The 56,025-nt window shown below is 67.9% G+C and carries 52 protein-coding genes (1 of these 52 only partly in view); 28 read left to right on the forward strand and 24 right to left on the reverse strand.

The annotated features are described in order from the left end of the window. From BM297_RS07610 to BM297_RS07620, 3 genes are all read right to left on the reverse strand, one after another. On the reverse strand, window positions 1-1,210 hold a 1,210-nt coding region (locus BM297_RS07610; protein WP_139231036.1), incomplete at its 3' end, for a TRAP transporter large permease. Then, window positions 1,207-1,740 carry a TRAP transporter small permease gene (locus tag BM297_RS07615; protein ID WP_092429890.1) on the reverse strand — a complete coding sequence of 178 codons (534 nt, stop codon included), beginning with the start codon at window positions 1,738-1,740 and terminating at the stop codon, window positions 1,207-1,209. The genes BM297_RS07615 and BM297_RS07610, both read right to left, overlap by 4 nt. Before the next feature lie 6 nt (window positions 1,741-1,746). Then, entirely contained in the window at window positions 1,747-2,769 is a 1,023-nt protein-coding gene (locus BM297_RS07620) for a TRAP transporter substrate-binding protein (protein ID WP_092429892.1), read from the reverse strand. A gap of 600 nt (window positions 2,770-3,369) precedes the next feature. Between BM297_RS07620 and BM297_RS07625 the strand changes: the two genes are divergently transcribed. Beyond that, window positions 3,370-4,617: an OprD family porin gene (locus tag BM297_RS07625; RefSeq protein WP_092429894.1), complete on the forward strand. Its 1,248-nt coding sequence runs from the start codon at window positions 3,370-3,372 to the stop codon at window positions 4,615-4,617. A 60-nt stretch (window positions 4,618-4,677) separates the two neighbouring features. Here BM297_RS07625 and hpaA read toward each other — a convergent pair whose 3' ends face one another. Next, window positions 4,678-5,586, reverse strand: coding sequence for a 4-hydroxyphenylacetate catabolism regulatory protein HpaA (hpaA, locus tag BM297_RS07630; protein ID WP_092429896.1), 909 nt, complete (start codon window positions 5,584-5,586; stop codon window positions 4,678-4,680). A 205-nt stretch (window positions 5,587-5,791) separates the two neighbouring features. Here hpaA and BM297_RS07635 point away from each other — a divergent pair, with 205 nt between their 5' ends. From BM297_RS07635 to BM297_RS07680, 10 genes are all read left to right on the forward strand, one after another. Then, complete coding sequence (locus BM297_RS07635; protein WP_092429898.1) at window positions 5,792-6,541, forward strand: fumarylacetoacetate hydrolase family protein; 750 nt, start codon at window positions 5,792-5,794, stop codon at window positions 6,539-6,541. Window positions 6,542-6,552: 11 nt separating this feature from the next. Beyond that, entirely contained in the window at window positions 6,553-7,332 is a 780-nt protein-coding gene (locus tag BM297_RS07640) for a fumarylacetoacetate hydrolase family protein (protein ID WP_092429900.1), read from the forward strand. Between the two features lie 10 nt (window positions 7,333-7,342). Then, window positions 7,343-8,803, forward strand: coding sequence for a 5-carboxymethyl-2-hydroxymuconate semialdehyde dehydrogenase (gene hpaE, locus BM297_RS07645; RefSeq protein ID WP_092429902.1), 1,461 nt, complete (start codon window positions 7,343-7,345; stop codon window positions 8,801-8,803). A 138-nt stretch (window positions 8,804-8,941) separates the two neighbouring features. Then, window positions 8,942-9,862, forward strand: a complete 921-nt coding sequence (hpaD, locus tag BM297_RS07650; RefSeq protein ID WP_092429904.1) for a 3,4-dihydroxyphenylacetate 2,3-dioxygenase — start codon at window positions 8,942-8,944, stop codon at window positions 9,860-9,862. Between the two features lie 12 nt (window positions 9,863-9,874). Next, a complete protein-coding gene (locus BM297_RS07655) occupies window positions 9,875-10,285 on the forward strand; it encodes a 5-carboxymethyl-2-hydroxymuconate Delta-isomerase (protein ID WP_092429906.1) in 411 nt (136 codons plus the stop codon). Window positions 10,286-10,292: 7 nt separating this feature from the next. Then, window positions 10,293-11,096 (forward strand): 2-oxo-hept-4-ene-1,7-dioate hydratase, encoded by an 804-nt coding sequence (gene hpaH / locus BM297_RS07660; RefSeq protein ID WP_092429908.1) that lies wholly within the window; start codon window positions 10,293-10,295, stop codon window positions 11,094-11,096. 10 nt (window positions 11,097-11,106) lie between these two features. Continuing rightward, window positions 11,107-11,910, forward strand: a complete 804-nt coding sequence (gene hpaI / locus BM297_RS07665; protein WP_092429910.1) for a 4-hydroxy-2-oxoheptanedioate aldolase — start codon at window positions 11,107-11,109, stop codon at window positions 11,908-11,910. A gap of 21 nt (window positions 11,911-11,931) precedes the next feature. Beyond that, window positions 11,932-13,386, forward strand: coding sequence for an NAD-dependent succinate-semialdehyde dehydrogenase (locus tag BM297_RS07670; RefSeq protein ID WP_092429912.1), 1,455 nt, complete (start codon window positions 11,932-11,934; stop codon window positions 13,384-13,386). 87 nt (window positions 13,387-13,473) lie between these two features. Then, window positions 13,474-13,929 carry a homoprotocatechuate degradation operon regulator HpaR gene (gene hpaR / locus BM297_RS07675; protein ID WP_092430349.1) on the forward strand — a complete coding sequence of 152 codons (456 nt, stop codon included), beginning with the start codon at window positions 13,474-13,476 and terminating at the stop codon, window positions 13,927-13,929. A 174-nt stretch (window positions 13,930-14,103) separates the two neighbouring features. Further along, entirely contained in the window at window positions 14,104-14,538 is a 435-nt protein-coding gene (locus tag BM297_RS07680; protein WP_092429914.1) for a GlcG/HbpS family heme-binding protein, read from the forward strand. A gap of 338 nt (window positions 14,539-14,876) precedes the next feature. On the opposite strand, the gene BM297_RS07685 is transcribed toward BM297_RS07680, so the two are convergent. Together BM297_RS07685 and BM297_RS07690 are read right to left on the reverse strand one after the other, a co-directional pair. Then, window positions 14,877-16,661 carry a type IV pilus assembly ATPase TfpB gene (locus tag BM297_RS07685; protein ID WP_092429916.1) on the reverse strand — a complete coding sequence of 595 codons (1,785 nt, stop codon included), beginning with the start codon at window positions 16,659-16,661 and terminating at the stop codon, window positions 14,877-14,879. A 203-nt stretch (window positions 16,662-16,864) separates the two neighbouring features. Continuing rightward, window positions 16,865-18,229 (reverse strand): CYTH domain-containing protein, encoded by a 1,365-nt coding sequence (locus tag BM297_RS07690; protein WP_092429918.1) that lies wholly within the window; start codon window positions 18,227-18,229, stop codon window positions 16,865-16,867. A 113-nt stretch (window positions 18,230-18,342) separates the two neighbouring features. On the opposite strand from BM297_RS07690, the gene BM297_RS07695 reads away from it, so the two are divergent. The 4 genes from BM297_RS07695 to argA all read left to right on the forward strand — a co-directional run bounded on the left by BM297_RS07695 (window position 18,343) and on the right by argA (window position 23,107). Further along, window positions 18,343-19,020, forward strand: a complete 678-nt coding sequence (locus BM297_RS07695) for a TIGR00153 family protein (protein WP_092429920.1) — start codon at window positions 18,343-18,345, stop codon at window positions 19,018-19,020. 37 nt (window positions 19,021-19,057) lie between these two features. Then, window positions 19,058-20,323 (forward strand): inorganic phosphate transporter, encoded by a 1,266-nt coding sequence (locus BM297_RS07700; RefSeq protein ID WP_092429922.1) that lies wholly within the window; start codon window positions 19,058-19,060, stop codon window positions 20,321-20,323. A 95-nt stretch (window positions 20,324-20,418) separates the two neighbouring features. Next, window positions 20,419-21,576, forward strand: a complete 1,158-nt coding sequence (gene argE, locus BM297_RS07705) for an acetylornithine deacetylase (RefSeq protein ID WP_092429924.1) — start codon at window positions 20,419-20,421, stop codon at window positions 21,574-21,576. Window positions 21,577-21,805: 229 nt separating this feature from the next. Then, window positions 21,806-23,107 carry an amino-acid N-acetyltransferase gene (gene argA, locus BM297_RS07710; RefSeq protein WP_092429926.1) on the forward strand — a complete coding sequence of 434 codons (1,302 nt, stop codon included), beginning with the start codon at window positions 21,806-21,808 and terminating at the stop codon, window positions 23,105-23,107. Between the two features lie 70 nt (window positions 23,108-23,177). Here the strand turns inward: argA and gshA are convergent, their stop codons facing one another. The 3 genes from gshA to BM297_RS07725 all read right to left on the reverse strand — a co-directional run bounded on the left by gshA (window position 23,178) and on the right by BM297_RS07725 (window position 27,691). Beyond that, window positions 23,178-24,761 (reverse strand): glutamate--cysteine ligase, encoded by a 1,584-nt coding sequence (gene gshA / locus BM297_RS07715; protein ID WP_092429928.1) that lies wholly within the window; start codon window positions 24,759-24,761, stop codon window positions 23,178-23,180. A gap of 217 nt (window positions 24,762-24,978) precedes the next feature. Beyond that, window positions 24,979-25,362: a PaaI family thioesterase gene (locus BM297_RS07720; protein ID WP_092429930.1), complete on the reverse strand. Its 384-nt coding sequence runs from the start codon at window positions 25,360-25,362 to the stop codon at window positions 24,979-24,981. A gap of 1 nt (window position 25,363) precedes the next feature. Then, a complete protein-coding gene (locus BM297_RS07725; protein ID WP_092429932.1) occupies window positions 25,364-27,691 on the reverse strand; it encodes a Tex family protein in 2,328 nt (775 codons plus the stop codon). A gap of 177 nt (window positions 27,692-27,868) precedes the next feature. Between BM297_RS07725 and ompR the strand changes: the two genes are divergently transcribed. Beyond that, window positions 27,869-28,612, forward strand: coding sequence for an osmolarity response regulator transcription factor OmpR (gene ompR / locus BM297_RS07730; protein ID WP_092429934.1), 744 nt, complete (start codon window positions 27,869-27,871; stop codon window positions 28,610-28,612). Next, entirely contained in the window at window positions 28,609-29,922 is a 1,314-nt protein-coding gene (locus BM297_RS07735; protein ID WP_092429936.1) for an ATP-binding protein, read from the forward strand. Before ompR ends, BM297_RS07735 begins: the two co-directional genes overlap by 4 nt. 158 nt (window positions 29,923-30,080) lie before the next feature. Here BM297_RS07735 and rimK read toward each other — a convergent pair whose 3' ends face one another. The 3 genes from rimK to BM297_RS07750 form a co-directional block, all read right to left on the reverse strand. After that, a complete protein-coding gene (gene rimK / locus BM297_RS07740) occupies window positions 30,081-30,986 on the reverse strand; it encodes a 30S ribosomal protein S6--L-glutamate ligase (RefSeq protein ID WP_092429938.1) in 906 nt (301 codons plus the stop codon). After that, entirely contained in the window at window positions 30,983-31,462 is a 480-nt protein-coding gene (gene rimB, locus BM297_RS07745) for a retropepsin-like aspartic endopeptidase RimB (protein ID WP_092429940.1), read from the reverse strand. Before rimB ends, rimK begins: the two co-directional genes overlap by 4 nt. Before the next feature lie 64 nt (window positions 31,463-31,526). After that, window positions 31,527-33,014, reverse strand: a complete 1,488-nt coding sequence (locus BM297_RS07750; RefSeq protein WP_092429942.1) for a diguanylate cyclase — start codon at window positions 33,012-33,014, stop codon at window positions 31,527-31,529. Between the two features lie 179 nt (window positions 33,015-33,193). Here BM297_RS07750 and BM297_RS07755 point away from each other — a divergent pair, with 179 nt between their 5' ends. The 3 genes from BM297_RS07755 to BM297_RS07765 all read left to right on the forward strand — a co-directional run bounded on the left by BM297_RS07755 (window position 33,194) and on the right by BM297_RS07765 (window position 36,254). After that, complete coding sequence (locus BM297_RS07755) at window positions 33,194-33,586, forward strand: RNA-binding S4 domain-containing protein (protein WP_092429944.1); 393 nt, start codon at window positions 33,194-33,196, stop codon at window positions 33,584-33,586. Between the two features lie 112 nt (window positions 33,587-33,698). Further along, on the forward strand, window positions 33,699-34,586 hold the full coding sequence (gene hslO, locus BM297_RS07760; protein ID WP_092429946.1) for an Hsp33 family molecular chaperone HslO: 888 nt from the start codon (window positions 33,699-33,701) through the stop codon (window positions 34,584-34,586). A gap of 123 nt (window positions 34,587-34,709) precedes the next feature. Further along, a complete protein-coding gene (locus BM297_RS07765; protein WP_092429948.1) occupies window positions 34,710-36,254 on the forward strand; it encodes a phosphoenolpyruvate carboxykinase in 1,545 nt (514 codons plus the stop codon). Window positions 36,255-36,369: 115 nt separating this feature from the next. Here the strand turns inward: BM297_RS07765 and BM297_RS07770 are convergent, their stop codons facing one another. The 3 genes from BM297_RS07770 to yrfG all read right to left on the reverse strand — a co-directional run bounded on the left by BM297_RS07770 (window position 36,370) and on the right by yrfG (window position 38,507). Further along, on the reverse strand, window positions 36,370-37,038 hold the full coding sequence (locus BM297_RS07770; RefSeq protein ID WP_092429950.1) for a YceH family protein: 669 nt from the start codon (window positions 37,036-37,038) through the stop codon (window positions 36,370-36,372). A gap of 147 nt (window positions 37,039-37,185) precedes the next feature. Further along, a complete protein-coding gene (locus BM297_RS07775) occupies window positions 37,186-37,659 on the reverse strand; it encodes a hypothetical protein (protein WP_245768228.1) in 474 nt (157 codons plus the stop codon). A gap of 152 nt (window positions 37,660-37,811) precedes the next feature. Beyond that, a complete protein-coding gene (gene yrfG / locus BM297_RS07780) occupies window positions 37,812-38,507 on the reverse strand; it encodes a GMP/IMP nucleotidase (RefSeq protein WP_092429954.1) in 696 nt (231 codons plus the stop codon). A gap of 119 nt (window positions 38,508-38,626) precedes the next feature. On the opposite strand from yrfG, the gene nudE reads away from it, so the two are divergent. Together nudE and cysQ are read left to right on the forward strand one after the other, a co-directional pair. Further along, entirely contained in the window at window positions 38,627-39,193 is a 567-nt protein-coding gene (gene nudE, locus BM297_RS07785; protein ID WP_092429956.1) for an ADP compounds hydrolase NudE, read from the forward strand. Between the two features lie 8 nt (window positions 39,194-39,201). Beyond that, a complete protein-coding gene (gene cysQ / locus BM297_RS07790) occupies window positions 39,202-40,020 on the forward strand; it encodes a 3'(2'),5'-bisphosphate nucleotidase CysQ (protein ID WP_092429958.1) in 819 nt (272 codons plus the stop codon). A gap of 128 nt (window positions 40,021-40,148) precedes the next feature. On the opposite strand, the gene BM297_RS07795 is transcribed toward cysQ, so the two are convergent. Next, window positions 40,149-40,601 (reverse strand): thioesterase domain-containing protein, encoded by a 453-nt coding sequence (locus tag BM297_RS07795; protein WP_092429960.1) that lies wholly within the window; start codon window positions 40,599-40,601, stop codon window positions 40,149-40,151. A 259-nt stretch (window positions 40,602-40,860) separates the two neighbouring features. On the opposite strand from BM297_RS07795, the gene BM297_RS07800 reads away from it, so the two are divergent. Next, the gene (locus BM297_RS07800; RefSeq protein ID WP_092429962.1) at window positions 40,861-41,238 is read left to right on the forward strand and encodes a BON domain-containing protein; all 378 of its coding nucleotides are present in this window, start codon (window positions 40,861-40,863) and stop codon (window positions 41,236-41,238) included. A gap of 69 nt (window positions 41,239-41,307) precedes the next feature. Here BM297_RS07800 and metK read toward each other — a convergent pair whose 3' ends face one another. Both metK and BM297_RS07810 read right to left on the reverse strand, forming a co-directional pair. Further along, window positions 41,308-42,498: a methionine adenosyltransferase gene (gene metK, locus BM297_RS07805; protein ID WP_092429964.1), complete on the reverse strand. Its 1,191-nt coding sequence runs from the start codon at window positions 42,496-42,498 to the stop codon at window positions 41,308-41,310. A gap of 59 nt (window positions 42,499-42,557) precedes the next feature. Then, entirely contained in the window at window positions 42,558-43,562 is a 1,005-nt protein-coding gene (locus BM297_RS07810) for an ArsR/SmtB family transcription factor (RefSeq protein WP_092429966.1), read from the reverse strand. Between the two features lie 234 nt (window positions 43,563-43,796). On the opposite strand from BM297_RS07810, the gene tkt reads away from it, so the two are divergent. The 4 genes from tkt (at window position 43,797) to fba (ending at window position 49,469) form a co-directional block, all read left to right on the forward strand. Next, on the forward strand, window positions 43,797-45,797 hold the full coding sequence (gene tkt / locus BM297_RS07815; protein WP_092429968.1) for a transketolase: 2,001 nt from the start codon (window positions 43,797-43,799) through the stop codon (window positions 45,795-45,797). A gap of 119 nt (window positions 45,798-45,916) precedes the next feature. After that, window positions 45,917-46,963, forward strand: a complete 1,047-nt coding sequence (epd, locus tag BM297_RS07820) for an erythrose-4-phosphate dehydrogenase (RefSeq protein WP_092429969.1) — start codon at window positions 45,917-45,919, stop codon at window positions 46,961-46,963. A gap of 28 nt (window positions 46,964-46,991) precedes the next feature. Further along, window positions 46,992-48,167: a phosphoglycerate kinase gene (locus tag BM297_RS07825; RefSeq protein WP_092429971.1), complete on the forward strand. Its 1,176-nt coding sequence runs from the start codon at window positions 46,992-46,994 to the stop codon at window positions 48,165-48,167. 237 nt (window positions 48,168-48,404) lie between these two features. Next, complete coding sequence (gene fba / locus BM297_RS07830) at window positions 48,405-49,469, forward strand: class II fructose-bisphosphate aldolase (protein ID WP_092429973.1); 1,065 nt, start codon at window positions 48,405-48,407, stop codon at window positions 49,467-49,469. A gap of 106 nt (window positions 49,470-49,575) precedes the next feature. Here fba and BM297_RS07835 read toward each other — a convergent pair whose 3' ends face one another. After that, window positions 49,576-51,378 carry a sensor domain-containing diguanylate cyclase gene (locus tag BM297_RS07835; protein WP_092429975.1) on the reverse strand — a complete coding sequence of 601 codons (1,803 nt, stop codon included), beginning with the start codon at window positions 51,376-51,378 and terminating at the stop codon, window positions 49,576-49,578. A 167-nt stretch (window positions 51,379-51,545) separates the two neighbouring features. On the opposite strand from BM297_RS07835, the gene BM297_RS07840 reads away from it, so the two are divergent. Further along, window positions 51,546-52,052 carry a YgjP-like metallopeptidase domain-containing protein gene (locus BM297_RS07840; protein ID WP_092429978.1) on the forward strand — a complete coding sequence of 169 codons (507 nt, stop codon included), beginning with the start codon at window positions 51,546-51,548 and terminating at the stop codon, window positions 52,050-52,052. A gap of 99 nt (window positions 52,053-52,151) precedes the next feature. Here BM297_RS07840 and BM297_RS07845 read toward each other — a convergent pair whose 3' ends face one another. The 5 genes from BM297_RS07845 to yccS all read right to left on the reverse strand — a co-directional run. After that, on the reverse strand, window positions 52,152-53,096 hold the full coding sequence (locus tag BM297_RS07845) for a p-hydroxyphenylacetate 3-hydroxylase reductase component (RefSeq protein WP_092429980.1): 945 nt from the start codon (window positions 53,094-53,096) through the stop codon (window positions 52,152-52,154). Between the two features lie 141 nt (window positions 53,097-53,237). Next, a complete protein-coding gene (locus BM297_RS07850; protein WP_092429982.1) occupies window positions 53,238-53,591 on the reverse strand; it encodes a hypothetical protein in 354 nt (117 codons plus the stop codon). Then, on the reverse strand, window positions 53,588-53,980 hold the full coding sequence (locus BM297_RS07855; protein WP_092429984.1) for a phage holin family protein: 393 nt from the start codon (window positions 53,978-53,980) through the stop codon (window positions 53,588-53,590). The genes BM297_RS07850 and BM297_RS07855 overlap by 4 nt, the downstream gene beginning before the upstream one ends. Before the next feature lie 4 nt (window positions 53,981-53,984). After that, entirely contained in the window at window positions 53,985-54,293 is a 309-nt protein-coding gene (locus tag BM297_RS07860) for an ElaB/YgaM/YqjD family protein (RefSeq protein WP_092429986.1), read from the reverse strand. An 82-nt stretch (window positions 54,294-54,375) separates the two neighbouring features. After that, a protein-coding gene (gene yccS / locus BM297_RS07865) for a YccS family putative transporter (protein ID WP_092429987.1) crosses the window boundary here: on the reverse strand, window positions 54,376-56,025 show its 3' portion. Its footprint extends 555 nt past the window's final position; the window shows 1,650 of its 2,205 coding nt (coding positions 556-2,205); its start codon lies beyond the right edge, outside the window; it ends in the stop codon at window positions 54,376-54,378.

Below are 56,025 nucleotides of genomic sequence, written 5' to 3' on the forward strand. Positions count from 1 at the left end.
CGTCGGCCGCCGCGCGCTGGACGATGAACAGGTTCATCCCCAGCGGCGGGGTGATCAGACCGATCTCCACCACCATCAGCGCCAGGATGCCGAACCAGATCGACTTCGAGGACTCGTCCAGGCCGAAGAAGTCCAGGCCCATGATCATCGGGTAGAAGATCGGGATGGTCAGCAGGATCATCGCCAGCGAGTCCATCACGCAGCCGAGGATCAGGTAGGTGATCAGGATGGCGAGCAGCACCAGCATCGGCGCCATGCCGCTGTTCTTCACCCATTCGGCCAGCTCGGTGGGCATCTGGGTCAGCGCCAGGCCGGAGTTGAGCAGGTCGGCGCCGAGCAGCACGAGGAAGATCATCGCGGTGGTTTCCGCGGTGCCGAGCAGGCTGGTGCGGATGCCTTCCCAGCGCATGCCGCCCTGGATCACCGCGAGGATGCCGCAGGCCGCGGCGCCGATCGAGGCCGCCTCGGTGGGGTTAGACCAGCCGCCGTAGATGCCGACGATCACCACCAGGAACACGCCGATCACCGGCAGCACGTTGACGAAGGCCTTGAGGCGTTCGGCGGCGCTGGCCTTGGCCACGGTATCGGCACTGGCGGTGTCGCGGGTGACCATGATGCGCAGCACGATCATGTAGCCGATGGCCGCCAGGATGCCGGGGATCACCGCGGCGACGAACAGCTTGGCGATCGACTCCTGGGTCAGCACCGCGTAGATGATCAGCGGCACCGACGGCGGGATGAGGATGCCCAGGGTGCCGCCGGCCGCCACGGTGGCGGTGGCCAGACGGCCGGAGTAGTTGTGCCGGCGCAGCTCGGGCAGGGCCACGTGGCTCATGGTCGCTGCGGTGGCCAGCGAGGAGCCGCAGATGGCGCCGAAGCCGGCGCAGGCGCCGATCGCCGACATGCCCAGACCGCCCTTCCAGTGGCCGACGAAGGCGGCCGCGCAACGGAAGATCGAGCGCGACAGGCCGCCGTGGGTGGCGAACTGGCCCATCAGCACGAACAGCGGGATCACCGCCAGGTCGTAGTTGGACAGCCGCGAATAGGCGAGGTTGTTGAGGGTGAACAGCAGCGACGACAGGTCGCCGTCGTTGACCGCCCAGAAGCAGGCCGCGCCGCCGATCAGCATGGTGATGCCGATATGCACGCGCAGCACCAGCAGGGTCATGGTGATGGCCAGGGCAATCAGGCCGAGACTCAGACCGCTCATGCGCGACCTCCGGGGGGGCAGATCAGGTCATGGATGCGCGCGGCCGAGCAGAGCGCCAGCAGGATCAGGCTGGGGACGATCAGCATCAGCGGAATCCACAGGGGAATCGACAGCAGGGTGGAGACGTCGCCGTATTCCATGTTGTCGAGCATCTGCAGGCTGGTACGCCAGGCGAGAATCAGCGCGGCGAGCAGGCACAGCAGGTGGGCAAAGATGTCCAGGGTGCGCACCACGGCGTCGGACATCTTCATGGTGAAGGCGTCGACCTTGATGTGGGTGCCACGCAGTTCGCACAGCGGCAAAAACGCGGCGATGGCAATGGACGCGCCGATTTCCATCAGCTCGATGTCGCCGCGGATCGGCGTGGCGAACAGTTTGCGGCCGATGATCGAGATCAGCGACATGTTGATGAGCAGCAGCAAGACCAACCCGCCAGCCAGGGCGAAGCCCTGGGTGACGTAATGCAGAACACGGCGGAATACGCCGTGTTCTGGGGTCAAGCCGCTCTCGAAGGACAGCGACTCATTCATCACTAATTACCGAGTGGCGGAGGACAGGGTACGTGCGCCTTCCACAAGCGCCTTGCCGTCGATTCCCTTCTCGCTGATTTCCTTGGCCCAGGCGTCGGCTACGCCGGCAGCCGCATCCTGCATGGCCTTGTAGTTGGCTGCATCGATGGCGACCATGCCTTCGGCCGGAGTGGCCTTGCGGGCATCGTCCATGGCCTTGTCCCAAGCCGTGGCGAAGCGCTCGGACAGGGCCTTGCCGCTGTTGCGGTCGATGATTTCCTGCAGGTCCTTGGGCATGCTGTCGAACTTCTTCTGGTTCATCAGCATGGTCAGCACGGTGTAGCCGATGGCGTGTTGGCCTTCCGGCGCGACGCTGTGGTACTGGGTCACTTCGTTCAGCTTGGTGGCCGGAACCACTTCCCAGGAGGCCAGGGCGCCGTCGACCACGCCCTTGGAGATGGCTTCGGTCATCTGCGCCGGCGGCATGCTCACCGGGGTGGCGCCGAGGGCTTCGAGGGTCTTGGCGGCGGTACGGCTGGAAGCGCGCAGCTTCAGGCCGGACAGGTCGGCGAGGGTCTTCACCTGCTTGCCGCGGACATGCAGGTCCATGCCGCCGTCGCCGAACAGGGAGAGCATCTTGTAGCCCTTGAAATCGTCCTTGGCGTACTGCTCGTAGAAGCTCCAGATCAGCTCGTTACCGGCCTTGCCGCCGTAGGGCAGCATGAACGGCAGTTCGAGGGCTTCGACGCGCGGGAACTTGCCGGCGGAGTAGGCCGGAGCGGTCCAGACGATGTCGGCCACGCCATTGCGCGCCATGTCGGCCAGTTTGGCGGGAGTACCGCCCAGCTGCATCGACGGATACAGCTGGCACTTGATGCGGTCGTTGGATTCCTGGCGCAGCTGCTCGCACCACGGCTCGATGATGTTGACCTGAGCGTTGGAGGTGGACGGCAGGAAGTGGGCAACCTTCAGGGTGTAGCTATCAGCAGCTTGAGCGGCAGCGGCAGCGCTGATGGAGACGGCGAGGGCAACGAGTTTCAAGGTTCTCATGGGATACTCCCGTTTATTGTTGTCCCCAGATTAGTAACATGTTAATCGAATCGCTGCATCAAAAATCTGCAAGAAATCCGACCGATGCTTACAGGCTCCGGGTGACGAGTGGATCGGGGTCGAGGATGAAATGCGCTGGGGCCTGCAGGCATGTTCCGGAAGCCCTGAACAGCTTAGCTGAGCAACCCGGCCTGCGCCTCCCCCGGGCGCGGGGGCGGCCGCTTCATCTCGTGCTCTTGCGCTTTTTCGCTTGCGGGCCGCGCGAATCGCGTGACACCGCATGCTGGGCAGCTGGTCGCAAGAGGCTTTCGTTAACAAGTTAACTTTTCAATCGTGAGACAGTTGGCGGGCAAGGTCAAGTCATGCCAAAGGAGGGGGCGGGGGCTCTTGCTGTTCGCTGAAATCGCTTCATGCTTGACGGGCCGCTTTTTCGCTGTTTTTTTATGTCCGGGAAAGGCGTGCAAGCACCAGCATTTAGAACAAAAAAATTTGTTAACGAATTGATACGATGGTACAAGGCGCCTCCGCCCTCCGACCAGCTGCCGGTCCAGGGGGTGACCATCGATTGATCGAATAAGTCCCCGTGGAGACAAAAAAACAATGATCAAGACTTCTCAGCGTTCCAAGCTGGCCCTGGGCATCCTCGCTGCTGCCATGGCCATCCCTGCTGTATCCCAGGCTGCCCTGGTTGAAGACAGCAAGGCCAGCCTTGAGCTGCGCAACATGTATCTGAATCGCGATTTCCGTGATGGCGCTGCCTCACCGTCCTACGGCGAAACCTGGGCGCAGGGCTTCATTGCCAAGTTCGAGTCCGGTTACACCGAAGGCACCGTGGGCGTGGGTGTCGATGCTCTGGGTCTGCTGGGTGTCAAGCTGGACTCCAGCCGTGACCGCACTGCCGGCAACATGCTGCCTCTGGAAACCAATGGCGATCCGGTTGACGAATACAGCCAGCTGGGTCTGACCGCCAAGGCGCGCATTTCCAAGTCGACCCTGCACATGGGCACCCTGCTGCCGGTGCTGCCGGTCGTGCAGTACAACAATACCCGTCTGCTGCCGAGCTCCTTCACCGGCGGTCTGCTGACCTCCCAGGAGATCACTGGCCTGACCCTGCATGCCAGTCGCCTGGAAGATGTCAGCCTGCGTGACTCCTCCGATCGTCAGTCGGTAGGTTTCGGTGCGGCCGAAAGCGCCCACTTCGACGTGCTTGGCGGCTCCTATGCCTTCAACCCGCAGCTGACCGCCAGCTACTACTACGGCGAACTGCAGGACATCTACAAGCAGCACTTCGGTGGTCTGGTGCACAGCGCGCCGCTGGGCGAGGGTCTGAGCCTGCGCACCGACCTGCGCTACTTCAATACCAAGGACGACGGTGACCAGAAGGCTGGCGAGTTCGACAGCGACTTCTTCAACGGCATGGTTACCCTGGGTGTTGGTGGCCACAAGTTTGGCGTGGGCTATCAGAATATGTCCGGTGATGGCGTCTTCCCGTTCATGAACGGCGCCGACCCGTATAGCGTCAACCTGTCTACCTTCTGGACTTTCGCCCGTCAGGAAGAAGACGCCTACCAGGTTCGCTACGACTACGACTTCGCCTCGATCGGTATCCCGGGTCTGGCCTTCATGACCCGCTACGTCAGCGGTTACAACATCGAAGCAGCCAATGGCAGCTACGACGACGGCAAAGAGTGGGAGCGCGATACCGACATCGTCTACACCCTGCAGGATGGTTCTCTGAAAGGTCTGCGTTTCCATGTTCGTAACGTGACCTATCGTGCCGAGTCGCGTGTGGGTCGCGACGTCGACGAAAACCGTCTGATCGTCAGCTACACCCTGCCGCTGCTCTAACCAGCACCCGGTAGCCTGAAAAGCCCGCCCTCACCGGCGGGCTTTTTCGTTTCCGGTCCCTCACTCCGGGCGCTCGCCCTCGCGGCTGCGGTACTCGCTGGGGGTCATGCCCGCCTCGCGGCTGAAGAAGCGGGTGAAGTAGGCGGGGTCCTTGAAGCCGAGCTGGTAACCGATCTCGTTCACCGAGCTGGAGGTGAACAGCAGCAGGCGCCGGGCTTCCTGCATCAGTCGCTCGTGCACCAGGCGCTTGGACGGCAGGTCGGCGATGCGCCGGCAGATGTCGTTGAGGCGCGCCTCGGTGACGCCCATCGCCTCGGCATAGCGCGACAGCGGCCAGTGCTCGCGGTAGTGGTCCTCGATCAGCGCGTTGAAGCGGTGGAAGATCTGCAGGTTGTCGTGGCGCACGTGCTGGTTCTTCAGCGGGTCGGCGGCCAGGCGCAGCAGGGTGATGAAGATCAGCTGGGTCAGCGCGTGCAGGCTGGCCTGGCGCGCCACCTGGTGCTGGGCGAATTCGTCGGCGAGCATCTCGAACAGGCGGTTGAGGCGGGCGATCTCCCCGGCATAGCTGGCATCCAGCGAGCTGAGCGCCACGCAGGTCGGCGACACCAGGCGCGGCTCGCCCGACTGGCTGAGGTGCGCCTCGAGCAGCGGCCAGACCAGCTGCTGGCGCACGGTCAGAACATGGCCTTCACTGTCAGGATCGGTGACAAAGGCGTGCGGGATGGTCGGCGGGGTGAGGAAGAACAGTGGGCCGCTCTCGCGATACTGGCGGTCGTCCAGGTACACCCGCGCCGCGCCGCTGGTGACGTAGTGGACCTGGAAGAAGCGGTCGTGGCGGTGCACCGGCATGTTGCGGCCGAAGAAGTCGGCGAGCTTGCCCAGCGCCTCGTAGTGGACGTCCTCGTCGGCATATCTTTGGTCGTAGACCTGGCCGATGTTGATGTTCGGAATGGGCTCGTTTTCCCGCATGGCTCGGGCTCTCCCGCCTGTTCTGGGTCGCCTGCATGATACCGCGCGTCGCCGTGACGACGATGAAAGACTTGACCATGATTAACATGTTAATTATAAAGTTCACATGTTAACTGGCCGTCGCCCGACGGCATGGTCATGGTGAGCGCCGGATCCTGTACGCAGGGGTCGGATTCATCCAACTGGTCTGTGGAGAAAAGCTGGCATGCGCCGAGCGATGATTGAAGTGGACGGCAAGGTCCTCGAGGCGACGGTTGACGACAAGGGTCAAGCGTCGGTGAATGGCCAGGTCGTCAAGCCTGACGCCTGGAAAGCCCCGTTCAGCGGCACCGTGTTCGGCATCGCGCTGAACTACCAGGGCCTGCTGGACAGCAAGATTGCCGAGTTCAACCAGGATCCGTACAAGACCCCGCCGAAGACCCCGGTGCTGTACATCAAGACCCCGAACACCGTGGTCGGCCATGAAGGCAACATCGTCTTCCCGGCCGGCGTCGACGCCATCCAGGCAGGTCCCGCGCTGGGCGTGGTGATCGGCAAGCGCGCCAGCCGCGTCTCCGAAGCCGAGGCCATGGACTACGTCGGCGGCTACACCGCGGTCAACGAAGTCACCCTGCCGGAAGTCAGCTTCTACCGCCCGGCGGTCAAGGCCAAGTGCCGCGACACCTTCTGCCCGGTCGGCCCGGTGGTCGTCGATGCCGCCGACATCGCCGATCCGCATGCCCTGGAGATCAAGCTGCTGGTCAACGGCGAAGTCCGTCAGCAGAACAGCACCGCCAACTTCGTGCGTTCGATCCCCGAGCTGATCAGCTTCCTCAGCCAGTTCATGACCTTCGAACCGGGTGACCTGATCATCACCGGCGTGCCGGAAGGCCGCGTCGACATCGCCGTCGGCGACCAGGTCGAAGTCGAAATCGCCGGCGTAGGCCGCCTCAGCAACACCGTGGTCGCGGAATAAGGAGCCGGAACATGAAACACGCACGCATCCGTTACCAGGGCGAAGTCCACAACGTCACCGTCGAGGACGCCAACGCCGTCCGTCTGGTCGATGGCACCCTGCTGGCCGAGGACCAGGTCGAGTGGCTGCCGCCGGCCACCGGCAGCATGTTCGCCCTCGGTCTGAACTACGCCGACCACGCTGCCGAGCTGGCCTTCAAGGCGCCGACCGAGCCGCTGGTGTTCATCAAGGCGCCGAACACCTACACCGGCCACCGCCAGATCACCTGGCGCCCGGACAACGTCGCCTATATGCACTACGAGTGCGAGCTGGTGGCGGTGATCGGCAAGACCGCGCGCAACGTCAAGCGCGAGGACGCCCTGGAGTACGTCGCCGGCTACACCGTTTGCAACGACTACGCCATCCGCGACTACCTGGAGAACTACTACCGGCCGAACCTGCGGGTGAAGAACCGCGACTGCACCACCCCGGTCGGCCCGTACATCATCGACCGCAGCCAGATCGCCGATCCGCAGAACCTCAAGCTGCGCACCTGGATCAACGGCGAGCTGCGCCAGGAAGGCACCACCGCGGACATGATCTTCGACATCCCGTTCCTGATCGAATACCTGTCCGCGTTCATGACCCTGCAGCCGGGCGACATGATCGCCACCGGCACTCCGGAAGGCCTCGCCGACGTGGTCCCGGGCGACGAAGTGGTCGTGGAAGTGGAGGGCGTCGGTCGCCTGGTCAACACCATCGTCAGCGAAGCCGATTTCTTCGCCGTCAAGAACGCCGCAGTAGCCAAGTGAGGGTAGAACAATGATCAAGCATTGGATCAACGGCCGTGAGGTCGAGAGCAAAGAAGTCTTCCAGAACCTGAACCCGGCTACCGGCGAAGTGATCTGCGAAGTGGCCAGCGGCGGCGCCGAGGAAATCGCCCAGGCCGTGGCCGCGGCCAAGGAAGCCTTCCCCAAGTGGGCCAACACCCCGGCCAAGGAACGCGCCAAGCTGATGCGCAAGCTGGGTGAGCTGATCGACCAGAACGTGCCCAAGCTGGCCGAGCTGGAGACCCTGGACACCGGCCTGCCGATCCACCAGACCAAGAACGTACTGATCCCGCGCGCCTCGCACAACTTCGAGTTCTTCGCCGAAGTCTGCACCAACATGAACGGTCACACCTACCCGGTGGACGACCAGATGCTCAACTACACCCTGTACCAGCCGGTGGGTGTATGCGGCCTGGTATCGCCGTGGAACGTGCCGTTCATGACCGCCACCTGGAAGACCGCGCCCTGCCTGGCGCTGGGCAATACCGCGGTGCTGAAGATGTCCGAGCTGTCGCCGCTGACCGCCAACGAGCTGGGCCGCCTGGCCCTGGAAGCCGGCATCCCGGCCGGCGTGCTCAACGTGGTGCAGGGCTACGGCGCCACCGCCGGCGACGCCCTGGTCCGCCACAACGACGTGCGCGCCATCTCCTTCACCGGCGGCACCGCCACCGGCAAGAAGATCATGCAAACCGCCGGTCTGAAGAAGTACTCCATGGAGCTGGGCGGCAAGTCGCCGGTGCTGATCTTCGAAGACGCCGATCTGGATCGCGCCCTCGACGCCGCGCTGTTCACCATCTTCTCGTTGAACGGCGAGCGCTGCACCGCCGGCAGCCGGATCTTCATCCAGGAGTCGGTATACGACAGGTTCGTCGCCGAGTTCGCCGCCCGCGCCAAGCGCCTGATCGTCGGCGATCCGCAGGATCCGAAGACCCAGGTCGGCTCGATGATCACCCAGGCGCACTACGACAAGGTGACCGGCTACATCAAGATCGGCATGGAAGAGGGCGCCAACCTGGTTGCCGGTGGTCTCGAGCGTCCGGCCAACCTGCCGGCGCACCTGGCCAAGGGCCAGTTCATCCAGCCGACCGTGTTCGCCGACGTCGACAACCGCATGCGCATCGCCCAGGAAGAGATCTTCGGCCCGGTGGTTTGCCTGATCAAGTTCAAGGACGAGGCCGAGGCGCTGCGTCTGGCCAACGATACCGAGTACGGCCTGGCCTCCTACATCTGGACCCAGGACATCGGCAAGGCCCACCGCCTGGCCCGTGGCATCGAGGCCGGCATGGTGTTCATCAACAGCCAGAACGTACGCGACCTGCGTCAGCCGTTCGGCGGCGTGAAGGGCTCGGGTACCGGTCGCGAAGGCGGCGAGTACAGCTTCGAGGTGTTCGCCGAGATCAAGAACGTGTGCATCTCCATGGGTAGCCACCACATCCCGCGCTGGGGCGTCTAAGGCAGCCTGAAGCGACCGCACGGCGGTCGCCAGCACCGAAGACGGGCAGCTCCTTCGCGGGGGACTGCCCGTTTTCGGCCCTGCACCTTCCGTATCCACGCCGCGCGCCGCTCGCGCCGGCCAACCTGGAGAATCGTCATGGGCAAACTTGCTCTGGCTGCCAAGATCACCCACGTTCCCTCCATGTACCTGTCCGAGCTGCCCGGCCCGCGCCAGGGCTTTCGCAAGGCGGCCATCGACGGTCACATCGAGATCGCTCGCCGCTGCCGCGAGCTGAACGTGGACACCATCGTGGTGTTCGACACCCACTGGCTGGTCAACGCCAACTACCACATCAACTGCGGTGCCCACTTCAAGGGCCTGTACACCAGCAACGAGCTGCCGCACTTCATCAGCAACATGGAGTACGAGTTCCCCGGCAACCCGGAACTGGGCCGCCTGCTGGCCGAAGAGGCCAACCGTCTGGGCGTGGAGACCATGGCCCACGACGCCACCACCCTGGCGCCGGAGTACGGCACCCTGGTGCCGATGCGCTACATGAACGCCGACCAGCACTTCAAGGTGATCTCGGTGTCGGCGCTGTGCACCTCCCACTACCTGGCCGACAGCGCGCGTCTCGGCTGGGCCATGCGCAAGGCGGTGGAAGAGCACTACGACGGCACCGTGGCCTTCCTCGCCAGCGGCTCGCTGTCGCACCGCTTCGCGCAGAACGGCCAGGCGCCGGAGTTCGCCACCAAGATCTGGAGCCCGTTCCTCGAGACCCTCGACCATCGGGTGATCCAGATGTGGGAAGAGGGCGACTGGGAAACCTTCTGCGCCATGCTGCCGGAGTACGCGGTCAAGGGCCACGGCGAAGGCTTCATGCACGACACCGCGATGCTGCTGGGCGCGCTGGGCTGGAGCAAGTACGACGCCAAGGCCGAGGTGATCACCCCGTACTTCGCCGCCTCCGGCACCGGGCAGATCAACGCCGTGTTCCCGGTCACCCCGCAGGACGGCTCGACCATCCCGGCGGCGCAGGCCTCCAACCCGGACTTCATCGCCGCCAGCCGCCTGTAAGGAGTCGCTGCCATGCCTCATCTGGTTCTTTATTACAGCCCCGACATCGAGCGCGACGTCGACGTCGCCGGCCTGTGCCGCGAGCTGGCCGACTGCATGCTGGAACAGCGCGACGAGACCGGCCGCCAGGTGTTCCCCACCGGCGGCACCCGCGTGCTGGCCTACCCGGCCGCGCACGCCGCCATCGCCGACGGCCAGGGCGACTACGGCTTCTTCTACGCCAACCTGCGCATGGGTAACGGGCGCAGTGCGGCGGTGCACAAGCAGGTCGGCGACAGCCTGCTGGCGGTGCTGCGCGGGCGTCTCGACGGCCTGCTGGCTCAGCGCCCGATCGGCGTGACCCTGCAGATCGACGAAAGCCAGAACCAGGTCTTCGACGCCAAGCACAGCAGCCTGCACCCCCTGTTCACCAAGAATTCCTGAGGTTTCCATGTTTGATGCCCAACTGATCCAGCAAGCTGCCGAGCGCCTCGACGTCGCCGAGCGCACCGGCGAGCAGATCCGCCAGTTCTCCCTGGAGAACCCGGACATGACCATCGCCGATGCCTACGCCATCCAGCGCGCCTGGGTCGACAAGAAGATCGCCGGCGGCCGCAAGATGATCGGCCACAAGATCGGCCTGACCTCGCGCGCCATGCAGGTGTCCTCCAACATCACCGAGCCGGACCACGGCGTGCTGCTCGACGACATGCAGTTCGAGGAAGGCTCCGACATCCCGATGAGCCGCTTCATCGTGCCGCGCGTGGAAGTGGAGCTGGCGTTCATCCTCGGCAAGCCGCTGAGTGGCCCGAACTGCACCATCTTCGACGTGCTGGCCGCCACCGACTACGTGATTCCGGCGCTGGAGATCATCGACGCGCGCATCCACAACGTCGATCCCGAGACCGGCATCACCCGCAAGGTGTTCGATACCATCTCCGACAATGCCGCCAACGCCGGCATCGTGCTGGGTGGCCGCGCCATCCGTCCGCACGACATCGACCTGCGTCGCGTGCCGGCGATCCTCTACCGCAACGGCGTGATCGAGGAGTCCGGGGTGTCCGCCGCGGTGCTCAATCACCCGGCCAAGGGCGTAGCCTGGCTGGCCAACAAGCTGGCACCCTACGGCGTGACCCTGGAGCCCGGCCAGATCATCCTCGGCGGTTCGTTCACCCGTCCGGTGGCCGCCAAGGCTGGCGACACCTTCCATGTCGACTACGACATGCTGGGCTCCATCTCCTGCCGCTTCGTCTGAGGAATAACCGATGCAGATGCCCGTCAACACCTTCAAGCAGCGCCTGAGCTCCGAGCAGCTGATCGGCCTGTGGGTCGGCCTGGCCGACCCGTACTGCGCCGAGCTGGCCGCCAACGCCGGTTTCGACTGGCTGCTGCTCGACGGCGAGCACGCGCCCAACGACCTGCGCGGGCTGCTCGGTCAGCTGCAGGCGGTGGCTCCGTACTCGAGCCAGGCGGTGATCCGTCCGCCGATCGGCGACTCGGTGGTCATCAAGCAGCTGCTCGACATCGGCGCGCAGACCCTGCTGGTGCCGATGGTCGAGTCGGCCGAGCAGGCCGATGAGCTGGTGCGCGCCATGCACTATCCGCCCAAGGGCATCCGCGGCGTCGGTGCGGCCCTGGCGCGCGCCTCGCGCTGGAACAACATCGCCACCTACCTGGCTGAGGCCGACGAGCAGATGTGCCTGCTGGTCCAGGTGGAAAGCCTCAAGGGCCTCGAGAACCTCGACGCCATCGCTGCGGTCGACGGCGTTGACGGCGTGTTCATCGGTCCGGCCGACCTGTCGGCGGCCATGGGCCATCGCGGCAATCCGGGTCACCCGGACGTGCAGGCGGCCATCGAGGGCGCCATCGCGCGCATCCGCAAGGCCGGCAAGGCCGCCGGCATTCTTTCTGCCGACGAGAAGCTGGCCCGCCGCTATCTGGAACTGGGCTGCGCCTTCGTCGCCGTGGGCGTCGACACCAGCCTGCTGATGCGCTCGCTCAAGGCCCTGGCCGCCAACTTCAAGGGTACTGCACCGGCGCCGGCCGCCGGCGGCAGCAGCGTCTACTGATTTCCTTTCGAGAGATTCGTCATGCAACTGACCGATAACACCCTGCTGCGCACCCAGGCCTTCATCGGCGGCCAGTGGGTCGACGCCGACGACGGCGCCACCTTCGCGGTGACCAACCCGGCCGACCTGTCGCCGATCTGCAGCGTCGCCTCCGTGGGCGCCGCCGAGACCGAGCGCGCCATCGCCGCTGCCGAGGCTGCCCTGCCGGCCTGGCGCGAGAAGACCGCCAAGGAGCGCTCGGCGTTGCTGCGCAAGTGGTTCGAGCTGATCATGGCCAACCAGGAAGACCTGGCCCGCCTGCTCAGCTGGGAACAGGGCAAGCCGCTGACCGAGAGCCGCGGCGAGATCGCCTACGGCGCCAGCTTCATCGAGTGGTTCGCCGAGGAAGCCAAGCGCATCTACGGTGACGTGATCCCCCACGACAAGCAGGGCCGCCGCCTGGTGGTGATCAAGCAGCCGATCGGCGTGGTCGCGGCGATCACCCCGTGGAACTTCCCCAACGCGATGATCACCCGCAAGGCCGGACCGGCGCTGGCCGCCGGCTGCACCATCGTCATCAAGCCGGCCTCGGAGACCCCGCTGTCGGCGCTGGCGCTGGCCGAGCTGGCCGTGCGTGCCGGCATCCCGGCCGGCGTGGTCAACGTGGTCACCGGCAACGCCCGCGCCATCGGCGGCGAGCTGACCCGCAACCCGAGCGTGCGCAAGCTGTCGTTCACCGGCTCCACCGGCATCGGCAAGATGCTGATGGCGCAGTGCGCCGACACCATGAAGAAGGTCAGCATGGAGCTGGGCGGCAACGCGCCGTTCATCGTTTTCGACGACGCCAACCTCGACGCCGCCGTCGCCGGCGCCATGGCCTCCAAATACCGCAACAGCGGGCAGACCTGCGTGTGCACCAACCGCATCCTGGTGCAGGACGGCGTCTACGACGAGTTCGCCAAGCGTCTGGTGGCCGCGGTCAACGCCCTCAAGGTCGCCCCGGCCGGCGAGGCCGGTGCCGAGCAGGGCCCGCTGATCAACGCCAAGGCGGTAGCCAAGGTCGAAGAGCACATCGCCGACGCCGTGGCCAAGGGCGCCAAGGTGCTGGCCGGCGGCAAGCCGCACGCCCTCGGCGGCAGCTTCTTCGAGCCGACCGTGCTTGGCGAGGTGACCGCGGATATGCTGGTGGCGCGCGACGAGACCTTCGGTCCGCTGGCGCCGATCTTCCGCTTCAAGACCGAAGCCGAGGCCATCCACATGGCCAACGACACCGAGTTCGGCCTGGCCTCCTACCTGTATACCCGCGACCTGGGCCGCGCCTGGCGCGTCAGCGAGGCGCTGGAGTACGGCATGGTGGGCGTCAATGAGGGTATCATCTCCACCGAGATTGCTCCGTTCGGCGGCATCAAGGAGTCCGGTACCGGCCGTGAAGGCTCGCACTACGGCATCGACGACTACGTCGAGCTGAAGTACATGTGCCTGGGTATCGGCGGCTGAGTGCGCCACCGCCTTCTGTGGTAAAGCATGGCGCCGCTCCGGATGGGGCGTCGTCGTGTTCGTTTGCGTAGGAACATCATGGCCTCCATGCCCAAGCAAGACCCCTCACTGACCCTGGCCCTGTTGCAGGCGCGCGAAGCGGCGATGAGCTTCTTCCGGCCGTTGCTCAACCAGTACGAACTGACCGAGCAGCAGTGGCGGGTGATCCGCATCCTCAGCCAGTACCCGCAGGGCGAACTGGAAAGTCACCAGTTGGCCGAGATGGCCTGCATCCTGCGCCCGAGCATGACCGGCGTGCTGATGCGCCTCGAGCGTGACGGCCTGGTGCGCCGCTGGAAGCCGGCCAGCGACCAGCGCCGCCTGTGCGTCAGCCTGACCCCCAAGGGTGCCGAGCTGTTCGAGGAAATGAGCGGCGAGATGAGCCGCCAGTACAAGGAAATCCAGCGCCAGTTCGGCCCGGAGAACTTCCAGACCCTGATGCGTCTGCTCCAGGAGCTGGGCAAGATCAGCCCCGGCGCGCAGCCCGGCCGCAAGAGCGCCTGAGACGACCGAGCTTGCCACCCCATCCGCTTCGGCGGATCACGCCTGTGTTGCCGGTGATTGCCCTGCGGCGATTGCCTCGGCGGGCGCCTGCCTGCTAGCTTCCCGTGCCAGAGCGGCCCGCGCCGGTCGCGGTGCTCGACGCCCGAAAACAACAAATCACCTGCGAGGTGCCCGATGCTGCGTAACCAACTCACCCTGTCTCTGGATCTGGCCCTGTCGGCCATGTCTGCCGCGCTCGCCGAGGCGCGCACGCTCGGCGTGCGCGTCAGCGTGTCGATCGTCGATGCCAGCGGCCAGCTGATCCACCTGGCGCACATGGACGGCGCCCCGGCGCCGAGCCGCGACATCGCCCACGACAAGGCCTGGACCGCCGCCGGCTTCGGCCTCGCTACCAGCGCCTGGGAAGAGCGCCTGGCCAGCATGCCGGCCAGCGTGCGCGATGGCCTGATGCAGCGTCCGCGCCTGGCGCTGTTCGGCGGCGGCGTGCCGGTCAAGGTCGAGGGCAGCGTGGTCGGCGCCATCGGCGTATCCGGGGCCTCGGCCGAGCAGGACGAGCAGTGCGCCCAGGCGGGCGTCAACGCCATCCTCGCGGCGCTGAATCAGGCGTAAGCAGCGAGCCCATCGACGGCTGTTGTGGGAGGCCCGACCTCGGGGCGAAGCTCTTGTCCTGGGAGCGGGCCTGCGGCCCGCCTCGCCGCGAGGTCGCGCCTCCTACAGGCTCGGTGTGAGCTCTGCTGTTGTGGGAGGCCCGACCTCGGGGCGAAGCTGTTGTCCTGGGAGCGGGCCTGCGGCCCGCCTCGCCGCGAGGTCGCGCCTCCTACAGGTTCGGTGTGGGCTCTGCTGTTGTGGGAGGCCCGACCTCGGGCGAAGCTCTTGTCCTCGGAGCGGGCCTGCGGCCCGCCTCGCTGCGAGTTCGGGGCATCTGCAGGGGACCATCGGGCAGCCCCTCACTTCTGCTCGCTCTGCGGCGTGACCCGCAAAATCTCCTCCACCGTGGTCTGTCCGCTGGCGATCTTCTGCGCGCCGGACAGGCGCAGGCTGCGCATGCCTTCCTTGAACGCCTGGCGGCGCAGGGCGGGCAGGTCGGTGTCGGCATGGATGTGCTGCTTGACGCTTTCCGATAGCAGCAGGATCTCGTACACCCCGGCGCGGCCACGGTAGCCGGTGTCACGGCACTCGGTGCAGCCCACCGCGCGCATGGCGCTGGCCGGTGGCGGCGCATTCCACGGCCGGGTCAGCTCCTGCCAGTCGGCGGCGTCGATGGCGTGCGGCGCCTTGCAGTGCGGGCACAGGGTGCGCACCAGGCGCTGGGCCATCACGCCGAGCACGGTGGCCTTGATCAGGTAGTGCGGCACGCCCAGCTCGAGCAGACGGGTGATCGCGCTGGGTGCGTCGTTGGTGTGCAGGGTGGACAGCACCAGGTGGCCGGTCAGCGCCGCCTGGATGGCCATCTCGGCGGTCTCCAGGTCGCGGATCTCGCCGACCATGATGATGTCCGGGTCCTGGCGCATCAGCGCGCGCACGCCGCTGGCGAAGCTCAGCTCGATGTTGTGCTGCACCTGCATCTGGTTGAACGCCGGCTCGATCATCTCGATCGGGTCCTCGATGGTGCAGACGTTCACCTCCTCGGTCGCCAGCTGCTTGAGGGTGGTGTACAGCGTGGTGGTCTTGCCCGAGCCGGTCGGCCCGGTGACCAGGATGATGCCGTTGGGCTGGCCGGTCATGCTGCGCCAGCGCTTGAGATCGTCGGCGGAGAAGCCCAGCTGGTCGAAACCCTTGAGCAGCACCTCGGGATCGAAGATGCGCATCACCAGCTTCTCGCCGAAGGCGGTGGGCAGGGTCGACAGGCGCAGCTCGATCTCGCCGCCGTCCGGGGCCTTGGTCTTCACCCGGCCGTCCTGCGGCTTGCGCTTCTCGGCGACGTTCATCCGCCCGAGGCTCTTCAGCCGGCTGACGATGGCCACGGTGACCTGCGCCGGGAACTGGTAGACGTTGTGCAGCACGCCGTCGATGCGAAAGCGCACGGTGCCCTGCTCGCGGCGCGGCTCGATGTGGATGTCGCTGGCGCGCTGCTGGAAGGCGTACTGGAACAGCCAGTCGACGATGGTGACGATGTGCGCGTCGTTGGCATCCGGCTCCTGGTCCGCCGCGCCCAGGTTGAGCAGCTGCTCGAAGTTGCCGACGCCGCTGATCTTCTGCTCGCTGCTCGAGGCGCCGCTGACCGAACGGGCCAGCCGGTAGAACTCGGTGGTGAAGCGCTGGATGTCCGCCGGGTTGGCCACCACCCGCTTGATCGGCCGCTTGAGCACGTGGGTGAGGTTGGCTTCCCAGCTGCTGACGAACGGTTGCGCGCTGGCGATGGTCACCGCCTCGCTGCTCACCGCCACGGCGAGGATCTTGTGGCGCTGGGCGAAGGCGTAGGACATCAGCGGGGTGACCGCGGCGACGTCGATCTTCAGCGGGTCGATGCGCAGGTAGGGCTGCTGGGCGGCGGCTGCCAGCCACTGGGTGAGGGTTTCCAGGTCCAGCTTGCGGCCGGGATGGGCGCGGTCGTCGAGCTGCTGGGCGGCGAGAAACTCCAGCGGATGCTGCTGGGTGTCCAGCGAGCTGCGGCGGATCGCCAGGCACTGCTCGGCGCTGTCCTGCTCGAGGCGGCCCTGGCTGACCAGTTCGCGCAGCAGGTCGTTGAGGTCGATCCAGCGATCCTGGGCGGGGGTGGACAAGGCGGTCATGGGGTTCCTCGGGCAAGCGGTTGGCGCGAGGGGCAAGCTTGCCGGGAAATCGCCGGGCTGTCGCCGGGGTGGGTCATGTTTCGGATCGATGAGGGTTCCCACCGCGGACCTGCAGGAGGCGCGACCTCGCGGCGACGCGGGCCGCTGGCCCGCCAACAGGGCAACGGCTTCGCCCCGAGGTCGGGCCTCCCACAGGGCGGGGCTTACTTCAGCGCCTTCCAGCCCTTGGTCATGAACACGGTCAGCGCCTGGGCGGTGCGCGTGGCCAGCAGCTCTTCCTCGCCGAGCGGGCGGTTGGCCAGTTCGGCCAGCTTGTTCAGCTCGCCATACAGGCGGTCGGCCTCGGGAATCTCCAGCACGCTGCGCGCCAGGCGCAGCCAGACCAGCATGCGCTCCAGGCGCGGCAGCTGTTCGGCGAGGTCTTCCGGCTGGCGCTGGTAGCGGTCCAGCTGCAGGGCGGCGGCCTCCTCGGTGAGGAAGCGCTGCAGCCAGCGGCCGATGCCGGCGGCACCGATGCGCGCGCCGCGCTCGTTGCGCTTTTCCGTCCAGGCGCGGGTCAGCAGCCAGCGCGAGGCCTGCAGGGAGAACAGCCCCCAGCGCGGATCGCTCAGCTCCTCGGCGAACTGCTCGGGGGTGGCCTGGCGCACGCTGTCGTCGTCCTGGCCGGCCTGCACGTGCGGACGCCAGTCTTCGAGCAGGGCATCCAGCGCCTCGCGCAGCTCGCGCGAGCTGGCGCGCGGCGCGGCCTGGCCGAGGCTGCCGAGCAGGGCGCGCAGGTCGATCAGCTGTTGCAGCCACTGCTCGAGCAGTTTCCAGTGGCCGTTGAAGCGGTACTGCTCGGCGAGGCGCTGGCTGTTGCCGAGCAGCTGCCAGGCCAGCGCGGCGAAGGCGTCGTCGAGCGGCATGGCGGCGTCGAGCTGCGGCTCCGGCAGGCTCAGGCTGTAGCAGGTCGGGTCGAACAGGCGGTAGCCGCGCTCGGCCTTGCTGATGTCGCAGGGCATCAGCGGCAGGGTGGCGGCCAGCTCGATGGCCAGCTCGAGCAGCGCGGCGGGGTCACCCTCGCGCAGTTCCAGCTCCAGCTCGCAGATTTCCTCGCTCTGCTTGCCGGCGGTGACCTTGCCCAGATCCAGCGCCGCCTCGATCACCACCTTGGCCTTGCCGCGGCCCCAGGCGATCTCGGCCTTGTCGCGGAGGAAGTCGGTGGTGAAGATCGGCTTGAGGGTCTTCTTGTCCAGCTCGGCCAGTTCGGCCGGCCAGCATTCGGCGGTGAGCTTCTTCAGGTCCAGCTTGTTCTTGTCCAGCGGCCAGTCCCACTCGTTGCGCTCGGACAGCCCGGCGACGCTCTGCCCGCGGCCCTTGAGGGTCTGGATGTACTGCTCGCCGTCGCGGCGCAGGCGCAGGGCGACCCTGGCCTGGGCCAGGTCGCGCTCCGGGGTGTCGAAGTACTGGTTGAACAGCTCGGACTGTTGCCAGCCGCTCTTGTTGCGCTTCTTCAGCAGCGGGTGCTCGCGCAGCGCGGCGAGGGTGGCGCGACTGGCGCGCAGCTTGATTTCGGTTTCTTTGACCATGACTGGCGGGTCCTGCCCTTATCAGACAACTGTGACAACAAAATGAAGGCGTGCTGGCGGGGCTGTGGGGGGCGGCTTTATAATTGGGATCCTTTTCAACAGGGTTTTACCCCATGCCGATCAATCCCTTCGTCAGCCTGTTTGGCCGCTCCCCGATCGGGCCGATGCAGCAGCACATTGCCAAGGCACATGAATGTGCGGCGAACCTCCTGCCGTTCTTCCAGGCCGTCATCGCCGAGGACTGGCCGCGGGTGGAAGAGATTCAGCAGGAGATGTCACGCCTGGAGCAGGAAGCCGACAAGCTCAAGAAGAGCGTGCGTATTCACCTGCCGAAAAGCCTGTTCCTGCCGGTGCCGCGCTCGGATCTGCTGGAGCTGCTCAGTGTACAGGACAAAGTCGCCAACCGCGCCAAGGACATCGCCGGCCTGATGCTGGGCCGCCAGATGACCATCCCGCAGGCCATGCAGCCGCTGATGCTGGCTTACGTGCAGCGCACCGTCGACGCCAGCGCCCAGGCGCTGAAGGCGATGAACGAGCTGGACGAGCTGCTCGAGACCGGCTTCGGCGGTCGCGAGGCGACCCTGGTGGAGAACATGGTCGAGGAGCTCGAGGTCATCGAGGCGGACACCGACCGCCTGCAGATCGGGGTGCGTCGCACCCTGTTCGCGCTGGAGAAGGACCTGCCGCCAGTCGACGTGATGTTCCTCTATCAGATCATCGAATGGATCGGTGATGTGGCCGACCGCGCCGAGCGGGTCGGCAACCGTCTGGAACAACTGCTGGCGCGCTGAGCGGCGGCATCCTGTCTAGGATCAACGAGAACTTCTTATGTCTCTTATCGCGGATTACGGTTTCGTACTCCTGGTGCTCGCCTGCGCCTTCGGTTTCTTCATGGCCTGGGGCGTCGGCGCCAACGACGTGGCCAACGCCATGGGCACCTCGGTCGGCTCGCGTGCGCTGACCATCAAACAGGCGATCCTGATCGCCATGGTCTTCGAGTTCTGCGGCGCCTACCTGGCCGGTGGCGAGGTGACCGAGACCATCAAGAACGGCATCGTCGATGCCAATGTCATTTCCCCCGACCTGATGGTGTTGGGCATGATGTCGGCGCTGCTGGCTGCCGGCTCCTGGCTGCTGATCGCCACCGTCAAGGGCTGGCCGGTGTCCACCACCCACTCCATCGTCGGTGCGGTGATCGGCTTCGCCGCGGTCGGCGTGTCGGTGGATGCGGTGCACTGGGACGCCATCGGCCCGATCGTCGCCAGCTGGGTGGTGACCCCGCTGCTCTCCGGCGTGGTCGCCTTCGGCCTGTTCGTCAGCGTGCAGAAGCTGATCATCGACACCGATGAGCCGTTCCGCAACGCCAAGCGCTACGTGCCGCTGTACATGTTCCTCACCGGCTTCATGGTCGCGCTGATGACTGTGACCAAGGGCCTCAAGCACGTCGGTCTGCACCTCTCCGGCAACCAGGGCATCCTCCTGGCGCTGGGCATCGGCGTGCTGGTGATGCTGTTCGGTATCGCCCTGCTCAGCCGCATCCAGGTCGACGCCGAGGCGGACAAGGGTTTCCATTACGCCAGCGTGGAGAAGGTCTTCGCCGTGCTGATGGTGTTCACCGCCTGCTCGATGGCCTTCGCCCACGGCGCCAACGACGTGGCCAACGCGGTCGGTCCGCTGGCCGGTATCGTCGGCGTGATCCAGTCCGGCGGCGCGGCGGAGATCGCCGCCAAGTCGGCGGTGCCGGGCTGGGTGCTGCTGCTCGGCGCCATCGGCATCGTGGTCGGTCTGGCCACCTACGGTTACAAGGTGATCGCCACCATCGGCAAGGAAATCACCGAGCTGACCCCGAGCCGCGGCTTCGCCGCCGAGCTGGCCACCGCCTCCACCGTGGTCGGTGCCTCGGCCATCGGCCTGCCGGTATCGACCACCCACACCCTGGTCGGCGCGGTGCTCGGCATCGGCATCGCCCGCGGCATCGGCGCGCTGAACCTCGGCGTGGTCGGCAAGATCTTCATGTCGTGGATCATCACCCTGCCGGCCGGTGCGATCCTGTCGATCATCTTCTTCACCATCCTTCAGGCGATCTTCGTCTGACCCGGCCGCCGCGATCGTCCCTGCGGACGGTCGCGGCGGTTTCCCCCTCGGGCCTCCCGGCCTATCATGCAAGGCACTGTTTCCGGAGTGCCGCCATGCCCCTTCCCAGTCTCAAGCAGCAGTTCGCCGAACTGATCGCCCTGCCGTCGGTGAGTTGCACCCAGGCCTCCCTCGACCTGCCCAACCGGCCGCTGATCGAGCGTCTGGCGAGCTGGCTGAGCGACCTCGGCTTCGCCTGCGAGATCCAGGACCTCGCCCCCGGCAAGGCCAACCTGCTGGCCAGCTACGGCAGCGGCCCCGGCGGCCTGGTGCTGGCCGGGCACAGCGACACCGTGCCCTTCGATGCCGCGCTGTGGCGGAGCGATCCGCTGACCCTGCGCGAGGCCGACGACCGTTGGTACGGCCTGGGCAGCTGCGACATGAAGGGCTTCTTCCCGCTGATCATCGAGGCGGTCAAGCCGCTGCTCGAGCGGCCGTTCCGCCAGCCGCTCCTGATCCTCGCCACCTGCGACGAGGAAAGCTCGATGAGCGGCGCCCGCGCCCTGGCCGCCGCCGGCCGCCCGCTCGGCCGCGCCGCGGTGATCGGCGAGCCGACCGGGCTCAAGCCGATCCGTCTGCACAAGGGCGTGATGATGGAGCGCATCGACATCCACGGGCAGAGCGGCCATTCCTCCGACCCGAGTCTGGGGCGCAGCGCGCTGGAAGCCATGCATGCGGCGATCGGCGAGCTGCTGAGCCTGCGCGGCCAGTGGCAAAAGGAGTTCAACAACCCGCTGTTCAACGTGCCGCAGCCGACCCTCAATCTCGGCTGCATCCACGGCGGCGACAACCCCAACCGCATCTGCGGCCAGTGTGCCCTGGAGTTCGACCTGCGCCCGCTGCCGGGCATGGACCCCGAGCAGCTGCGCGCGGCGATCCGCGGCAAACTGCAGCCGCTGGCCGAGCAGCGCGGCGTGCGCATCGACTACGGTCCGCTGTTTCCCGGCGTGCCGCCGTTCGAGCAGGCCGCCGACAGCGAGCTGGTGCGCCTGGCCGAGCGTCTCACCGGCCAGGCCGCCGAGGCGGTGGCCTTCGGCACCGAGGCGCCCTACCTGCAGCAGCTCGGCTGCGAGACCATCGTCCTCGGCCCCGGCGACATCGCCTGCGCCCACCAGCCGGACGAGTACCTCGATCTTTCCCGCATCGAGCCGTGCGTCGAGCTGCTGCGCGGGCTGATCGGGCACTATTGCCTCGATGCCCAACCGATTCCGTAGGAGCGGGCTGGCAGGCGCGACGAGTGCGTGAGCGCTGTTCACCCCTCTCCCACTTCATGGGAGAGGGGCCGGGGGTGAGGGGAAATGGCAGCACCACCCTCACCGCGGCCCTCTCCCGCCAGCGGGAGAGGGGGCACGGAGGCTCTCAGCGCGCCCGCCTGCCCCGCCAAACGTGACTGTCCAGCGCTGCCCGGGCATCTCAAAGACGAACACCCCATAGGCCACATCCATGCACGACTACGTCAACTGGCTCCGCCACGCCTCGCCCTACATCAACGCCCACCGCGACCGCACCTTCGTGGTCATGCTGCCGGGCGACGGTGTCGAGCATGCCAACTTCGGCAACATCGTCCACGACCTGGTGCTGCTGCACAGCCTCGGCGTGCGCCTGGTGCTGGTCCACGGCTCGCGTCCGCAGATCGAGGCGCGCCTGGCCGCCCGCGGCCTGCAGCCGCGCTTCCACCACGGCCTGCGGGTCACCGACGGGCCGACCCTGGAGTGCGTGGTCGAGGCGGTCGGCGGCCTGCGCCTGGGGATAGAGGCGCGCCTGTCGATGGACATGGCCGCCTCGCCGATGCAGGGCGCCCGCCTGCGCGTGGTCGGCGGCAACCTGGTCACCGCGCGGCCGATCGGCGTGGTCGACGGCGTCGACTACCAGCACACCGGCGAAGTGCGGCGCATCGACCGCAAGGGCATCGAGCGCCTGCTCGACGAGCGGCGCATCGTCCTGCTGTCGTCGGTCGGCTACTCGCCTACCGGGGAGATCTTCAACCTGGCCTGCGAGGACGTGGCGCAGAGCACGGCCATCGAGCTGCAGGCCGACAAGCTGATCCTGTTCGGCGCCGAGCGCGGCGTGCTCGACGAGGCCGGCCAGCTGGTGCGCGAGCTGCGCCCGCAGCAGGTGCCGGCGCATCTGGCGCGCCTCGGTGGCGACTACCAGGGCGAGCTGCTCGACGCCGCCGCCCAGGCCTGCCGCGGCGGCGTGCGGCGCAGCCATATCGTCAGCTACGGCCAGGACGGCGCGCTGCTCAACGAACTGTTCACCCGCGAGGGCGCCGGCACCCTGGTCGCCCAGGAGCAGTTCGAGCAGCTGCGCGAGGCCGACATCAACGACGTCGGCGGCCTGCTCGAGCTGATCCGCCCGCTGGAGGAGCAGGGCATCCTGGTCCGCCGCTCGCGCGAGGTGCTCGAGCGCGAGATCGGCCAGTTCAGCATCGTCGAGCGCGAGGGCCTGATCATCGCCTGCGCCGCGCTCTACCCGGTACCGGACTCCGACTGGGGCGAGCTGGCCTGCCTGGCCGTGCACCCCGAATACCGCCAGGGCGGCCGCGGCGACGATCTGCTCGCCCGCATCGAGCAGCGCGCCCGCGCCCAGGGCATCAAGACCCTGTTCGTGCTCACCACCCGCACCGCCCACTGGTTCCAGGAGCGTGGCTTCAAGCCCAGCAGCGTCGAGCGTCTGCCGGCGGCGCGCGCCTCGCTGTACAACTTCCAGCGCCAGTCGAAGGTGTTCGAGAAGCCACTGGCCTGAAGCAAAAAGGGCGGGCGCTCCGCTGGGAGGCCCGCCCTCGGGGCGATCGCGCGGGCTGCCGTGCGCGGTGTTACTCGCCCGGCTCGATCGCCGCCATGTAGCGCGTCACGAACTCCTCGAAGCTGCCTTGCTGCTCGGCTTCCAGCTTGGCCTGGGCGGCCAGCGAGTCGCGGGCGGACTGCTCGAAGGCGGTCAGGCTCTCGGCGTCCAGCGGCCGGCTGCGGAACCAGGCGGCGTGGCGTTCGGACTGGCGCTGGGCGAAGGCGAAGAAGCTGAGGTTGTCCTCGCGCAGGCTGCGCAGCACCCGTGCCGACGGGGTCAGGCTGGGGTCCTCCAGCTTGGCGCGCTGGGCGCTGAGGGCCAGCTGGTGCAGGTCGCTGCCGTGGGCGGAATCGAGCAGGGCCGCGCAGGCCTGGATGCGCTCCAGCAGCTGCAGGCCCCAGGCGGTCAGCTCGCGCGCTTCGCCGTGCTGCTGCAGGACGAGGCCCGGCTTGCGGCCTTGCTTGACGGTCAGGGCGAAGTTGCTGGTGCACTCGCGGCACTCGTCGCCGGCCATGTTCGGGCTGTCTTCCAGGGCGCAGTAGAGCAGGAAGGCGTCGAGGAAGCGTGCGGCGACCAGGTCGATGCCCAGCGGCAGGAAGGGGTCGATGTCCAGGCAGCGCACTTCGACGTACTGCACGCCGCGCGCGCCGAGGGCCTGGATCGGCCGTTCGCCGGAGTTGGCCACCCGCTTGGGGCGGATGCTCGAGTAGAACTCGTTCTCGATCTGCAGCACGTTGGTGTTGAGCTGCTGCCACTCGCCGTCCTGGTCGTGCAGGCCGATGGCCTGGTAGGGCGGGTAGGGCGTCGACACCGCCTGGCGCAGGCTGGCCAGGTAGCTGTCGAGGTCGTTGTAGCAGGGGCGCAGGCTGGCCTGGGCGTTGTTCTGGTAGCCCAGGTCGCTCATCCGCAGGCTGGTCGCCCACGGCAGGTACAGGGTGCCCGCGCCGAGGCTTTCCAGGTTGTGTTCGCGATCCTTGAGGAAGCTGGCGCACACCGCCGGCGAGGCACCGAACAGGTACATCAGCAGCCAGCTGTAGCGGCGGAAGTTGCGGATCAGAGCGACGTAGCGCTCCGACTGCCAGTCCTGCGCCGGGCGGCTGTCGCCTTCGGCCTGCTGCAGCAGCGGCCACAGCATCTCGGGCAGGGAGAAGTTGTAGTGGATGCCGGCGATGCACTGCATGGCCTTGCCGTAGCGCACCGCCAGACCCTTGCGGTAGACGTGCTTGATCCGGCCGATATGGCTGCTGCCGTATGCGGCGATCGGGATGGTCGCCTCGTCCGGCAGCTTGCACGGCATCGAGTGGGTCCACAGCTGCTCCTCGCCCAGCTGGGCGTAGGCGAAGCGGTGGATGGCGTCCAGCTCGTCGAGGCTGTGCGCCGGGTCTTCCCAGGCGTCGGTGATGAACTCCAGCAGCGCCTCGGAATAGTCGGTGGTGATCTGCGCATGGGTCAGCGCCGAGCCCAAGGCCTGCGGGTGCGGGGTCAGCGCGAGGTGGCCGGCGGGGTCGACACGCAGGCTTTCCTTCTCCAGGCCGTGGCGGCAGTGGCGCAGCAGGTCGCGCTGTTCGGCACTGTCGAGCAGGGCCAGGCGGCGGGAAAGTAGGTCGCTCAAAAGTCGGATTCCTGTTGGCATTGTGTGCGCACTATGGGGGCGACGGACGGCAGTCTCAAGGGGCGGGAGCGTGTCGCCTTGCCGATGTGGTCGCAGGGTAGAAGACTCGCGCCGCGATCTTCTACCGATGCGGCGTGCCAGCTGGGGTGGACAATCGCTGGCGCGAGTTGTCCACCCTGCGCAGCTACCCTACGGCTACCGGCGCTCTTCCGGCAGCTTAGACCAGCATGAAGGTGCCCTGGGCGCGCGCCACCAGGGCGTCGCCCTGGCGCACCTCGGCGTCCACCACCAGGGTGCGGCTGCCGTGGTGGATCACCTTCGCCAGGCAGAGCACCTCGCCGTCGTCGATGGCGCGCATGTAGTTGATCTTGCACTCGACGGTGACGCTCTTGCGCTCGAAGCCGTGGGCGCTGGAGCAGGCCAGGCCCATGGCGATGTCGACCAGGCTGAAGATCGCCCCGCCGTGCAGCTTGCCGGCGCGGTTGCGCAGCTCGGCCTTGAGCGGCAGGCGCACCTCGGCCTCGCCGTCGTCGATGCGCACGGGCTCGCAGCCGAGCAGGTGGCTGTAGGCGCTGCAGGTCACTTCGCGGACGTCGGTCATCTCAGCGCTTCTTGATCTGCTTGGCGTTGGCGAACAGCGCGGCCATGCCCGGGTTGCTCGGCGCCGGCTTGTCCTGGCTGGAGTGGCGCTCGCTGCGCGGCGCGTTGCCGCGATTGTTGCCGCCACGCGGGCCACTGCGTGCGCCGTCTACCTTCTCGCCGGGGGTGTCGGACATGCGCATCGACAGGCCGACGCGGTTGCGCGGGATGTCCACCTCCATGACCTTGACCTTGACGATGTCGCCGGCCTTGACCACCTCGTAGGGATCCTTGACGAACTTCTCCGACAGCGCGCTGATGTGCACCAGACCGTCCTGGTGCACGCCGATGTCGACGAAGGCGCCGAAGTTGGTCACGTTGGTCACCACGCCCTCGAGCACCATGCCCGGCACCAGGTCCTTGAGGCTCTCGACGCCCTCCTGGAATTCGGCGGTCTTGAACTCCGGGCGCGGGTCGCGGCCGGGCTTGTCGAGTTCCTTGAGGATGTCGGTGACGGTGGGCAGGCCGAAGCTCTCGTCGGTGAACTTGGCCGGGTCGAGGCGCTTGAGGAAGCCCGAATCGCCGATCAGCGAGCGGATGTCGCGGCCGGTATCGGCGGCGATGCGCTTGACCAGCGGGTAGGTCTCCGGGTGCACCGCCGAGGCGTCCAGCGGGTTGTCGCCGTTCATCACGCGCAGGAAGCCGGCGGCCAGTTCGAAGGTCTTGTCGCCCAGGCGCGGCACCTTCTTCAGCGCGGCGCGCGAGGCGAAGGCGCCGTTGGCGTCACGGAACTGCACGATGTTCTGCGCCAGGGTGGCGTTGAGGCCGGAGATGCGCGCCAGCAGGGCGGCGGAGGCGGTGTTGACGTCGACGCCGACGGCGTTCACGCAGTCCTCGACCACCGCGTCCAGCGAGCGCGCCAGCTTGAGCTGCGAGACGTCGTGCTGGTACTGACCGACGCCGATGGCCTTGGGCTCGATCTTCACCAGCTCGGCCAGCGGGTCCTGCAGGCGGCGGGCGATCGACACCGCGCCGCGGATCGACACGTCCAGATCGGGGAATTCCCTGGCGGCCAGCTCGGAGGCCGAATACACCGAAGCGCCGGCCTCGGAGACCATGACCTTGGTCAGCTTGAGCCCCGGCACCTGCTTGATCAGGTCGGCGGCCAGCTTGTCGCTCTCGCGGCTGGCGGTGCCGTTGCCGATGGCGATCAGCTCGACCTGGTGCTTGGCGCACAGGCGGGCGAGCACGGCGAGGGTGCCGTCCCAGTCGTTGCGCGGCGCGTGCGGGTAGACGGTGGCGGTATCCAGCAGCTTGCCGGTGGCATCCACCACGGCGACCTTGCAGCCGGTGCGCAGGCCGGGGTCGAGGCCCAGGGTGCAGCGCGGGCCGGCCGGCGCGGAGAGCAGCAGGTCGTGCAGGTTGCGGGCGAACACGTTGATCGCCTCGCTCTCGGCGGCCTCGCGCAGCTCGCCGAGCAGGTCGGTTTCCAGATGGGTGTACAGCTTGACCTTCCAGGTCCAGCGCACCACCTCGGCCAGCCACTTGTCGGCGGCGCGGCCGCGCTGCTCCACGCCGAAGCGCTCGGCGATCATGCCTTCGCACGGATGCATGCTCCCCGGCAGCTCTTCGCCGACCTTGAGGCTGGCGCTGAGGATGCCCTCGTTGCGGCCGCGGAAGATCGCCAGCGCGCGGTGCGACGGCACGCCCTTGAGCAGCTCGTCGTGCTCGAAGTAGTCGCTGAACTTGGCGCCTTCCTGCTCCTTGCCGGCGACCAGGCGGGCGCTGAGGGTAGCGTTGTCCTTGAGGAAGCCGCGCAGGCGGGCCAGCAGGTCGGCGTCCTCGGCGAAGCGCTCCATGAGGATGTACTTGGCGCCGTCGAGCACCGCCTTGACGTCGGCGAAGCCCTTGTCGGCGTCGACGAAGCGCGCCGCCTCGCGCTCCGGATCCAGCGCCGGGTCGGCGAACAGCGCGTCGGCCAGCTCGCCGAGGCCGGCTTCCAGGGCGATCTGGCCCTTGGTGCGGCGCTTCTGCTTGTACGGCAGGTAGAGGTCTTCCAGGCGCGTCTTGGTGTCGGCCAGCTGGATCTCGCGGGCCAGCTCGGCGGTCAGCTTGCCCTGCTCCTCGATGCTGGCGAGGATCGAGGCGCGCCGCTCGTCCAGCTCGCGCAGGTAGCGCAGGCGCTCTTCCAGGGTGCGCAGCTGGGTGTCGTCGAGGCTGCCGGTCACTTCTTTGCGATAGCGGGCGATGAAGGGCACGGTCGAGCCTTCGTCGAGCAGCGCCACGGCGGCGGCGACCTGTTGCGGGCGGACGCCGAGTTCCTCGGCGATGCGGGCGTTGATGCTGTCCATATGACTTCCTGCTGGTGCGGGGGAAGGTGGCCGGGAGGCCGCAAAGGGCCGGATTATACCCAGCGGCCCGTTTCTGGCGAGGCGCCGGGCGGGTCGGGGGAAAAATCTGCTAACAATGGCTGTGCATGGCGCTGCCGCGGCTGCGCCATAATCGGCCGATATTTTCGAGGACTCCCGATGAACAGCACCGCCAGCAGCCAGCCGGAAGGCGAAAAAATCCTCATCGTCGACGACGACGTGCGTCTGCGCCGCCTGCTCGAGCGCTTCCTCGACGAGCAGGGCTATCGCGTCAAGACGGTGGAGAACGTCGAGCAGATGGACCGCCTGCTGAGCCGCGAGCTGTTCAACCTGGTGGTGCTCGACCTGATGCTGCCGGGCGAGGATGGCCTGTCCGCCTGCCACCGCCTGCGCGAGCAGGGCAACCGCATGCCGATCATCATGCTCACCGCCAAGGGCGACGAGGCCAGCCGCATCCAGGGCCTCGAGCAGGGCGCCGACGACTACCTGGCCAAGCCGTTCAACCCGCGCGAGCTGCTGGCGCGCATCCGCGCCGTGCTGCGCCGCCAGACGCCGCTGGTGCCGGGCGCGCCGGGCAGCGAGGAGGAGACGGTGAGCTTCGGCGACTATCAGCTCAACCTCGGCACCCGCGAGCTGAGTCGTGGCGGCGAGGTGCACATGCTCACCACCGGCGAGTTCGCCGTGCTCAAGGCGCTGGTCCAGCACGCCCGCGAGCCGCTGACCCGCGACAAGCTGATGAGCCTGGCGCGCGGCCGCGAGTGGGACGCCCTGGAGCGCTCGATCGACGTGCAGATCTCCCGCCTGCGCCGGCTGATCGAGCCCGATCCCTCCAAGCCGCGCTACATCCAGACGGTGTGGGGCGTCGGCTACGTGTTCGTGCCGGACGGCAGCGCGCGCAAGTGAGAACCCCGGTCTGGTTCCCGCAGAGCGTGTTCGCGCGCATCCTCTGGCTGGTGCTGATCGTCGTGCTGTTCTCCAAGGCGCTGACCCTGGTCTACCTGCTGATGAACCAGGACATGCTGGTCGACCGCCAGTACAGCCACGGCACCGCGCTGACCGTGCGCGCCTACTGGGCCGCCGACGAATCGTCGCGCGCGGCCATCGCCGAAGCGGCCGGACTGCGCCAGCTCAGGCAGGACGAGGTACCGGCCGGCGAGTACCACTGGCCGTACACCGAGGTGCTGCAGGAGCAGATGCGTCTGGAGCTGGGCGAGGACGCCCAGCTGCGCATGCGCGCCCAGCGCTCTCCCAAGCTGTGGGTGCTGGCGCCGGCGCTGGGCCCGGACTGGGTCGAAGTGCCGCTGTACCCCTATCCGCTCAAGGGCCAGCGCATCTGGAGCGTGCTCGGCTGGTTCCTCGCCATCGGCCTGCTGTCCACCGCGGCGGCCTGGCTGCTGGTGCGCCAGCTCAGCCTGCCGCTTAAGCGCCTGGTGTTCGCCGCCCGGCAGATCGGCCGCGGGCGCAGCGTGCGCCTGCCGGTCGGCGATACGCCCAGCGAGATGACCGAGCTGTACCGCGCCTTCAACCAGATGTCCGCGGACGTCGAGCAGGCCGCCCGCGAGCGCGAGCTGATGCTCGCCGGGGTGTCCCACGACCTGCGCACGCCGCTGACCCGCCTGCGCCTGTCGCTGGAGCTGCTGCCCGCCGACAACGAGCTGACCGAGGACATGGTCCGCGACATCGAGGACATGGACGCCATCCTCGACCAGTTCCTTGCCTTCATCCGCGACGGCCGCGACGAGCCGCTGGAGGAGCTCGACCTCAACGAGCTGATCCGCGAGGTGGCCGCGCCGCTCAACCAGAACGCCGAGCAGGTGCGCCTGTGCCTGGAGCCGCTGCCGGCCATGCCGCTGCGCCGGGTGTCGATCAAGCGACTGCTGGCCAATCTGATGGAGAACGCCCTGCGTCACGGCGGCAGCGGCGTGGAGGTGTGCGCCAGCCTGTCCGGCGGCGCGGCGGCGCCCTACGTGGTGCTCAGCGTGCTGGACCGCGGCCCGGGCATCGACCCGGCCGAGCTGGAGAGCATCTTCAACCCGTTCATCCGCGGCGACCGCGCCCGCAGCAGCAAGGGCACCGGCCTTGGCCTGGCCATCGTCAAGCGCATCGCCGCCCAGCACGGCGGCAGCGTCGAGCTGCGCAACCGCTCCGGCGGCGGGGTGGAGGCGCGAGTGTGCCTGCCGCTGGGCCTGCTGTTGCCGCGGGATGCGGTCTGAGGGATTAGCCGGGGAGGTGAATCGCGACGTTTCGGCCGACAGCAAATCGCCCCCTCTCCCGCTGGCGGGAGAGGGTTGGGGTGAGGGTGGAGCGGTCGAACCCGGCAGCCCTCACCCCCGGCCCTTCTCTCGGAACCGGGAGAGGGGAGGCAGGCGGCTCACCCCCGTCCCTTGGTGCGCGTCTGGTTGGGGCGGGCGTGCTCCTCGATGTGCTGGATGATGATCGCCGCCACGTCCTGACCGGTGGTGGTCTCGATGCCCTCCAGGCCCGGCGAGGAGTTGACCTCCATCACCAGTGGGCCGTGGTTGGAGCGCAGGATGTCGACGCCGGCGACGCCCAGGCCCATCACCTTGGCGGCGCGGATCGCGGTCATGCGCTCCTCGGGGGTGATCTTGATCAGGCTGGCGGTGCCGCCGCGGTGCAGGTTGGAGCGGAACTCGCCGGGCTTGGCCTGGCGCTTCATCGCCGCGATCACCTTGTTGCCGACCACGAAGCAGCGGATGTCGGCGCCGCCGGCTTCCTTGATGTACTCCTGGACCATGATGTTCTGCTTGAGGCCCATGAACGCCTCGATCACCGACTCGGCGGCCTTCTCCGTCTCGCACAGCACCACGCCGATGCCTTGGGTGCCTTCCAGCACCTTGATCACCAGCGGCGCGCCGCTGACCATGCGGATCAGGTCGGGGATGTCGTCCGGCGAGTGGGCGAAGCCGGTCACTGGCAGGCCGATGCCCTTGCGCGACAGCAGCTGCAGCGAGCGCAGCTTGTCACGCGAGCGGCTGATCGCCACCGACTCGTTGAGCGGGAACACGCCCATCATCTCGAACTGGCGCAGCACCGCGCAGCCGTAGAAGGTCACCGAGGCGCCGATGCGCGGGATCACCGCGTCGAAGCCCTCCAGCGACTGGCCGCGGTAGTGGATCTGCGGCTTGTGGCTGGCGATGTTCATGTAGGCACGCAGGGTGTCGATCACCAGCATTTCATGCCCGCGCTGCTGGCCGGCTTCGACCAGGCGGCGGGTGGAATACAGGCGCGGGTTGCGCGACAGCACAGCGATTTTCATCGGACACCTGAGGGGGTAGTGGGCAGCGGCAGCAACGGCTTGCCCTGGACGTAAGTGAGCGCGGGGTTGACCACCAGTTGGCCGGCGATCAGCGCCTTGGCGCCGAGCAGCACGCGATAGCGCATGGTCTTGCGGCAGGCGAGGGTGAATTCTACAGGCCAATGGCGGTCGCCGAGCACCAGATCGGTGCGAATCACGTAACGGGTCTGGGTGTGGCCGGTGGAGCTGCGGATGGTCTTCAGGCTGACCAGCGGCGCCTCGCGCTGGCGCTGGCGACTCTGCACCAGGCTGCCCAGATGCGCGGTGAAGCGTACCCAGGGCTGGCCGTCGCGCTCGAAGGGCTCGATGTCGCTGGCATGCAGGGTCGAGGTGCCGGCGCCGGTGTCGATCTTGGCGCGCAGGCCGGCCAGGCCCAGCCCGGGCAGGGCGATCCACTCGCGCAGGCCGATCACGGCCAGATGGTCGAAGGTCTTCACGGCGGCTCAGTTTCCGGTGGCGATGGACGGCATGGGTGGGCACTCCCGGATCAGGCGCAGTCGCTCAGTCGGCAAAGGCCTCTTCGGCCTGCTTGACGCCTACCCGGTCACGCCCCCGGTGCTTGGCATCGTACAGCGACTCGTCGGCGCGCTGCATCAGCGTCGCCACCGAGTCGCCGCGCAGCACCGTCGCCAGCCCGGCGCTGCTGGTGAGCGGCCTGGAGCAGGGGAAGGCATGCGTGCGGATCTGCTCGAGGATGCGCTCGGCCAGCTGCACGGCCTGGCCAAGGTCGGTCTCGTGGCAGATCACCAGGAACTCCTCGCCGCCCCAGCGGCACACGGTGTCCACGCTGCGCAGGCCGCTCTTGAGCAGGCGGGCAAACTCCACCAGCACCTTGTCGCCCACCAGATGGCCGAGCTCGTCGTTGACGGCCTTGAAGTGATCGATGTCGAGCAGGATCACCGACAGCGGCCGGTCGTAGCGTTGGGCGCGGATGATATCCAGGGCAAATGACGAATCGATGGCATGGCGGTTGGGCAGGTCGGTGAGCTGGTCGGTCTCGGCCAGGCTCTTCAGCTGGCGGTTCAGCTTCCCGAGGCGGGCCATCCACACCAGGCTGGTCGCCAGGATGGCGGCGAGCACCAGGCCCAGCCAGATCGCCAGGCTGTAGTCGGTGACCACGTCGGTCACCACCTGCATCGACACGTGGCGGTCGACGATCTGCCGGCGCTCGAGCGGGGTGAGGGTGGCGATGCCCTTGTCGAGGATGTCCCTGAGCATGGTCTCGGACTTGAGCACGCCCATGCGCAGCTGGTTGTCGTAGCCGGGGATCTGCCCGGAAATCTTCAGGTTGAACCAGCCTTCCTGCTTGATGGTGACGGCCGCGACGATCAGCGAGCGCAGGGTCATGTCGACCTTGCGTTCCGACACCAGCGCCAGGGCTTCGCGCTCCGAGTCGGTGAGGACGATCCTCAGGTTGGGAAAGTCGCGGGTGATGCGTTCGAGCATCGCGGTGCCGCGCGGCAACGCGATGCTCTTGCCCTCGAGTGCCGCCAGGTCGCTGATGAAGGGGTGCTCCTCGCGGGTGATCAGCACGTTGGGATCGACCAGCAGCGGTTCGCTGAAGATCAGCCACTGGTCGCGATCGGGCGTGCTGTTGAGGAAGCTCAGCGCCATGCAGGCGCTGGCCTGGGCGGCGTTGAGGCTCTCCTCCCAGGTGCGCGTGGGATGCAGCTGCAGGTTGACGCCGGTGCGCTGGCCGACCAGGGCGATGAGGTCGGCCGCCATGCCGATGTGCCGGCCGGACTCGTCGATCAGCTCGAACGGCCACCAGTCGGGATCGACGCACAGCGGAATCGACGGGTGGGCCTGCAGGTAGGCGCGCTCCGACTCGCTCAGCTCGACGAGCGGGCTGGCCGTCGCCGGCGCCAGCCAGGCGAGGAGGCAGAGTGCCGCCAGCAAGCGGCCCAGCAGGCGCCCGGTTCGGATGGCGGTTGCGCAGCGGAGGGGCAGTCGCCTGGTTTCCCGCAGGCACTCGCAGACCTTGGTCATCTGGAACTTCCTCGTTGTTCTGCCTCGACCAGGTCGATGCGCGCCTGGGTCATGCCATTATGGTCAACACCCGGCGCGCCGTCATGTTCTGTGACGGAGTCGACAGTGGCGGGGCGGCTGCCGCACCGTGCAGGTCGGCCGGCAGAGGCATGAGAGCCAGCAGTGACGCGAGAGAGAGCATGAGCGAGAAAGACGACGACAAGGTGCGCCTGGACAAGTGGCTGTGGGCGGCGCGTTTCTTCAAGACCCGCGCGCTGGCCAAGGCCGCCATCGAGGGCGGCAAGGTGCATTGCCGCGGCGAGCGCTGCAAGCCGGCCAAGGAACCCAGGGTGGGCGACGAGCTGCTGATCCGCAGCGGTTTCGACGAGCGCACGGTGATCATCCGCGCGCTGGCCATGGTCCGCCGCGGTGCGCCCGAGGCGCAGCAGCTGTACGAGGAAACCGCCGACAGCATCGCCCGCCGCGAGCAGGCCGCCGCGCTGCGCAAGGCCGGCGCACTGGGCGTGCAGAGCGACGGTCGACCGAGCAAGAAGCAGCGCCGGCAGATCCACCAGTTCCGCGACGGCCAGTGACTGCCGGCGGCCGATAGATTTCACCCGAAGCGGCGATAGACGGACGCCCCTTGGTGGTGTAGGCCGTTTGCGCCTAAAATCGCCATTCACGAGCAAACCCTGCGGGCCTGGCATGTCTGATTTTTCCCAACGCTTCCTGTTCGACGACACCGATGTGCGCGGCGAACTGGTCGACCTCGAACACAGTTACGGCGAGGTGCTGGCCAAGCACGCCTATCCCGAGCCGGTGGCCCAGTTGCTCGGCGAGATGCTCGCCGCGGTGACCCTGCTCAGCGACATCCTCAAGTACGACGGCCTGCTGGTGCTGCAGGCGCGCTCCTCCGGCCCGCTGCCGCTGCTGATGGTCGAATGCTCCAGCGAGCGCGAGATCCGCGGCATCGCCCGCTACGACGCCGAGGCGCTGGGCGAGGCGCACAGCCTGCGCGAGCTGATGCCCGACGGCCTGCTGACCATGACCGTCGATCCGAAGGTCGGCAAGCGCTACCAGGGCATCGTCAGCCTGGATGGCGAGACCCTGGCCGACTGCCTGTCCAGCTACTTCGCCCTGTCCCAGCAGCTGCCCAGCCGCTTCTGGCTGAACGCCGACGGCCGCCGCGCCCGCGGCCTGCTGCTCCAGCAGCTGCCGGCCAACCGCCTGACCGATGGCGACGAGCGCGCGGCCAGCTGGGAACACCTGGTCACCCTGGCCGACACCCTGACCGCCGAGGAGCTGCTCGGCCTCGACAACGAGACCCTGCTGTATCGCCTCTATCATCAGGAAGAGGTGCGCCTGTTCGATCCCCAGCCGCTACGCTTCGGCTGCAGCTGCTCGCGCGAGCGCTCGGCCAATGCCCTGGTCAGCCTGGGCGAGGCCGATGCGGCGCAGCTGGTGGCGGAGCAGGGCGGCGCGGTGCAGATCGACTGCCAGTTCTGCAACCAGCGCTACCAGTTCGACGCCGCCGACATCGCCCAGCTGTTCGCCGGTGGCGGCAGCAGCGAGCCGTCGCCGACCCGGCACTGAGTGTTTTTTACCCAAAACCCGACTTTTCTGGCATAATCGCGCGCAATTTTTTCGCTGTAGCGCGCCTATAAAAACCGCTACACAAACGTTTGGAGGACTCGGCCTCAGGCCGACGGGGACCACATGACGCAAGCCAACACTGCCGTGTACACCGACATCAGCACTGCCGAACTGATCGAGCAGGCCATCCGCCGTGGCGAAGGCGAACTCGCCGTCAACGGCTCGCTGGTTGTCCGCACTGGTCATCGTACCGGCCGCTCGCCGATGGACCGCTACATCGTCCAGGAGCAGAGCACCGAGGCGAAGATCGCCTGGGGCAAGATCAACCGTCCGTTCCCGGCCGACAAGTTCGATGCCCTGTGGGACCGCGTCGAAGCCTACCTGGGCGAGCGCAGTCACTTCGTCTCCCACGTGCATGTTGGTTCCGCCGCCGAGCACTACCTGCCGGTGAAGATGAGCACCGAGACCGCCTGGCACAACCTGTTCGGCCGCTGCCTGTTCATCAACCCGGAAACCTTCAACCCGGCCGGCAAGGGCGAGTGGCGCATCCTCAACGTGCCGTCCTTCGTCTGCGAGCCGGAGCGTGACGGCACCAACTCCGACGGCTGCGTGATCCTCAACTTCGCCCAGAAGAAGGTGCTGATCGCCGGCATGCGCTACGCCGGCGAGATGAAGAAGGCCATGTTCTCCGTGCAGAACTTCCTGCTGCCGGAAGCCGACGTGCTGCCGATGCACTGCGCCGCCAACATCGGCGAAGAAGGCGACGTCACCCTGTTCTTCGGCCTGTCCGGCACCGGCAAGACCACCCTGTCCGCCGACCCGAGCCGCTACCTGATCGGTGACGACGAGCACGGCTGGGGCGAGGGCGTGGTGTTCAACATCGAGGGCGGCTGCTACGCCAAGTGCATCGACCTGTCCGAGAAGAACGAGCCGGTGATCTGGAAGGCCATCCAGTTCGGTGCCGTGCTGGAGAACGTGGTGCTCGACGAGCGCACCCGCAAGCCGGACTACGCCGACGCCAGCCTGACCCAGAACAGCCGCGCCGCCTACCCGCTGGAGCACGTCGAGAAGCGTTCCGAGAAGAACCTCGGCGGCGAGCCGAACGCGGTGATCTTCCTGACCTGCGACCTGACCGGCGTGCTGCCGCCGGTGTCGATCCTCAACAACGAGCAGGCTGCCTACCACTTCCTGTCCGGCTACACCGCCTTGGTCGGTTCCACTGAGATGGGCAGCGGCACCGGCATCAAGTCGACCTTCTCCACCTGCTTCGGCGCGCCGTTCTTCCCGCGTCCGGCCGGCGAGTACGCCGAGCTGCTGATCAAGCGCATCAAGGGCTTCGGCTCCAAGGTCTACCTGGTCAACACCGGCTGGACCGGTGGCGGCTACGGCGTCGGCAAGCGCTTCAACATCCCGACCACCCGTGCGGTGATCGCCGCGATCCAGAGTGGCGCGCTGGTCGGTGCCGAGACCGAGCACCTGCCGATCATCAACCTGGACGTGCCGAAGGCCGTCGCCGGTGTCGATACCCAGCTGCTCAACCCGCGCAACACCTGGGCCGACAAGAGCGAGTACGACCAGGCAGCCCGCGCCCTGGCCGCGCTGTTCATCGACAACTTCAAGAAGTTCGAAGTGTCCGACGCCATCCGCAGTGCCGGTCCGCAGCTGTAATCGGCCGCAAACCTGCATGAAAAAGCCGCCTTCGGGCGGCTTTTTCGTTTCTGCTGAATGGCCGGGGAGAAAACACGCGCCGCGACTTTCTCCCGCCGAGCCTGCCGTGGCGATGTCAGTCGCCGGTGCCCTCCAGGCGGGCGAGGCGGGCTTCCAGTTCGGCGAGACGCGCCTCCAGGGCGGCGAGGCGCTCTTCCTGGGCGTTCGGCGCGGCGGAGGCCAGGGCGGACTCTTGGGCGCGGGCGGCGAGCAGGCTCTCCAGCTCGGCAGGGTCGCCCAGCTGGTGGGCATAGCGCTCCTCGCGCTGTCCGCTCTGCCGCGGCAGCTGGCAGACCAGCTCGCGTGCCGCCAGGCGTTCGAGGTGGTGGCGGACTTCCTCCTGGTCGTCGAAGGCGTGCAGGCGGGCGCTGCGGGCGAGCAGCTCGCCCAGGGTCTGCGGGCCACGCAGCATGAGCAGGGCGAGCAGGATCAGTTGGGCGTGCACCAGCTCCAGCTGCTTGTCGCCGCGCTGTTCCCAGCGATCGGCGCGGCTGCCCATCACCAGCCTGGTCAGGCCACGCTGTTCCAGGCTGCGCAGGGCCTGGGCGATTTCGCCGGGCTGCAGGTTCAGCAGCGGTTCGCGACTGGTCTTCTGGTTGCAGGCCAGTTGCAGGGCGTTGAGGGTCAGCGGGTAGCTTTCCGGGGTGGTGGCCTGCTTTTCGATCAGGCAGCCGAGGGCGCGGATCTCGACGGCGGACAGGGGCGCGTCGGCGAAGGGCGAGGGGGTATGGGACGATTCGCTCATGGGCAAGGGCGCTCTGCAGGGAGGAGTGCCCTAGTGTCCCCAAGCGGCTGGGGCTTTACCAGCAGGAAAGCACGCTCGCGTGCGCCGCATCGGCGCCGCGCCATCCCGTGCGGGGAGGATGGCGCGCTGCCGCTGCGCGGGACTGGATCAGTCGTCCCAGTGACGGCGATGCTTGTGCTTGCGGCCGTGGCCACGGCCGTGGTCGCGGTAGCCGTGGTCGTGGCGATAGCCGTCGCGATAATAGCCGCGGCGGTCGCTGTAGCGCTCCTCGCGGGTGTTGCGGTCGCCGATGTTGTTGCCCAGCGCGCCGCCGACCGCGCCGCCAAGGCCGGCACCGACCAGGCCGCCGGTGGTGCCGCCGAGGGTACGGCCGACCGCGTTGCCGCCGGCCGCGCCGAGGCCGCCGCCGATGGCCGCTTCGGTCTTGCTGCCGCGGTTGGCGCTGACCGCGCCGCCGGCCGCGCCGCCGAGGCCGGCACCGATGGTGGAGCCGGTGCCGCCGCCGACCGCCTGGCCGACCACCGAGCCGAGTACCCCGCCGAGTGCGCCGCCGACCGCGGTGCGGCCGTCGCCGTCGGCCCATGCGGAACCGCCGGCCAGGGTCAGGGACAACAGGAGCATGGAGGAGTATTTCTTCATCGACACGATCACTCAATAGGGATGACGGCGCCGATCCTGCGCAGCCGGGCCGGCTTTGGCAAGGCCTGTTCCGACAGTCGGCAGCGTTTTGCAAAATTCTGCACGTTGCCGGTATTTATCCGGAACTTTGCCGGTTATGCCCCGGTCTTATCGCTCTGGTTCGGCCCCTGCAGCCCTGTGCAGAGCGCCAGATAGCAATCCACGGCGGCGAACTCCTCGGTGTCCTTGAGCTCGCCGCGGCTGTCCGGCTGGCGCACGCCGAGCAGGTGGGCGATGCCGTACTGGCGGGCGCTGCGCAGGATCGGCAGGCTGTCGTCGATGAACAGGCTGCGTGCCGGATCGAAGCCGAAGTCCTGCTGCAGGGCGAACCAGAACTGCTGGTCCTCCTTGGCGAAGCCGTAGTCGTGGGAGCTGATCAGGCGGTCGAAGAACGGCGCCAGTTCGATCCGCTCCATCTTCAGCGACAGCGAATCGCGGTGCGCGTTGGTGATCAGCGCCACGCGCTTGCCGGCCGCGCGCAGGGCGGCGAGGAAGCGGTCGGCATCCGGGCGCAGGGCGATCAGGTGGGCGATCTCTTCCTTCAGTGCGCGCACCGGCAGGTCCAGCTCGCGGCTCCAGAAATCCAGGCAGTACCAGGTCAGCTGGCCGGCATGGCGCTGGAACAGCGGCAGCAGCTCGGCCAGCGCGGCGTCGAGGCCGATGGCGTGCTTGTCGGCGTAGCGCTGCGGCAGGTGGTGCAGCCAGAACTGGTTGTCGAAGTGCAGGTCGAGCAGGGTGCCATCCATGTCGAGCAGGACGGTGTCGATCTGGTTCCAGGGCAGCAGGGGCATGGCGGGGCGGCTCGGGCTGGGCCGGCAGGGGCATGGCCGCAGGGCGGTGCGGCCCTCTGCCGGAAGTCGAAAAATGGATGCGGTATGGTAACGTGTCGGCTCGCCAAGGAGTCCAGCATATGCGTCAGAAACCCGATGTTCTAGCCCGCGCCATCGTGGCCAAAAGTCGCCTGTTTACCGTCGAGGAACTGCAGTTGCGCTTCAGCAACGGCGTCGAGCGTACCTACGAGCGCCTGCTCAATCGCGGGCTGGGCTACGGCGCGGTGATGGTGGTGGCCATGGAGGATGCCGAGACCGTGCTGCTGATCGAGGAGTACTGCGCCGGCGTCGATGCCTACGAGCTGTCGCTGCCCAAGGGCCTGATCGAACCGGGCGAGGACGTGCTGGCGGCGGCCAATCGCGAGCTGAAGGAGGAGGCCGGCTTCGGCGCCCGCCAGCTCGAACACCTCACCGGCCTGTCGCTGTCGCCGGGCTACATGAGCCAGTGCATCCAGGTGGTCTTGGCCCGTGACCTGTATGCCGAGCGCCTGCCCGGCGACGAGCCGGAAACCATCCGCGTCGAGCGCTTCAGCCTGCGCGACATCTCGCGCCTGGCCCTTTCCGAAAACTTCAGCGAGGGACGTGCCCTGGCGGCCATGTACCTGGTGCGCGACCTGCTGACCCAGCGCGGCGAGTATCAACCGTGAGCCAAGCCATGAACCATCCGCTGCTGGCGGGCGTGGTCGACCTGGTGCAGCAGGCCGGTGCCGCGACCCTGCCGTTCTGGCGCGCCGACGTGGCGATCGAGCTCAAGGCCGACGCCTCGCCGGTCACCGCCGCCGATCTGGCCGCCCATCACCTGCTCGCCGCTGGTCTGGCGCAGCTGGCCCCCGACATTCCGCTGCTGTCCGAGGAGGACTGCGAGATCGGCCTGGCGGTGCGCCAGCACTGGTCGCGCTGGTGGCTGGTCGATCCGCTGGACGGCACCAAGGAATTCATCGCCGGCAGCGAGGAATTCACCGTCAACGTGGCGCTGATCGAGCGGGGCAGGGTGGTGTTCGGCGTGGTCGGCGTGCCGGCGCGCGACCTGTGCTTCTACGGCGGTGCGGGCCTGGGTGCCTGGCGGCTGGCGGACGGCGCGGCCGCGCCGATCAGCGTGCGCATCGCGCCGGCGGAGGCCTTCACCGTGGTCGCCAGCCGTCGCCACTCCAGTGCGGCGCAGGAGCGTCTGCTCAACGGCCTGAGCGAGCGCTTCGGCGACCTCAGCCTGTCCAGCGTCGGCAGTTCGCTGAAGTTCTGCCTGCTCGCCGAAGGCGCCGCCGACTGCTATCCGCGCCTGGCGCCCACCTCGCAGTGGGACACCGCAGCGGCGCAGGGCGTGCTGGAAGGGGCCGGCGGCGAGATTCTCGACCTGCGCGGTCAGCCGCTGGACTACCCGGCGCGCGAGAGCTTCCTCAATCCGCACTTCCTCGCCCTGCCGCAGGCGGCGGAGTGGCGCGAGGAACTGCTGCAGCTGGCCCTGGCGCTGGACTGAGGCCTGCCACCCCGGGCGAGTTTCTGTAGGAGGCGCGCCCTCGCGGCGATGCGGGCCGCAGGCCCGCCAGAAAGCCCGAGCATCGCCTTGGGTTCGCTCCTCCCCCAGGTCTGCGCAACGCGGCACAGTCACTTGTGCAGCACGTACTCCCCGTGCAGGTGCACGGCGTCGGCACCGCTCGGCGCGGGGATGCGGATGTCCAGGTACAGGCGCGCGCGGCCGCGGCGTCGGTACAGGGTTTCGAACTTCTTCCAGTCCTCCTCGCTTGGCGGCGTGCAGACGGCCACGGCCTCCTCGACCACCGGCAGCGGATAGTCGATCTCCCCGCCCTTGATCACGATATGCCCGTCGTCGATGCCGGCCTCGCGCAGGCGCAGGGTCAGCCAGCCCCAGCCGGCCAGCACGCTGAGGCTGTACAGGCTGCCGCCGAACATGCTGCCGGTGTGGTTGACGTTGGGCGCCAGCGGCATGGCCAGGCGCAGCTCGTGGTTGTCCCAGCCGGCCACGCGCAGCTGCATGGCGCGGGTCAGCGGGATGTCGTGATGGAGGAGGTTTTCCAGGTACTGACAGTCGGTATTCATGTCCGGGAGTGTCCAGATGGGCTGACAACAGGGTGCTCCATGATCCGGCGTCGCGCCACCCTGTGCAATCGAGGCGGGGGATGCGCGGCGCTGCGACCGGTCACCAGACCGTCTGGCGCCTTCCCCGTGCGTCTCGGCGAGAGCGGGCTATATTGAGTTGTTGCCCGTGCCTGCATTCGGCGCGCCGGCAAGCCCGATGCGGTTGCTGTCGCGGGGAAGATGCAGGAGGGCTGAGCGTCCCCCCCGGGAGGTACTCGTCATGAAAATGCACTCCTTCAATCAGTACTCGCACGACCTGGGAATGGCGGTTCACGATCTGTGGCTCACCACCAAGGTCAAGTCCGCCCTGGAAATGGCCAAGGCGACCCGCGGCCAGCATATCCACGTGAAGACCCACGCGGGCGTGGTAACCCTGAGCGGCCAAGTTGAGAGTCACCGCCTGTGCGAGCAGGCCATCGAGTTGGTTCGTGCGGTGCATGGTGTCGTCGAGGTGGATGCCCAAGGCCTGGAGACCTGGATGGTCGCGCCCGGCCATCAGCCAGAAGCGCCCAATGCCGAGGAAAGCGCCGACCACGAGGCCCAAATCGCCAGGCGCCGGGAACGGATCCAGGGGCCTCATGGTGGCGACACACCCTGATGAACACACCCTGATGAAAAAAGCCCCGCCAGCATGCGCTGGCGGGGCTTTCGTTACTGCGGCGGGCGCTTACAGACCGGCAGCGGCGCGCAGCGCCTCGGCCTTGTCGGTCTTCTCCCAGGTGAAGGTGGTGAAGGTGTCGTCGCCGACGGTCATCACCTCCGGAGTACGGCCGAAGTGGCCGTAGGCCGCGGTCGGCCGGTACATCGGGTGCAGCAGGTCGAGCATCTTGGTGATCGCGTACGGACGCAGGTCGAAGACTTCGCGCACCAGCTTGATGATGGTGTCTTCGCTGACCTTGTTGGTGCCGAAGGTGTTGATCGAGATGGAGGTCGGCTGGGCCACGCCGATGGCGTAGGACACCTGGATCTCGCAGCGCTCGGCCAGGCCCGCGGCGACGATGTTCTTGGCCACGTAGCGACCGGCGTAGGCGGCCGAACGGTCGACCTTGGACGGGTCCTTGCCGGAGAAGGCGCCGCCGCCGTGACGGGCCATGCCGCCGTAGGAGTCGACGATGATCTTGCGGCCGGTCAGGCCGCAGTCGCCCACCGGGCCGCCGATGATGAACTGGCCGGTCGGGTTGATGTGGAACTGGGTGTCCTTGTGCAGCAGCTCGGCGGGCAGGGTGTGCTTGATGATCAGCTCCATCACCGCTTCCTGCAGGTCGCTCTGGCTGATCTCCGGGTTGTGCTGGGTGGACAGCACCACGGCGTCGATGCCGACCACCTTGCCGTTCTCGTAGCGGCAGGTGACCTGGCTCTTGGCATCCGGGCGCAGCCACGGCAGCAGGCCGGACTTGCGCGCTTCGGCCTGGCGCTCGACCAGGCGGTGCGAGAAGCAGATCGGCGCCGGCATCAGCACGTCGGTCTCGTTGCTGGCGTAGCCGAACATCAGGCCCTGGTCGCCGGCGCCCTGGTCTTCCGGCTTGGCGCGGTCGACGCCCTGGTTGATGTCCGGGGACTGCTTGCCGATGATGTTGACGATGCCGCAGGTGGCGCCGTCGTAGCCGACGTCGGAGCTGTTGTAGCCGATGTCGACGATCACGTCGCGCACCAGTTGCTCGAGGTCGATCCACGCGCTGGTGGTGATCTCGCCGGCGACGATGGCCACACCGGTCTTCACCAGGGTCTCGCAGGCCACGCGGGCGTGCTTGTCCTCGGCGATGATGGCGTCGAGCACCGCATCGGAGATCTGGTCGGCGATCTTGTCCGGATGGCCTTCGGACACGGACTCGGAGGTGAAAAGGGAATATTCGCTCATCAATCGGTTCCTGTTATTACCGGTGGGTGAGTCGGCCTCGCGGCCGTGTCATACAGCATTCAATGCATCAGGGTAGTGCGGGTGGCCACTTCGGGCTTGGCGAAGTGGCGCACCTGAATCTGGAAACCGTTGCGCAGGCCCAGGTACAGGCTTTCGCCTGCCGTCAGCCCGGCGTCTTCCGCCCAGCGGGCCAGCTCGTCCTGGTCGAAACCCAGCCAGACATCGCCGCAGGCCTCGCGAGCCCAGCTCTGGTGGTGGCTGCACAGCTCGGTGAGCAGCAGGCTGCCGCCCGGGTTGACCAGGCGCGCCAGCTGGCGCATCGCCGCGGCCGGATCGGCGAAGTGGTGCAGGACCATGTTCAGCACCACGCAATCGGCCGGTGCCTCTGCGTCATGCAGGGCATCGGCCAGCTTCAGCTCGACGTTGCCCAGGCCCTCGGCGCTGCAGCGCTGGCGGGCCAGCTCGAGCATCGCCGGGCTGCTGTCCAGCGCGCTGACCCGGGCGAAGCGCCGCGCCAGTTCGGGCAGGAAGGCGCCGTCGCCGGGACCGACCTCCAGCGCCGTGGCGCTGGCGGGCAAGTGCAGGGCGTCGAGCAGGGTCAGCAGGCTGTCGCGGTACTGCGCCAGCCCGGCGATCAGGTCCTGCTGGGCGCGGAACTTCTCCAGGGTGCGGGCGAAGAAGTCGCGCGCCGCCGCCGAACGCTGCGCCTGTACCTCGGCGATGCGCGCCTGCACCTCGGTCGGCAGGTGCAGGGCGTCGACCTCGTCGAGCAGCGCGGCATGCAGCGCGCCGCCGGTCTGCTCGCTCTGCGCCAGGGCGCGGCGGTAGAAGATCGCGTTGCCTTCGCGGCGCGTCGAGACCAGTCCGGCCTGGGCCAGCACCTTGAGGTGGTGGCTCATCCCCGACTGGCGCATGGCGAAGATCTGCGCCAGCTCCAGCACGCCGAACGAATCGCTGGCCAGCACGCGCAGCACGTTGAGGCGCAGCGGGTCGCCGCCGGCCTTGCACAGGGCGGCCAGTTCGTCGCTGGGATCGTGGCGGAGTGAGGGCAGGCGCAGGCTCATAAGGCGGCGAAGTCTAGTCGTCGCGGCGACGGGCTGCAACTTCTGCATCAAAAAGTTTTGATATTGCCGGCCGGGCGACCGCTGTGGATGGCCCGGCTCCGGCGCGGGAGCCTGCGGGTGACGGCGCCTGCCGGCGGCCAATTCGCCCGCTGCGACCATCTGTGATTGCCGGTTCCCCTCCGGCTGGGCGAAAATGGCCGCCTTTTTCGACCAGCCCCCCGCAGGAGACCAGCGATGCCCAGCCGTCGTGACCGAGCCAATGCCATTCGTGCCCTCAGCATGGATGCCGTGCAGAAAGCCAACAGCGGCCACCCGGGCGCGCCCATGGGCATGGCCGACATCGCCGAAGTCCTCTGGCGCGATTTCCTCCAGCACAACCCGAGCAATCCGCAGTGGGCCGACCGCGACCGCTTCGTGCTGTCCAACGGCCACGGCTCGATGCTGATCTACTCGCTGCTGCACCTCTCCGGCTACGACCTGGGCATCGACGACCTCAAGCAGTTCCGCCAGCTGCACAGCCGCACCCCGGGCCACCCGGAATACGGCTACACCCCGGGCGTGGAAACCACCACCGGCCCGCTCGGCCAGGGCGTCGCCAACGCGGTCGGCTTCGCCATCGCCGAGAAGGTGCTGGGCGCGCAGTTCAACCGTCCCGGCCACGCCATCGTCGACCACTTCACCTACGCCTTCCTCGGCGACGGCTGCATGATGGAAGGCATCAGCCACGAAGTCTGCTCGCTGGCCGGCACCCTGGGCCTCGGCAAACTGGTCGCCTTCTACGACGACAACGGCATCTCCATCGACGGCGAGGTCGAGGGCTGGTTCACCGACGACACCCCGGCGCGCTTCGAGGCCTACGGCTGGCAGGTGATCCGCAACGTCGACGGCCATGACGCCGACGAGATCAAGACCGCCATCCAGACCGCCCGCGCCGAAACCGCGCGGCCGACCCTGATCTGCTGCAAGACCACCATCGGCTTCGGTTCGCCGAACAAGGCCGGCAAGGAAGAGTGCCACGGCGCGCCGCTGGGTGCCGACGAGATCGCCGCCACCCGCGCCCAGCTCGGCTGGAACCACGCGCCGTTCGAGATCCCCGCCGACATCTATGCCGAGTGGGACGCCAAGGAAGCCGGCGCCGCCAGGGAAGCCGCCTGGAACGAGCGCTTCGCCGCCTACGCCGCCGAGTTCCCCGAGCTGGCCGCCGAGTTCCAGCGCCGCATCGCCGGCAAGCTGCCGGCCGACTTCGCCGAGAAGGCCGCCGCCTACGTCGCCGAGATCGCCGCCAAGGGCGAGACCATCGCCAGCCGCAAGGCCAGCCAGAACGCGCTGAACGCCTTCGGCCCGCTGCTGCCGGAGTTCCTCGGCGGCTCGGCGGATCTCGCCGGCTCCAACCTGACCCTGTGGAAGGGCTGCCAGAGCCTCACCCACAACGACGCCTCCGGCAACTACCTGCACTACGGCGTGCGCGAGTTCGGCATGAGCGCGATCATGAACGGCGTCGCCCTGCACGGCGGCTTCATTCCCTACGGCGCGACCTTCCTGATCTTCATGGAATACGCGCGCAACGCGGTGCGCATGTCGGCGCTGATGAAGCAGCGCGTGCTCTACGTGTTCACCCACGACTCCATCGGCCTGGGCGAAGACGGCCCGACCCACCAGCCGATCGAGCAGCTGGCCAGCCTGCGCGGCACGCCGAACCTCGACACCTGGCGTCCGTGCGACGCGGTCGAGTCCGCGGTGGCCTGGAAGTACGCCATCGAGCGCAACGACGGCCCGAGCGCGCTGATCTTCAGCCGCCAGAACCTGCCGCACCAGGCGCGCGACGCCCAGCAGCTGGCCGACGTGGCCCGCGGCGGCTACGTGCTCAAGGACTGCGCCGGCGAGCCGGAGCTGATCCTGATCGCCACCGGTTCGGAAGTCGGCCTGGCCGTGCAGGCCTTCGACGCGCTGACCGCCCAGGGCCGCAAGGTGCGCGTGGTGTCGATGCCGTCGACCAGCGTGTTCGACCAGCAGGACGCCGCCTACAAGCAGGCCGTGCTGCCGGTGCAGGTCGGTGCGCGCATCGCCATCGAGGCTGCGCATGCCGACTTCTGGTACAAGTACGTCGGCCTGGAAGGCCGCATCATCGGCATGACCACCTTCGGCGAATCGGCGCCGGCGGCGCAGCTGTTCGAGGAATTCGGTTTCACCCTCGACAACGTGCTGAGCACTGCCGAGGAGCTGCTGGACGTCTGACGTCCAGCCATGACCGTAGGATGGGTTGAGCGCAGCGATACCCATCACGCGCCCGATGGGTTACGCCGCTGTGCGGCTAACCCATCCTACGTTCTGGCTCCCCCGACTGAAGAGATCCCATGCCCAACCGTCCCTACAAAGTCGCCCTCAACGGCTACGGCCGCATCGGCCGTTGCGTGCTGCGTGCCCTCTACGAGCGCGGCGCGGATGCCGGGCTGGAGATAGTCGCGCTCAACGACCTGGCCGATCAGGCCAGCATCGAGTACCTGACCCGCTTCGACTCCACCCACGGCCGCTTTCCCGGCGAGGTGAAGGTGGCCGGCGACTGCCTGCACCTCAACGGCGACTGCGTGAAGGTGCTGCGCCAGGCGACCCCGGAGGGCATCGACTGGGCCGCGCTGGACGTCGATCTGGTGCTGGAATGCACCGGCGTCTACCACACCCGTGCCGATGCCGAGCGCTTCCTGGCCGCCGGCGCGCCGCGGGTGCTGTTCTCCCAGCCGATGGCCAGCGAGCACGACGTCGACGCCACCATCGTCTACGGCGTCAACCAGGCCAGCCTCCGCGGTACCGAGCGCCTGCTGTCCAACGCCTCCTGCACCACCAACTGCAGCGTGCCGCTGCTCAAGGTGCTCGATGAGGCCATCGGCCTCGACTACGTGACCATCACCACCATCCACTCGGCGATGAACGACCAGCCGGTGATCGACGCCTACCACCACGAGGACCTGCGCCGCACCCGCTCGGCGTTCCAGTCGGTGATCCCGGTGTCCACCGGCCTGGCCCGCGGCATCGAGCGCCTGCTCCCGGAACTCTCCGGGCGGGTCAAGGCCAAGGCAGTGCGTGTGCCGACGGTCAACGTGTCGTGCCTGGACATCACCCTGCAGACCTCCCGCGACACCTCGGCCGCCGAGATCAACCGGGTGCTGCGCGAGGCGGCCGAGAGCGGCCCGCTCAAGGGCCTGCTCGACTACACCGAGCTGCCCCACGCCAGCTGCGACTTCAATCACGACCCCCATTCCGCCATCGTCGACGGCAGCCAGACCCTGGTGTCCGGCCCGCGCCTGGTCAACCTGCTGGCCTGGTTCGACAACGAATGGGGTTTTGCCAACCGTATGCTCGACGTCGCCGGCCACTGGCTGGACGTCGCGGCTGCCAACCGATAACAACTGCCTCCTGAAGGACTCGACCATCATGACCACGCCTGTTGTAAAAGTCGCGAAGATGACCGACCTCGACCTCGCCGGTAAGCGCGTGCTGATCCGCGAAGACCTCAACGTCCCGGTGAAGGACGGCGTGGTGAAGAGCGACGCGCGCATCCTCGCCTCGTTGCCGACCATCAAGCTGGCGCTGGAGAAGGGCGCCGCGGTGATGGTCTGCTCGCACCTGGGCCGTCCGACCGAGGGCGAGTTCTCCGCCGAGAACAGCCTCAAGCCGGTCGCCGAGTACCTGAGCAAGGCCCTCGGCTGCGACGTGCCGCTGGTCGCCGACTACCTGGGTGGCCTCGACGTGCAGCCGGGCCAGGTCGTCTTGTTCGAGAACGTGCGCTTCAACAAGGGCGAGAAGAAGAACAGCGATGAGCTGGCGCAGCAGTACGCCGCGCTGTGCGACGTGTTCGTCATGGACGCCTTCGGCACCGCCCACCGCGCCGAGGGCTCGACCCACGGCGTGGCCAAGTTCGCCAAGGTCGCCGCCGCCGGCCCGCTGCTGGCCGCCGAGCTGGACGCGCTGGGCAAGGCGCTGGGCAACCCGGCGCGGCCGATGGTGGCCATCGTCGCCGGCTCCAAGGTGTCGACCAAGCTCGACGTGCTGACCTCGCTGGCCGACATCTGCGACCAGCTGATCGTTGGCGGCGGCATCGCCAACACCTTCCTCGCCGCCGCCGGCTACAAGGTCGGCAAGTCGCTGTGCGAGGCCGACCTGCTGGATACCGCCCGCGCCATCGCCGCCAAGGTCGCCGTGCCGCTGCCGGTCGACGTGGTGGTGGCCAAGGAGTTCGCCGAATCCGCTGCAGCCACCGTCAAGCTGATCGCCGACGTGGCCGACGACGACATGATCCTCGACATCGGCCCGCAGACCGCGGCGATGTTCGGCGAGATGCTCAAGGCGTCGAAGACCATCCTGTGGAACGGCCCGGTCGGCGTGTTCGAGTTCGACCAGTTCGGCAACGGCACCAAGGCGCTGGCCCAGGCCATCGCCGCCAGCGACGCCTTCTCCATCGCCGGCGGCGGCGACACCCTGGCGGCCATCGACAAGTACGGCGTAGCCGAGCAGATCTCCTATATTTCCACCGGCGGCGGCGCCTTCCTCGAGTTCGTCGAGGGCAAGGTCCTGCCGGCTGTGGCGGTACTGGAAGAGCGCGCCAAGTGATGTTCTCCCCTCTCCCGCGGGGGAGGGGCCGATCACGATGCTAGTTGCGGGCGGGATGTTGCAGGGCAGGACCGTCGACGCCCAGGACGGGCGTCGCCGAGCCTACAGGGACGTATTCACGGCGTGTCCTGACCTGCAATGTCCCGGCCGCACACAGATAACCGACAGACTTGAACCCGGCCTGCCCCTGCGGCAGGCTGGGCAACGATCAAACGACCCTTACTGGGAGCACCACAGATGGCACTTATCAGCATGCGCCAGATGCTGGACCACGCCGCCGAATTCGGCTACGGCGTGCCGGCCTTCAACGTCAACAACCTCGAGCAGATGCGCGCCATCATGGAAGCGGCCGACAAGACCGACTCCCCGGTGATCGTCCAGGCCTCCGCCGGCGCGCGCAAGTACGCCGGTGCGCCGTTCCTGCGCCACCTGATCCTTGCCGCCATCGAGGAATTCCCGCACATCCCGGTGTGCATGCACCAGGATCACGGCACCAGCCCGGACGTCTGCCAGCGCTCGATCCAGCTGGGCTTCAGCTCGGTGATGATGGACGGCTCGCTGCGTGAAGACGGCAAGACCCCGGCCGACTACGACTACAACGTGCGCGTGACCCAGCAGACCGTGGCGTTCGCCCACGCCTGCGGCGTGTCGGTGGAAGGCGAGCTGGGCTGCCTGGGCAGCCTGGAAACCGGCCAGGCCGGCGAGGAAGACGGCGTCGGCGCCGAGGGCACCCTCGACCACAGCCAGATGCTCACCGATCCGGAAGAGGCGGCCGCCTTCGTCAAGGCCACCCAGGTCGACGCCCTGGCCATCGCTATCGGTACCAGCCACGGCGCCTACAAGTTCACCAAGCCGCCGACCGGTGACATCCTCGCCATCGACCGCATCAAGGAAATCCACAAGCGCATCCCCAACACCCACCTGGTGATGCATGGCTCCTCCAGCGTTCCGCAGGAGTGGCTGAAGGTGATCAACCAGTTCGGCGGCGACATCAAGGAAACCTACGGCGTGCCGGTCGAGGAGATCGTCGAGGGCATCAAGCACGGCGTGCGCAAGGTCAACATCGACACCGACCTGCGCCTGGCCTCCACCGGCGCCATGCGCCGCATGATGGCCGAGCAGCCGAGCGAGTTCGACCCGCGCAAGTTCTTCGCCAAGACCATCGAGGCCATGCGCGACATCTGCATCGCCCGCTACGAAGCCTTCGGCACCGCCGGCAACGCCTCGAAGATCAAGCCGATCTCCCTGGAAGGCATGTACCAGCGCTACGCCAAGGGCGAGCTGGCCGCCAAGGTCAACTGATCCGCCGCGTTACCCTCCAGTAGTGCCACAAGGCCCGCCAAGTGCGGGCCTTGTGCTGTCTGGGGCGCGGCTCCGCTCGCGCAGGGGCGTATTCGACCGGCGCGGATCACAGGCACTCGATACGGTTGCGACCGCTTTCCTTGGCCCGGTAGAGCGCCAGGTCGCTGCGCGACAGGGCGGCGTCGACGCTGGCATCGCCGGCGCTCAGCAGGGCGATGCCGATGCTGAGGGTCATGTCGATGCGCTGCTCGCCACAGCGCAGCGGCCTTTGCGCCAGCCGCTGCTGCACGCGCCGGGCAAAGATCATCGCCTCGGCGAGGCCCGCACCGCTCAGCACCACGGCAAACTCCTCGCCACCGACCCGCCCGGCCATGTCGCTCTTGCGCAGCTGTTCGCGCAGGATGTCGGCGAAATGCCTGAGCGCCAGGTCGCCGGTCGCATGTCCCCAGCGGTCGTTGATCGACTTGAAGTGGTCCAGATCGCACATCAGCACCGCCGCGCAGTGGCCCGCGCTGCGTTGCATGCGCGCCAGCTCGGCCTCGATCTGGGTCATCAGCTGGCGCCGATTGGGCAGCTGGGTGAGGAAGTCGGTGGTGGCGAACTCCAGCAGTTCGGCCTCGATGCGCTTGCGCTCGGTCACGTCGGTGATGAAGCCGTGCCACAGGGTGCTGCCGTCTTCCTGCCGACGTGGCTGCGCGGCGCCGTGCCGCCAGCGCAGGCCCTGTCTGGGCAGCTGGACGCGGTACTCCAGCTCCCAGGGCGTCAGGCTGGCCGCCGAGGCGTCGAGCGAAGCCTGGTAGGCCGGCAGGTCATCCGGATGAATCAGCGCGTTGATCGCCGCGTCGCTGCCGGCGACCTGTGCCGGGGTGACCTCGTAGATAGCCTGGATGCCGGCGCTGGCATAGGAGAACAGCGACTCGCCCGTCGGCAGGCGCTGGTACTGGAAGACCAGGCCGGGAACCTCGTTGGTCAGGTTGGTGAGCAGGTCGACGCTCTGCTGCAGGCGTTCCGCCAGCGCGTGCCTGGCGGTGATGTCGGTGGTCGTGCCGATCATGCGCAGCGGCTGGCCGGCGCGGTCGCGGCTGACCACCTTGCCACGGCTGGAGATCCACTTGTAGCTGCCATCCTTGCAGCGGATGCGGTGCTCCACCGCATAGCTTTCCGTCTCGCCCTGGAGGTGCGCCTGGATCGTGGCCTGCACGTAGGCCAGGTCATCGGGATGCAGGCGCAGGTAGCTGTCTTCGATGCGATTGCCGATCTCGTCATCCGCATAGCCGAGAATCGCCTTCCAGCCGGTGGAGTAGTGAATCTCCCCGGTCTGCACATTGCGGTCCCAGATTCCGGTGCCACTGCCGGCGATGGCCAGCGCCATCCTGCGTTCGCGCTCACGCAGGGCGGCGGCATCCGCCTGCAGCCGGGCGGCAGCGCGATCGCTTTCCACGCTGGCGGCCGCCAGGCGGGCAAGATCGCGAAGGAATTCGCGCTGCTGCGCATCCAGTGCCCGCGGCTGGTCGTCGAGCAGGGCAAGGACCCCGATGGTGCGTCCGTCGGCGGCGAGCAGTGCGCAGCCGGCATAGAAGCGCATCCACGGATGGTCGCTGAGCAGCGGGTGGTGGCGAAGGCGCTCGTCGGCACGGGTATCGGGCACCACCAGCATCCCGTCCCCAGGCAGGGCGTGACCGGCCAACGGCAGGTCGCCGGCGATTGCTCCGGCGGGCACGCCGGCGGATGAGCAGAGCCACTGGCGGCCCGCATCGAGCCGCGTGATGAGCGCCGTGGCGACGCCGAAGTGGCTTCTGGCCAGGCGAGTCAGGCTGTCAAGGCGCGGGTCCACGGCCTCGTGCGGAGCATCGGGCCTGCGGGTCGCGATCTGCGGGCTGGCAGCGTCAGGGGGCGCGGAAGTCAGCATATCCAGTGAACTCGACGGTGGCCGGGAGGCATTGCGTTGGCAGCGGGAGGGACAACTGTAGCCTGTAGTCTAGCCGTACGCTGTAAGGTCCGGTGCAGCAGACCTAGTCTGCCTGATGGAGTGGCGGCCGGGTAGAATGCATCCATCACCTGCCGCCACCGATGCCCATGACCCCGCTCAAATACCTCACCGCCTATCCCGCGTCACTGCAGGACCAGGTGCGCGGCCTGATCGCCGACAACCGTCTGGGCGAGTACCTGGCCAAGCGCTACCCCGAGCGCCATGCGGTGCAGAGCGACAAGGCGCTGTACGCCTACGTCATGGACCTCAAGCAGCAGTACCTGCGCAATGCGCCGGGCATCGACAAGGTGCTCTACGACAGCAAGCTGGACGTGGTACGCAAGGCCCTCGGCCTGCACACCGCGGTGTCGCGGGTGCAGGGCGGCAAGCTCAAGGCGAAGAAGGAGATCCGCGTCGCCGCGCTGTTTCGCGATGCGGCGCCGGAGTTCCTGCAGATGATCGTGGTGCACGAACTGGCGCATCTGCGCGAGTTCGACCACAACAAGGCGTTCTACCAGCTGTGCGAGCACATGCTGCCGGGCTATCACCAGCTGGAGTTCGACCTGCGGGTGTATCTGACCTGGCGCGAGCTGGGCGCAGACCGACCTGTGTAGGCAGCCCGCCCCCGGGGCAATGCTGCCCGCCCTTGGCGGGCCTGCGGCCCGCATCGCCGCGAGGGCGCGCCTCCCACAGGCTCGGCTCGGATCCAGCCCTTACTGCGCCTGCATCACCACCTTGAGCACCTTCTTGAAGGTCTCGATTTCCTCGGCGCTGACCCCGGCGAACACCGCTTCCTGCTGGCGCCGGGAGATGTCCCACAGCGCCTCGGTCTGCGCCCGGCCGGCGTCGGTCAGCTGGTGGCCGGCGGCGGTCTCGCTGACCAGGCCCTTCTGATGCAGGTTGGCCAGCGCCTCCTTGATCTCGCGGGTCGGCATCGCCACCTCGCGCTGCAGGGCGACCAGGTCGAGCTGCGCGCTGTCTTCCAGGACCATCAGCATGCGCGCCTCGCTGGTGCGCAGCCCGGTGGACAGCTGCTTGGGACCGTAGCTGGCCTGGTAGGCGTTGACCGCCTGGATCATCAGGTAGAACAGGTTGCTGCTCATCAGCCGGCCGTGCATCGCTGCCGGTGCGGCGTTCGGATCGCTCTTCTTCGGTGCGCGCGGATGCGGCAGGACCATCGAGTAGGCGCCTTGGTGGTAGAGCAGCGGCGAGCGGCCGAAGTCGTCGAAGCTGGCGACCTTGCCGATCAGGATCCAGTGGTCGCCGCCGTCCACCTGCTGGTAGCGCTCGCACTGGAAGCGTGCGGCGCAGTCGTGCAGCAGCGGCGCGCCGCCCAGGCCGGCCTCGTAGGCGATGCCGGCAAACTTGTCCTCCTGCGGGCGGGCGAAGTGGTTGGACAGCTCGATCTGGTCGGCGGCGAGGATGTGTACCGTGAAGTGGCTGGCGGCCTCGAACACGCCCTGGCTGCCGGAGCGCTTGTCGATGCTCCACAGCACCAGCGGCGGATCCAGCGATACCGAGTTGAAGCTGTTGGCGGTGACGCCGGCCTGCTCGCCGGACGGGCTGCGCGCGGTGACGATGGTGACGCCGGTGGCGAAGTTGCCCAGCGCGCGGCGGAACACGCGGGGGTCGAAGGCGGTTTCACTGCTGGTGGTCATCGCGGACTCTCCGGTCGTGGCGTCTGGAGCAGGCCTGCACTGGCAGGCTGGGCGGCATGGCGCGGGTGAATTTCAGTCTAGGGTGGCTTCGCGGGCAAGACCAGCGGCCGGCTTGCCGTGATCCGCACCGCGTGCCGGGACTCAGGGCGGTGGCGGGCCTGGCGGCGGCGCCGCGCCGGGCGACCGCGGCGTGCCGAACAGGCGCAGGGCGCTGACCAGCAGCGGCACGTAGGGGCCGGCCTGGCGCAGCCAGCGGCGCAGGCCGCCGCTGCCCCGACCGCCGAGGAAGCCGAGCAGGGTTACCCCGGCCAGCCCCCACAGCGGCGCATGGCGCAGGTTCAGGCGCTGCTGCCAGGCGCGCACCTGCTGCAGCGGCTGGGTCAGGCGCAGGGTTTCGTAGTGCAGTTCCTGGCGATGCAGCTCCAGGCGCATGCGCACCAGCGCCTTGCGCATCTGTTGCGGGCTGGCGTGTTCCGGCAGGCGTGGCGGGGTCATGGCAGCAGGCGCTCGCGGTCGCGCGCCAGTTCTTCGAGGCTGGCGCTGAAGGGGGAGACCTGCCGGCGCAGGGCGGCGCGCAGGCGCCACAGCGCGAGCAGGCAGCCCAGCCCGTGGAACAGGCACAGCGCGATGATCGCCTGCAGGCGGTGGCTGTCCCAGAACAGCAGCAGCACCAGCACGCTGAGGGCGAACAGCAGCAGCAGACCGAACAGCAGGGCCACGCCGGCGTACAGCAACTGGCGCAGGCTGGCGGCCTTCTGCTCCTGCAGTTCGATGCCGAGCAGTTCGAGATGGGCGTGCAGCAGGCCGAGGGCGGCGGCGCCGATCCCGCGCAGCGGGGAGCTGTCGGCGTTGGCGGAGGAGGCGTCCTGCGTTCCCTCGCTCATCGCGTCAGCGCCGGGCGATCAGCATGCCGAGTAGAAAGCCGACGCCGGCACACAGGCCGAGCGATTGCAGGGGGTGCGCCTGCACGTAGTGTTCGGTTGCCTCGACGCCGGCCTTGCAGCACTGGCGCATCGATTCCTCGTTGGCGTTCAGGCTCTTGCGGGCGCGCACGAGGCTGGCCTGGATCTGCTCGCGCAGCCCCTCGGCCTGGTCACCGACCAGGCTGGCCGACTGCTGCAGCAGCTTCTCGGTGTCCTGCACCAGCGCCTGGAAATCGGCCAGCAGTGGATCCATGGAAGGGGTCTTGTGGGCCATGGACGGCTCTCCTCGGGTGAGTGAGCCTTGAGTGTAGGACGGCCTGCCGGCATTTGCCCGCACCGGCAGCCCCCGTCGCGCTTCAGGCCGCAGGCGGCAACGCTGCGGCGGGCTCGCTGTCCGGGTGCAGCAGGCGTTCCGCCAGGCTGCGCAGCGGCGCCAGCTGGCGGCAGAGCAGCGCCAGTTCGGTGCGCAGCAGGCGCTGGCGCTCGTCGATGTCCTCCGGCAGCTGCTCCAGCTCGCGGGTCAGGGCGGCCTCGTCGAGGGCCGGGCTGGCCGGCGCGCGGCGCGCGGCGAGGCCCTCGGCGATCGCCTCGAGACTGCCGGCCAGGTGCTCGGCGGCCTGCTCGATCAGGCTGCCGCGCAGCTCCACCGGCAGCGCCGCGCGGTGCGCACCGAGCGCCGACAGATAGCTGAGCAGGGTGTGCGACAGCGCCAGGCAGCGAAAGCCGACGTCCGCCTCGCGGCGGAAATGCCCGGGCTCCAGCAGCATGCTGGCCAGGGTGGCGGACAGTGCGGCGTCGGCGTTGTGCGCGTTGCGCCGCGCCACCCGGTAGGCGAGGTCGTCGCGCTTGCCGCTGGCGTACTGCTGGATGATCTGCCGCAGGTAGCTGGCGTGGCTGCTCAGGGTGCGCGCCACCACGCTGGGCAGGCGGCGGCCCTGCCAGTCGGGGAGGATCAGGAACACCGCCAGGCCGGCGATCAGGCTGCCGAGCAGGGTATCGACCAGCCGTGGCCAGATCAGCCCGTAGCCGTCGCCGACCTGGTTGAAGCAGAACAGCACCATCAGGGTGATCGCCGCGGTGGCCAGGGTGTAGCGGCTCGAACGGGTGGCGAAGAAGGCCACCCCGGCGGCCACGGCGATCAGCGACTGCGCCAGCGCGCCGGGGAACAGGTCGAACAGCGCCCAGCCGGCGAGCAGGCCGAGCACGGTACCGCTGATGCGCTGGACCAGCTTGGTGCGCGTGGCGCCGTAGCTGGGCTGGCAGACGAACACCGTGGTCAGCAGGATCCAGTAGCCCTGGGTCGGATGGATCCAGTGCAGCACGCCGTAGCCGGCGGCCAGCGCCACGGCCAGGCGCAGGGCGTGGCGGAACAGCAGCGAGGTGGGGGTGAGCTGCAGGCGCAGGCGTTCCCACACCTCGCGCAGGCTGTGCGGGTCGCGGTCGTGCAGGGTGCTGTCCTGCTCCTCGGCGAGGGCGTCGGGGTTGCTCGCCGCGCTGAGCAGCTGTTCGAGGGTGCCGAGGTTGCCGGCCAGCGCGTGCAGCGCGCGCAGCAGCTCGCGCCACTGCGGCTTGCCCTGCGCCTGTAGGTGACCGAGGGCGGCGCGCAGGTCGTCGAGGGCCTGGGCGCTGGCGCGCTGGTAGGCGAACGGCTGGCGCAGCTCGATGGCCTCGGCCAAGGCGCGGCAGGCCTTGCCCTGCTGGCGCAGCAGCAGCTGGCAGCGGAACAGCACGTCGCTGTGGAAGAACGCCTCGGCCAGCGCGTTGTACGGATAGTGCGAGGAGCTGGCGCGCTCGTGGATGTCCTGGGCGAGGAAGTACAGCTTGAGGTAGCGGCTGACCTGCGGGCTGGCGCGGCCCTTGCCGACCCGGTGCAGGATGATCTCCTTGGCGGCGTTGAGTGCCGCCACCAGCTTGCCGTTCTGCTGCGCCAGCTCCAGGCGGCGCTGCTCGACGTCCAGCTCGCGCACCGGCTCGAACAGCGCCGCCTTGAGGCGCAGGTACAGGCC

This window comes from Geopseudomonas sagittaria (assembly GCF_900115715.1).
In the GTDB taxonomy this organism is placed as follows: domain Bacteria; phylum Pseudomonadota; class Gammaproteobacteria; order Pseudomonadales; family Pseudomonadaceae; genus Geopseudomonas; species Geopseudomonas sagittaria.

Bases quoted from the DNA above. Each gene is read 5' to 3' on its own strand.
- BM297_RS07765 (WP_092429948.1), top strand. From the start codon at position 34,710: ATGACGCAAGCCAACACTGCCGTGTACACCGACATCAGCACTGCCGAA.
- BM297_RS07855 (WP_092429984.1), bottom strand. From the start codon at position 53,980: ATGAGCGAGGGAACGCAGGACGCCTCCTCCGCCAACGCCGACAGCTCC.
- BM297_RS07800 (WP_092429962.1), top strand. From the start codon at position 40,861: ATGAAAATGCACTCCTTCAATCAGTACTCGCACGACCTGGGAATGGCG.
- BM297_RS07750 (WP_092429942.1), bottom strand. From the start codon at position 33,014: ATGACCAAGGTCTGCGAGTGCCTGCGGGAAACCAGGCGACTGCCCCTC.
- hpaD (WP_092429904.1), top strand. From the start codon at position 8,942: ATGGGCAAACTTGCTCTGGCTGCCAAGATCACCCACGTTCCCTCCATG.
- fba (WP_092429973.1), top strand. From the start codon at position 48,405: ATGGCACTTATCAGCATGCGCCAGATGCTGGACCACGCCGCCGAATTC.
- BM297_RS07720 (WP_092429930.1), bottom strand. From the start codon at position 25,362: ATGACCGACGTCCGCGAAGTGACCTGCAGCGCCTACAGCCACCTGCTC.
- hpaE (WP_092429902.1), top strand. From the start codon at position 7,343: ATGATCAAGCATTGGATCAACGGCCGTGAGGTCGAGAGCAAAGAAGTC.
- hslO (WP_092429946.1), top strand. From the start codon at position 33,699: ATGTCTGATTTTTCCCAACGCTTCCTGTTCGACGACACCGATGTGCGC.
- epd (WP_092429969.1), top strand. From the start codon at position 45,917: ATGCCCAACCGTCCCTACAAAGTCGCCCTCAACGGCTACGGCCGCATC.
- rimK (WP_092429938.1), bottom strand. From the start codon at position 30,986: ATGAAAATCGCTGTGCTGTCGCGCAACCCGCGCCTGTATTCCACCCGC.
- BM297_RS07775 (WP_245768228.1), bottom strand. From the start codon at position 37,659: ATGCTCCTGTTGTCCCTGACCCTGGCCGGCGGTTCCGCATGGGCCGAC.
- hpaA (WP_092429896.1), bottom strand. From the start codon at position 5,586: ATGCGGGAAAACGAGCCCATTCCGAACATCAACATCGGCCAGGTCTAC.
- metK (WP_092429964.1), bottom strand. From the start codon at position 42,498: ATGAGCGAATATTCCCTTTTCACCTCCGAGTCCGTGTCCGAAGGCCAT.
- nudE (WP_092429956.1), top strand. From the start codon at position 38,627: ATGCGTCAGAAACCCGATGTTCTAGCCCGCGCCATCGTGGCCAAAAGT.
- BM297_RS07810 (WP_092429966.1), bottom strand. From the start codon at position 43,562: ATGAGCCTGCGCCTGCCCTCACTCCGCCACGATCCCAGCGACGAACTG.
- BM297_RS07620 (WP_092429892.1), bottom strand. From the start codon at position 2,769: ATGAGAACCTTGAAACTCGTTGCCCTCGCCGTCTCCATCAGCGCTGCC.
- tkt (WP_092429968.1), top strand. From the start codon at position 43,797: ATGCCCAGCCGTCGTGACCGAGCCAATGCCATTCGTGCCCTCAGCATG.
- yrfG (WP_092429954.1), bottom strand. From the start codon at position 38,507: ATGCCCCTGCTGCCCTGGAACCAGATCGACACCGTCCTGCTCGACATG.
- BM297_RS07835 (WP_092429975.1), bottom strand. From the start codon at position 51,378: ATGCTGACTTCCGCGCCCCCTGACGCTGCCAGCCCGCAGATCGCGACC.
- ompR (WP_092429934.1), top strand. From the start codon at position 27,869: ATGAACAGCACCGCCAGCAGCCAGCCGGAAGGCGAAAAAATCCTCATC.
- BM297_RS07625 (WP_092429894.1), top strand. From the start codon at position 3,370: ATGATCAAGACTTCTCAGCGTTCCAAGCTGGCCCTGGGCATCCTCGCT.
- BM297_RS07680 (WP_092429914.1), top strand. From the start codon at position 14,104: ATGCTGCGTAACCAACTCACCCTGTCTCTGGATCTGGCCCTGTCGGCC.
- BM297_RS07615 (WP_092429890.1), bottom strand. From the start codon at position 1,740: ATGAATGAGTCGCTGTCCTTCGAGAGCGGCTTGACCCCAGAACACGGC.
- BM297_RS07795 (WP_092429960.1), bottom strand. From the start codon at position 40,601: ATGAATACCGACTGTCAGTACCTGGAAAACCTCCTCCATCACGACATC.
- BM297_RS07850 (WP_092429982.1), bottom strand. From the start codon at position 53,591: ATGACCCCGCCACGCCTGCCGGAACACGCCAGCCCGCAACAGATGCGC.
- cysQ (WP_092429958.1), top strand. From the start codon at position 39,202: ATGAACCATCCGCTGCTGGCGGGCGTGGTCGACCTGGTGCAGCAGGCC.
- hpaR (WP_092430349.1), top strand. From the start codon at position 13,474: ATGCCCAAGCAAGACCCCTCACTGACCCTGGCCCTGTTGCAGGCGCGC.
- BM297_RS07860 (WP_092429986.1), bottom strand. From the start codon at position 54,293: ATGGCCCACAAGACCCCTTCCATGGATCCACTGCTGGCCGATTTCCAG.
- BM297_RS07640 (WP_092429900.1), top strand. From the start codon at position 6,553: ATGAAACACGCACGCATCCGTTACCAGGGCGAAGTCCACAACGTCACC.
- argE (WP_092429924.1), top strand. From the start codon at position 20,419: ATGCCCCTTCCCAGTCTCAAGCAGCAGTTCGCCGAACTGATCGCCCTG.
- hpaI (WP_092429910.1), top strand. From the start codon at position 11,107: ATGCAGATGCCCGTCAACACCTTCAAGCAGCGCCTGAGCTCCGAGCAG.
- argA (WP_092429926.1), top strand. From the start codon at position 21,806: ATGCACGACTACGTCAACTGGCTCCGCCACGCCTCGCCCTACATCAAC.
- BM297_RS07685 (WP_092429916.1), bottom strand. From the start codon at position 16,661: ATGACCGCCTTGTCCACCCCCGCCCAGGATCGCTGGATCGACCTCAAC.
- BM297_RS07690 (WP_092429918.1), bottom strand. From the start codon at position 18,229: ATGGTCAAAGAAACCGAAATCAAGCTGCGCGCCAGTCGCGCCACCCTC.
- BM297_RS07655 (WP_092429906.1), top strand. From the start codon at position 9,875: ATGCCTCATCTGGTTCTTTATTACAGCCCCGACATCGAGCGCGACGTC.
- BM297_RS07755 (WP_092429944.1), top strand. From the start codon at position 33,194: ATGAGCGAGAAAGACGACGACAAGGTGCGCCTGGACAAGTGGCTGTGG.
- BM297_RS07845 (WP_092429980.1), bottom strand. From the start codon at position 53,096: ATGACCACCAGCAGTGAAACCGCCTTCGACCCCCGCGTGTTCCGCCGC.
- BM297_RS07700 (WP_092429922.1), top strand. From the start codon at position 19,058: ATGTCTCTTATCGCGGATTACGGTTTCGTACTCCTGGTGCTCGCCTGC.
- hpaH (WP_092429908.1), top strand. From the start codon at position 10,293: ATGTTTGATGCCCAACTGATCCAGCAAGCTGCCGAGCGCCTCGACGTC.
- BM297_RS07825 (WP_092429971.1), top strand. From the start codon at position 46,992: ATGACCACGCCTGTTGTAAAAGTCGCGAAGATGACCGACCTCGACCTC.
- BM297_RS07695 (WP_092429920.1), top strand. From the start codon at position 18,343: ATGCCGATCAATCCCTTCGTCAGCCTGTTTGGCCGCTCCCCGATCGGG.
- BM297_RS07635 (WP_092429898.1), top strand. From the start codon at position 5,792: ATGCGCCGAGCGATGATTGAAGTGGACGGCAAGGTCCTCGAGGCGACG.
- BM297_RS07840 (WP_092429978.1), top strand. From the start codon at position 51,546: ATGACCCCGCTCAAATACCTCACCGCCTATCCCGCGTCACTGCAGGAC.
- BM297_RS07670 (WP_092429912.1), top strand. From the start codon at position 11,932: ATGCAACTGACCGATAACACCCTGCTGCGCACCCAGGCCTTCATCGGC.
- BM297_RS07725 (WP_092429932.1), bottom strand. From the start codon at position 27,691: ATGGACAGCATCAACGCCCGCATCGCCGAGGAACTCGGCGTCCGCCCG.
- BM297_RS07770 (WP_092429950.1), bottom strand. From the start codon at position 37,038: ATGAGCGAATCGTCCCATACCCCCTCGCCCTTCGCCGACGCGCCCCTG.